Raw genomic sequence first — 57,288 nt, forward strand, 5'->3', positions numbered from 1 at the left:
CGCGGACGGCCAGGCGTTCGGTCATCGGGTCATCTCTTTGCGGGTGACGAGGCTGCGCGCCACCTCGCGCACCTGTTCCCGGAACCACCGGTAGGCCGGGGACAGGTGGGTGCGGTCATGCCACAGCTGGTAATAACTCATCGGTGGCACCGCCACCGGACAACGCACGATTTTCACCGGAAGCTGCCCGACGTAGCGCTGGCAGAACTGCCGCCCGGTCGTCAGCACCAGCAGGCTGTCGGCCACCATGTGCGGGATCTGGCCGAAGTGTGCACTGCGCACCGTCACGTTGCGGCGCAAGCCCAGCGATGCCAGGTGGGCATCGATGACGCCCTGGGCGCCGCTGCCGGCATGCAGCGGGGTCGGCGCGACATGCTCGCAGGCGAGGTAGCGCGCCACCGTCCAGCTGCGCGGGTTGCGCACCGCGGGGTGGTCCTGCGCGACCAGGCACACCACCTCGTCGGTCAGCAGCCGGCCCAGGTGCAGGTCCTCGGGCGGCTCGAGCCAATTGCCGATCACCAGGTCCACCGCCGCGTCGGCCAGGCGCCGCTGCACGTCGAACTCGGCGGTCAGCGGCAGCAGCTCCAGCGACATGCCCGGGGCGCTGCGCTTGATCCAGGTCACCAGCTCGGGCAGGAACAGCGGATCCAGGTAGTCGCTCGCGGCGACGCGCACCACCAGGTCGCTCGAGGCCGGGTCGAACCCGCGGCTGGACTGCTGGCGGCCGAACAGCCGGTCGGCCTGGCGCAGCAGCTCCGCCGCCGGGGCCTCCAGCTCCAGGGCCACCGGCGTCGGCACCATGCCGTTGCCGCTGCGCACCAGCAGCATGTCGCCGGTGAGCTCGCGCAGCCGCCGCAGGTGGGCACTGACGGCGGGCTGGGACAGCTCGAGCTTGAGCGCGGCGCGCGAGACACTGCGTTCGGTGATCAAGGTATGCAGGATCCGGACGAGATGGAGCTCGATCTTGTCGAATCCGGTGCGCATTGCCATATCCAGCGGGAAATATCTTCTATCCACATTTTCGTATAGACAGAGGGACGCAAGCGGGTATCGTTCGGGTATCCACCAATGACTGGCAGCACCCCATGTCCGACCGCCCCGTGCGCTTCTACTACCGAGGCCGGATCGTCTCGCTGAACGACGTCCCGCCGACCCGCACCCTACTCGAATGGCTGCGCGAAGACGCCGGCGCCACCGGCACCAAGGAGGGCTGCGGCGAAGGCGACTGCGGCGCCTGCACCGTGGTGCTCGGCGAGCTGGACCGCGAGCGCCTGCGCTACCGCGCGATCAACAGCTGCATCCGCTTCGTCAGCTCCATCGACGGCTGCGCCCTGTGGACCGTGGAGGACCTGCGCGGCGCCGACGGCAGCCTGCATCCGGTGCAGCAGGCGCTGGTCGACAGCCACGCCACCCAGTGCGGCTTCTGCACCCCCGGCTTCGCGATGTCGATGTTCGCGCTGTACCAGCAGCGCCGCGCCTGCGGCCACACCGACCCGGTGGACACCGGCGAGGCGCACGAGGCGCTGTCGGGCAACCTGTGCCGCTGCACCGGCTACCGCCCCATCGTCGACGCGACCCGCCGGATGACCGACTACCCCGCACCGGCGTTCGACGAGGCCGCGGTGGTGCGGCAGCTGCAGGCCCTGCAGCAGGCCCCGGCACTGGACAGCGGCCGCGCGCTGCGACCGCAGACCCTGGCGCAGCTGCTGCAGCTGCGCGCCGCGCACCCGCAAGCCCAGGTGATCGCCGGCTGCACCGACGTCGGCCTGTGGGTCACCAAGATGCACCGCCGCTTCGACACCACGCTGGACGTGACCGGCGTGCGCGAGCTGCAGCAGGTCGAGGTGCGTGCCGACGCGCTCGAGATCGGCGCCGCGGTGCGCCTGAGCGACGCCTTTGCCGTGCTGGCCGCGCACTGGCCGCAGCTGCAGGACTTCTTCGCGCGCTTTGCCGGCCGGCCGGTGCGCGAGTCCGGCACCCTGGGCGGCAACGTGGTCAACGGCTCGCCGATCGGTGACTCGATGCCGCTGCTGATCGCGCTGGGCGCGCAGCTGCGGCTGCAAGGCACGCGCGGCGTGCGCGAGCTGGCGCTGGAGGACTTCTACACCGGCTACCGGCAGAACCTGCTGGCCGCCGACGAGGTGCTGACCCACGTGCGGGTGCCGCTGCCGCCGCGCGGGCTGCTGCGCGCCTACAAGCTGTCCAAGCGCTTCGAGGACGACATCTCCGCGGTGTGCCTGGCGATCCGCCTGGAGATCGACGCCGGCACGGTGCGCGGAGCCCGCATCGGCGCGGGTGGCCTGGCCGCGACCCCGAAGCGCGCGGTGCAGACCGAGGCCGCGCTGGTCGGCCGACCCTGGACCGAAGCCACCGTGCAGCAGGCCATGCAGGTGCTGCAGCAGGAGTTCGCCCCGATCAGCGACATGCGCGCCAGCGCAGAGTACCGCCGCGAGGCGGCCGGCAACCTGCTGTGGCGCTACTGGCTCGAAAGCCAGGGCGCGGCCGCCCCGCTGCGACTGGAGCGCCTGACCCTGGCCAGCCTTGATGGAGCCCTCTCGTGAACGCGCCCGACCTGCTTTCCCCCGCCGCCGTGTGCGGCCAGCCCGTCGTCCATGAAAGCGCGCGCGCCCAGGTCAGCGGCGCGGCCACCTACATCGACGACCTGCCCGAACTGAAGGGCACCCTGCACGCCGCCCCCATCCTGAGCCCGGTCGCCCACGGCCGGCTGCGCGGCATCGACGCCGCACAGGCCCTGCAGCAGCCCGGCGTGGTGGGCCTCGTCACCGCGGCGGACATCCCCGGCGACCGCTACTTCCCCACCCCGATGCGCGACGAGCCGGTGTTCGCGATCGACGAGGTCTGCTACGTCGGCCAGGTGGTGGGCCTAGTGGTCGCCACCGACGTCAACGCCGCGCGCGCCGCGGCGCGCCAGGTGCAGTGCGACATCGAGCCGCTGCCCGCGGTGCTGACCATCGACGAGGCCATGGCCGCGCAGAGCTACGTGCTGCCGCCGGTGCACCTGAAACGCGGCGACGCCGCGGGTGCCATCGCGGCCGCCCCGCACCGCCTCGAAGGCGCCTTCGCGGTCGGCGGCCAGGAGCACTTCTACCTGGAAGGCCAGATCGCCTACGCGATCCCGCAGGAGCAGGACGGCTGGACGATCCACAGCTCCACCCAGCACCCCGGCGAGGTGCAGCACTGGGTGGCGCACGCGCTGGGGCTGGACGGCCACCACGTGCGCGTCGAATGCCGGCGCATGGGCGGCGGCTTCGGCGGCAAGGAAACCCAGGCCGGGCACCTGGCGGTGTGGGCGGCGCTGGCCGCGCGCAAGTTCGGCCAGCCGGTCAAGCTGCGCCTGGAGCGGCTGGACGACTTCATGATCACCGGCAAGCGGCACAACTATCAGTACCGCTACCGCGTCGGCTTCGACGGCGAAGGCCGCATCCTCGGGCTGCAGGTGGAGCTGGCCTCGCAGTGCGGCTTCTCGGCCGACCTGTCCGGCGCGGTCAACGACCGCTCGGTGCTGCACATCGACAACGCCTACTACCTCGAGCACGTCCAGATCGACTCGTACCGCTGCAAGACGCACACGCAGAGCAACACCGCGTTCCGCGGCTTCGGCGGGCCGCAGGGCATGATCGCCACCGAGGCGGTGCTGGGCGACATCGCGCGGCACCTGGGCCTGGACCCGCTGGAGGTGCGCCGGCGCAACTTCTACGGCCCGGGCCGCGACGTCACGCCCTACGGCATGACGGTCGAGGACAACATCGCCCCGCAGCTGGTGGCGCGTCTGGCCGAGGAGTGCCGCTACCGCGAACGGCGCGAGCGCATCGCGCAGTGGAACGCGCAGCACCCGGTGCTCAAGCGCGGGCTGGCGCTCACGCCGGTCAAGTTCGGCATCTCGTTCACGATCACCGCGTTCAACCAGGCCGGTGCGCTGGTGCACGTCTACAGCGACGGCACGGTGCTGGTCAACCATGGCGGCACCGAGATGGGCCAGGGCCTGCACACCAAGGTCTGCCAGATCGTCGCCGACGAGCTGGGCGTGCCGTTCGAGCGGGTGCGCATCACCGCCAGCGCCACCGACAAGGTGCCCAACGCCTCGGCCACCGCGGCCTCCAGCGGCACCGACCTGAACGGCCAGGCCGCGCAGTACGCGGCGCGCCAGATCCGCCAGCGGCTGGCCGCCTTCGTCGCGGCGCAGCAGGGCTGCCCGGCCGAGGCGGTGGTGTTCGCCGGCGGCAAGGTGATCACGCCGCAGGGCAGCCGCGAGTTCGCCGAGGTGACGCACGAGGCGTACATGGCGCGCGTGCAGCTGTGGTCCGACGGCTTCTACGCCACGCCCAAGATCCACTACGACAAGCAGACCCTCCAGGGCCGGCCGTTCTACTACTTCGCCTACGGCGCGGCCTGCACCGAGGTGGTGATCGACACGCTGACCGGCGAGAACCGCGTGATGGCGGTCGACATCCTGCACGACGTGGGGCGCAGCGTGAACCCGGCGCTGGACCGCGGCCAGATCGAGGGCGGCTTCGTGCAGGGCATGGGCTGGCTGACCACCGAGGAGCTGAAGTGGAACGCCGAGGGGCGGCTGACCACGCATGCCCCCAGCACCTACAAGATCCCGACCGCCGGCGACGTGCCGGAGCACTTCCACGTCTCGCTGTGGCCCGAGCCCAACCGCGAGGAGAGCGTGTTCCGCTCCAAGGCGGTCGGCGAGCCGCCCTTCATGCTGGCGATCTCGGTCTACGAGGCCCTGCGCGATGCGATCGCCGCGGTGGCGCCGCAACGGCGCGACCCGGTGGTGCTGGACGCCCCGGCCACGCCCGAGTCGGTGCTGCGCGCGGTGAAGGCACGCCGGGCGCAGCGATGAAACACACCGCCCGCGAGTGGCTGGCACGCGGCGAGCCCGCGGTGGTGGTCGAGGTGGCCGCCACGCAGGGCTCGGTGCCGCGCGAGGCGGGCACGCGCATGCTGGTCGGCCCCGCCGGCACCTGCGGCACCATCGGCGGCGGCCACCTCGAGCTGCAGGCCATCGAGCTGGCTCGCCGGCACCTCGCGATGCGCCCCGGCGACGCCTTCGAGCGGCGCTACCCGCTCGGCCCCGCGCTCGGCCAGTGCTGCGGCGGCGTGGTGACGCTGCGCTTCGCGCCGCTTTGCGACGCCGAACTGGCACGCTGGCCGGACGAGGCGCCGCTGTTCCACCTGCAGCTGTACGGCGCCGGCCATGTCGGTCGCGCCATCGTGCGGCTGCTCGCGACGCTGCCATGCAAGGTGCAGTGGATCGACGAGCGCGAGGCGGAATTCCCCGCCAGCTGGCCGCCACAGGTCGAGCGCGTCTGCGTCGACGCGGTGGAGGCCGAGGTCGACACCGCCCCGCCCGGGGCCTGCTACCTGGTGCTCACGCACCGCCACGACCTGGACCTGCGCATCACCGAGGCCATCCTGCGCCGCGGCGACTTCCGCTACTTCGGGCTGATCGGCTCGCAGACCAAGCGCGCCCGCTTCACCCACCGGCTGCTGGAACAGGGCATCGCGCCGCAGGCCATCGAGCGCATGACCTGCCCGATCGGCGTGCCCGGCATCGAGGGCAAGGCGCCCGAGGTGATCGCGGTGGCGGTGGTCGCGCAGCTGCTGCAGCTCGGCGTCGTGCCGGACGGCCCCCCGCGTCCGGGGGCGGCAAAGCCCGCCCGCATCGCCTAGGATGTCGGGATCATGAGAATCGATTTCGTTTCCGACGTCGTCTGCCCGTGGTGCGCCATCGGCCTGCATTCCCTGGAAATCGCGCTGGAGCGCCTGGGACCCGACTTCCCGGTCGAGCTGCATTTCCAGCCCTTCGAACTCGACCCGGGCACGCCGCCGGAAGGCAAGGACCTGACCGAGTACCTGTGCAGCAAGTACGGCCTGACGCCCGAGCAGGTGGACCGCAACCAGGAGGCCATCCGCCAGCGCGGCGAGGCCGTGGGCTTCACCTTCCGCATGGACCGGCGCACGCGCAGCTACAACACCTTCGACTGCCACCGCCTGCTGCACTGGGCCGGGCTGGTCGACCCTGACGCCCAGCGCCGGCTGCAGCACCTGCTGTTTGCGGCCTACTTCACCGAAGGCGAGAACCCGGGCGAGCGCGCGGTGCTGCTGCGCGCGGCCGCCGAGGCCGGGCTGGACGAGGCCGAAGCCGCCCGCGTGGTCGACCAGGGGCTGTATGCCGAGGAGGTGCGCGAGCGCCAGCGCTACTACCAGGAGGCCGGCATCCAGGCCGTGCCGGGCGTGGTGGTCAACGAACGCCACCTGATCTCGGGTGGCCAGCCGCCCGACGTGTTCGAGCGCGCGCTGCGGCAGATCGCCGCGGCGGAAAACGCCTGAGGGGGCACCGGTGCGGGGCTGGGCGCGCTGGGTGCTGACGGCCGCCGGCTGCGGGTGGCTGGGCTTCGCCCCGGCCGGCAGCGCCGCCGATACCACCTTGCCCGCGCGGGACGAACACCTCGTCATCACCCTGCTGCGCACCGAGGCCGCCAGCTACGAGCACGGCAATGGCGTGCCGCAGGACGGCGCCCGCGCCGCCGAGCTGTACTGCAAGGCCGCGCGCCTGGGCGACCCGGTCTCGCAGTTCAACCTGGGCTGGATGTACGCCCACGGCCGCGGCGTGCCGCGCAGCGACGCCACCGCGGCCTTCTTCTTCCACGCCGCCGCCGAGCAGGGCTTCGAGCAGGCACAGCACATGCTGCGCATGGTCGGCGGCCCGCCCAACGAGGTGCCGCCCTGCATGCGCGAGACCGTCCCGCCGCCACCGACGCTGCAGGCGGCCAAGGCCGATCCGGCGCCCGGGCTGCTGGCGACCGCCCCCAAGGACGTGCGCGACCTGGTGCTGAAGCTGGCACCCGAGTTCGGCGTGCGGCCCGAGCTGGCGCTGGCCATCATCCAGGCCGAATCGAACTTCGACATCGTCGCGCTGTCGCCGCGCAACGCCAAGGGCCTGATGCAGCTGATCCCCGAGACCGCGGCGCGCTTCAACGTGCGCAACCCCTACGATCCCGAGCAGAACATCCGCGGCGGGCTCGCCTACCTGCGCTGGCTGCTCGCCTACTTCGAAGGCGACGTCGCGCTGGTGGCGGCGGCCTACAACGCCGGCGAAGGCAAGGTCGAGCGCTACCGCGGCATCCCGCCCTACCTGGAAACCCGCGCCTACGTGCGGCGCATCCTCGACGCGGTCGGGCAGGCGCAGCACCCCTACGACGCACGGGTCACGGCGCCGTCGCGAGCGCTGCGGCTGATCAGCGCACGATGAGGGCGCGGGGCCGCCGCCCAGGCACACCCGTTGCTGCGTTCGCCGATGTCCGGCCGGCAGGGCGCCCCGCAGGTGCGGGATGAACCAGCGTTCTGTTACACCTGCCGTGCATCACGCTGAAAGAATGGGTCGGCACGCCCGCCGGCCGTCCGGCGGCCCCCGACGGACCCGCCCGACTGCATGCCCGCCCATCCTGCCTCCTCCCTGCCCGTCTACCTCCTCATCGGCCTGATCACGGCAGCCATCTTCGCCGTGGACCTGGTCACCCGGCTGGGCGTCGCCGAATGGGTGCTCTACCTGCTGCCGGTGGCGCTGTCCATGCTGCAGCCGCGCCTCGTGGTGCCGCTGGTGGTCGCTGCGATCGCCACCGTGCTGGTCGTCGTCGGCCTGTTCTTCTCGCCGCCCAGCGGCAGCCTGATGCAGGTGATCGTCAACCGCTCGATGAGACTGGTGGCGATCTGGAGCACGGCGATCCTGGTGCACCGCGTGCTGCGCGGCCGCGCCCACGAACAGCTGCAGTTGTGGCTGCAGCAGGGCGAGACCACGGTCACGCAAAGCCTGGCCGGCGAACAGAGCCTCGCCGAGCTCGGCCAGTCCGCCTGCACCGCGCTGGCCCGCTACACCGGTGCCGCGGTCGCGGTGCTGCATCGCCTGGAAGACGACACCCTGCATGCGCTCGGGAGTTCACCCTGCATGCGCTCGGGAGTTCACCCTGCATGCGCTCGGGAGTTACTCCCTGGCCCTGCCCGTCACCGCGCTCGCCCCGACGCGCCTGGGCGAGGGCCTGGCCGGCCAAGCGGCGCACGACGGCCAGCCGCGCTGGCTGGACGGCCTGCAGGCGCAGCACCTGCGCATCAGCTCGGCGCTCGGCAGCTCGGCCCCGGGGGCGGTCCTGGTCGCACCGCTGCAGGTCGACGCCAAGGTCTGCGGCGTGATCGAGCTGGGCTTCATCGGCACCCCGGCCAACGCCGAGGCCATCCGCCAGCTGGCCGTGCAGGTCGGCGAGCCGGTCGCCGTGGCGCTGCGCTCGGCGCTGTACCGGCAGCGCATGGCCGAGCTGCTGGAGCAGACCCAGCGCCAGAGCGAGGAGCTGCAGGCGCAGCAGGAGGAGCTGCGCGTCTCGAACGAGGAACTGGAAGAACAGAGCCGGGCGCTGCAGGAATCGCAGGCGCGGCTCGAGGCACACCAGGCCGATCTGGAGCAGACCAACGCGCGGCTGGAGGAGCAGGCGCAGCGGCTGGAGCGCCAGCGCCAGGACCTGGTGATCGCGCAGCAGGCGCTGCAGCTCAAGGCCAAGGAGCTGGAGAAGGCCAACCGCCACAAGTCCGAGTTCCTCGCCAACATGTCGCACGAGCTGCGCACGCCGCTCAACAGCTCGCTGATCCTGTCCAAGCTGCTGGCCGACAACCGCGACGGCAACCTCAGCGACGAACAGGTCAGGTTCGCGCGCTCCATCCACTCGGCCAACAACGACCTGCTGCGGCTGATCAACGACATCCTGGACCTGGCCAAGATCGAGGCCGGTCACGTGGAGCCGAACCTCGAGCGCGTCGCGGTGGCCGAAGTGGTGCAGCGCCTGCACGACATCTTCGCGCCGATGGCCGAGCACAAGGGGCTGCAATGGACCACGCGCGTCGATCCGGCCGTGGGCGAGACGCTGCTGACCGACGACCAGCGCCTGCAGCAGGTGCTGCGCAACCTGCTGTCCAATGCGGTCAAGTTCACCGAGCGGGGCGCGGTGGCGCTGGAGGTGTTCCAGCCGCTGCCCGGGCGCATCGCCTTCGCGGTGCGCGACACCGGCGTGGGCATCGCGCCCGAGCAGCACGAGGTGGTGTTCGAGGCCTTCCGCCAGGCCGACGGCTCGACCAGCCGCAAGTACGGCGGCACCGGCCTCGGGCTGTCGATCTCGCGCGAGCTGGCGCACCAGCTGGGCGGCGAGATCCGCTTGCAGAGCGCGCCCGGCCAGGGCAGCGTGTTCACGCTCGAACTGCCGGTGGTGCTGCAGCTGCCGCAGGCCCCGCCGCCGGCCCCGCATCCCGCCCCGGTGCCCGCGCAGGCCGCGCGCGACGACCGCCACCGCCTGCAACGGCCGCAGCGGGTGATCCTCGCGGTGGAGGACGACGCACGCTTTGCCGAGGTGCTCTACACCCTGGTGCACGAGCTGGACTTCGACTGCCTGCTGGCCGACACCGGCGCCGAGGCACTGCAGCCGGCGCAGCGCTTCCAGCCGGCCGGCATCCTGCTCGACATGAGCCTGCCGGACCAGTCGGGCCTGAGCGTGCTGGAGCAGCTCAAGCGCGACCCGGCCACGCGCCACATCCCGGTGCACGTGGTGTCGCTGCACGACCGCGTGCAGACCGCGCTGGAACTGGGCGCGATCGGCTATGCGGTCAAGCCGGTGGACCGCTCGCAGCTGGCCGGCGTGATCCGCAGGATCGAGGAGCGCCTGGACCGCCGCCGCGCCCGCGTGCTGGTGGTGGAGGACGACGCTTCGCTGCGCGACAGCATCCGCGCGCTGCTCGGGGCCACGCAGGCCGAGATCACCACCTCCGGCACCGTCGCCGACGCGCTGGACCAGCTGTCGAGCCACACCTACGACTGCGTCGTGATGGACCTCGCGCTGCCCGACGGCAGCGGCTACGACCTGCTCGAGGCGATGTCGCGCAGCACCGAGTACTCCTTCCCCCCGGTGATCGTCTACACCGGCCGCTCGCTGACGCCCGGGGAAGAACAGCAGCTGCGGCGCTACTCGCGCTCCATCATCATCAAGGGCGCACGCTCGCCGGAGCGCCTGCTCGACGAGGTGACGCTGTTCCTGCACAGCGTGGAGTCCAGCCTGCCGCCGGACCAGCAGCGCCTGCTGCAGCAGGCGCGCACGCGCGATTCGGTGCTCGACGGCCGCACCGTGCTGCTGGTCGAGGACGACGTGCGCAACGTGTTCGCGCTGGCGAGCGTGCTCGAGCCGCTCGGCGTGCAGCTCGAGCTCGCGCGCAACGGCCGCGAGGCGCTCGAGCGGCTGCAGCAGCTCGAGCGCGTCGACCTGGTGCTGATGGACCTGATGATGCCGGAGATGGACGGCCTGACCACGATCCGGCACCTGCGCGCGGACCCGGTGCTGCAGTCGCTGCCGGTCATCGCGCTGACGGCCAAGGCCATGCCCGACGACCGCGAGCGCTGCCTCGAGGCCGGTGCGGACGACTACATCGCCAAGCCCATCGACGTGGACCGCCTGGTGTCGCTGTGCCGGGTGTGGGTGCGCAAGTAGGACCGCCATGGACGAGGACACCCGGCTGTTCGACATCGAGGTGCGGCTGCTGCTGGAAGGCGTGTACCAGGTCTACCAGCACGACTTCCGCAACTACGCCACCGCCTCGCTGCGCCGGCGCATGCAGCAGGCCATGGAGCACTTCGGCTGCACCAGCATCTCGGAGCTGCAGCACCGGGTGCTGCACGACCGCCGCGTGTTCGCGCAGATGCTGCAGTTCTTCACCGTGCAGGTCAGCGAGCTGTTCCACGACCCCGGCTACTTCCTGGCGCTGCGCCAGGAGGTCGTGCCGGTGCTGAAGACCTACCCGTCGCTGAAGGTGTGGGTGGCCGGCTGCAGCACCGGCGAGGAGCTGTGGTCGCTGGCGGTGCTGTTCGACGAGGAAGACCTGCTCGAGCGCACGGTCTTCTACGCCACCGACATCAACCCGGTCGCGCTGCGCACGGCCGAGGCCGGCATCTACCCCCTTGACCGCATCGCCCGGTTCAGCGCCAACTACCGGCAGGCGGGCGGGCGCCGGTCGCTGTCGGACTACCTCGTCACCGGCTACGACGCCGCGGCGTTCGACCGGCGCCTGCGCAAGCAGGTGGTGTTCGCCGACCACAGCCTGGCCACGGACAGCGTGTTCTCGGAGGTGCAGATGGTCTCGTGCCGCAACGTGCTGATCTACTTCAACCGCGCGCTGCAGGACCGCGCGCTCGGCCTGTTCCACGACGCGCTGGTGCGGCGCGGCTTCCTGGGCCTGGGCAGCCACGAGACCGTGCGCTTCACCGCGCATGCCGAGGCGTTCGAGGACCTGGTGCCCGAGCACCGCATCTACCGCCGCCGATGAAGCCGCACATGGTCGTCGCGCCCCCGCCCTGCGCCGCTGCCGGACGCTGCCGCGCCATCGCGATCGGCGCCTCCGCGGGCGGTGTGGAAGCGCTGGGCACGCTGCTGCCGCGCCTGCCGGCGGACTTCGCCCGGCCGGTCCTGGTGGTGCTGCACCTGCCGCCGCGCCACCCCAGCCCGCTGGCCTCGATGCTGGATGCGCGCTGCGCGGTGCCGGTGCGCGAGGCGCTGGACAAGGAACGGATCCGGCCCGGCACGGTGTACCTGGCCCCGCCCGACTACCACCTGCTGGTCGAGACCGACGGCACGTTGGCGCTGTCGGTCGACCCGCCGGTGCTCTATTCGCGCCCGGCGATCGACCCGCTGTTCGAATCGGCCAGCGCGGCCTACGGCGAGGCGCTGCTGGCCATCGTGCTGACCGGCGCCAGCGCCGACGGTGCCGCCGGGCTGGCGGCGGTGCGCCGCGCCGGCGGCACCGCCTGGGTGCAGCGGCCCGACAGCGCCGCCCACCCGACGATGCCGCAGGCCGCGCTGCAGATGGCCGGCGCCGACGCCGTCTACACGCTGGAGGAGATGGGCAGGCAACTTGCCCTGCTCTCCGGCACGTCCCACCACCCCCACCCGCCGACCGGCGAACCGCGAGATGAGCGCCATGGAACCTGACATCCATCTCCTGGTCGTTGACGACATCGAGCAGAACCTCGTCGCGATGGAGGCACTGCTGAACCGCCCCGGCGTGCGCGTGCTGCGCGCCCGCTCCGGCACCGAGGTGCTGGAGATGCTGCTGCAGCACGACGTGGCCGCCGCGCTGTTCGACGTGCACATGCCCGGGATGGACGGCTTCGAGCTGGCCGAGCTGGTGCGCGGATCGCAGCGCACCCGGCACATCCCGATCATCTTCCTGACCGCGGCAGCGGCGGACCAGCAGCGCTCCTTCCGCGGCTACGACGCCGGCGTGGTGGACTTCCTGCACAAGCCGGTCGAGCCGCACGTGCTGGTCAGCAAGATCAACGTGTTCATCGAGATGCACCGGCAGCGTCGCCAGCTGGCGCAGCAGATGGAGGAGCTGCAACGGGCCCTGCAGCTCAACGAGATGTTCACCGCCGTGCTCAGCCACGACCTGCGCACGCCGCTGTCGGTGGTCAAGCTCAGCGCCGAGCTGCTGCTGATGCAGGGCAAGGACGAGATCTCGCGCACCATCGGCCAGCGCCTCAAGTCGAGCAGCGCCCGCATGTCGCGCATGGTCGAGCAGCTGCTCGACGTCTCGCGGCTGCGCAGCGGCGGCCTGCGGCTGAGCTACACCCAGGCCGACCTGTCGGCCCTGTGCGAGCAGATCCTCGCCGAGCTGGACCTGGGTGGTGCCTCGGCCCGCGTGCAGGTGCAGGCCGAGGGCGACCTGTGCGGCCGCTTCGACGTCGACCGCACGCTGCAGGTGCTGGCCAACCTGGTCGGCAACGCGCTCGAGCATGGCGACGCGCACAGCCCGGTGCACGTGCGGCTCGACGGCACGCAGGCCGAGGTGCTGAAGGTCGCCGTGCACAACCAGGGGGTGATCCCGCCTTCGGTGATGACACGGCTGTTCGAGCCCTACCACCGCTGCGACGGCACCACGCCCGGCGGGCTGGGCCTCGGGCTGTACATCGTCGAACGCTTCATCACCGCGCACGGCGGCCAGGTGGTGGTGCACTCCAGCCCGGAGCACGGCACGGTGCTGGAAGTCACGCTGCCGCGCCACGGCGGGCACGCGGCCAGCGACGCCCCGCCGGCGCTGGCGATCGGCGAGCCGCCTGCGGCGGCCGAAGGGCCGGGCGCGTCCCCTGCCTGGCCTCCGTCGGAGGCCCGGCACGGAACGCGCACGACGACTCCTCCTCCCCCTGCCTGATCAGGCAGCCCTCGACGAGGAGCCGGTCGGACCGGTGCCGGTCCGTTCGATCAGTCGCCGGCGATCCGCCGCAGCGCGTCGAGCTGCAGCACGCGCACCGTGTAGCCGGCGACTTCGATGATCTGCTTCTCGCGCAGCTGGCGCAGCACGCGCGAGAAGGTCTCGGGCGTGACTGCCAGCTGCGAGGCGATGGCGCGCTTGCGCTCGCGCAGCACCACCACCGCCCCCTCGCGGCCGGGGCGCAGCTCGGCGTGCTGCAGCAGCCAGGTCGCGCAGCGCGCCTCGGCATCCTTCTGCATCAGGCCGAGCGTGCCCTCGGTCAGGTCGCGCACGCGCACGGCCAGCACCGTGATCAGCCCCTCGGCCAGCAGCGGGTGCTCAATGCACAGGGCGCGCACCGCCTCGAGCGGGAAGGACCACAGCAGCACGTCGCTCTGCGTGCACGCGTCTTCCAGGTAGCGGCCGTTCAGCCAGGCACTGGCCACGTCCAGCCACTGGCCCGGCTCCACGCGCCGCGTCTGCTGCGTCAGCCGCCCCTGCGACATCGTGCCCAGCGCCACCTGCCCCGACGCGACCAGCCACAGCGCATGTGCCGCGTCACCGCGGCTGAGCACCGGGCAGCCCGGCGGCAGCGTGTGCTCGACGGCCTCCCGCGCCAGCGCCAGCGCCGCCTCGCGCGGCACCCGGGCAGGCTGCAACGCCGCCTGCAGCATGGCGGTGCGCGCATCGAGCGGGATCGCGCGTCCGGGCGGGTGGTCGAGCTGCACCGGCAGGCGCGGCGGCTGGCGATCGATGAGGGAAGCAGACACGGTACTCACGTTGAGGGCTCCTCGGCGTGATGCGGACTTTGGCGGCAAGCCCGCCGCGGGACGTTGCGCTGGCTCAAGAAAGCCTCACGGCCACCGGCCGGATTCCCGCCGACTTGCGCCAGGTCTGCCCCGCGGCCCCGGGGGCACCGGCCCCACCCTGCCGGCAGCAGGCCTGCTTGACCTGACTCAAGCAGGCGGACGGACCCGGCCGCACAATGGGCGCCTCCAGCGAGGACACCGCATGCTGCCCGGCTTTTCCAGCCCCGCCGCGAGCTTCGACCAGCCGTTCGAGATGCTCGCCGCCTGCCACGATCGCGTGCGCCGCAGCCTGCGGCGGCTGACGCTTCTGGTACCGCACCTGCAGGCGCACGGCAACGATGCCCCGGCGCGCCAGGCGGCCGCCGACGTGCTGCGCTACTTCGACCTGGCCGCCCCGCACCACCACGAGGACGAGGAGCGCCACGTGTTTCCGCCGCTGCTGGCGTGCGGCCCGGCCGCCGTGCAGGCGGCGGTGCGGCAGCTGCAGCAGGAGCATCGCGAGATGGCGCGGGCCTGGGCGGCCTTGCGCCCGGGCCTGCAGCGGCTCGCCGACGGCGAGGCCGACACGCTGGACGAGGCCGATGCCGGGCGCATCCAGCGCTTCGTCGCGCTCTACGAGGCCCACCTGCGCCTCGAGGACGAGCAGGTCTACCCGGTCGCGCGGCAACAGATCGACGCAGCCGCTCTGCCGGCCATCGGTGCCGAGATGGCACGACGCCGCGGCGCACCCGCGCCCGGCATGCAGGACCTGCCCGGCCGCCGCTAGGCGTGGCGGCCGCGCGCGCGGCTGACCAGCTGCAGCACGCCGCGCAGCCGGTCCTGCTCGACCGGCTTGGTGAGGTAGTCGTCCATCCCCGCTTCCAGGCAGCGCACGCGGTCCAGCGGCATCGCGTGCGCGGTCAGCGCGACGATGGGGCAATGCCCGCCGCGCATGGCTTCCATCGCGCGGATGCGGTGCGTGAGCTCGATGCCGCTCATGCCGGGGATCTGCAGGTCCATGAAGATGAGGTCGAAGCCCTCGGCCTCGCACAGCTGCAGCACCTCGGCGGCGCTGACGGCGCAGGTGACTCGGTGCCCCAGGCGCCGGATCAGGGTGGTCGCCACGAAGCGGTTGACCGCATGGTCGTCGACCAGCAGCACGTGCAGGCCGCTGCCCGCATCGGGCGCGGCGTCCGCTTCCAGCCCGGCCAACCCCCGGTAGGCGGTCGACTCGAAGCGCGAACGCGCCTTGTCGTGCGAAAGGTTGAGGTTCTGCGCGGCGGCGACGGCCCACTCGCGAGCGGCCTCCGGGTCGTCGTCCTCCCCGGGGTCCACGCGCAGCAGCGGCAGCGTCAGGTGGAAGCGGCTGCCCTTGCCGACCTCGCTTTCGGCCCACAGCTGCCCGCCCATGGCCTCGGCCAGCCGGCGCGAGATCGTCAGCCCCAGCCCGGTGCCGCCGAACTCGCGGGTGGTCGAGCTGTCGGCCTGGGTGAAGGATTCGAAGATGCGCTCCAGCTTGTCGGGGGCGATGCCCACGCCGGTGTCGCTGACCGCCAGGTGCAGCACGGCCGAGCCGCCCTGCCCTTCGGGCCACACCGAGACGTCGATGCGGCCCTGGCGCGTGAACTTGATCGCGTTGCCGACCAGGTTGACGATGATCTGCCGCAGCCGCAGCGGGTCGGCCACCAGCCGCGGCGGCACGTCGGGGGCGACCAGGCAGTTGAGCTGCAGGTGCTTCTCGCGCGCGCGCGGTTCCAGCGGCGCGATCGCTTCCTGCAGCAGCGTGCGCACGTCGAAGGCCAGGTGCTCGACGCTCATGCGGCCGGCCTCGATGCGCGACAGGTCCAGGATGTCGTTGATGATGTTCAGCAGGGCGACCGCCGAGGACTTCACCAGCGTCAGGTAGCGCCGCTGCGTGTCGGTCAGCGGGGTCTCCAGCGTCAGGTCCACCAGGCCCATGATGCCGTTCATCGGCGTGCGGATTTCGTGGCTCATGTTGGCCAGGAACTCGCTCTTGGCGCGGCTGGCCTCCTCGGCCGCGGCCTTGGCCTCGCGCAGCTCGCTCTCGACGCGCTTCTGTTGCGTGATGTCGGTGATCACGCCGAGGATGCCGCCGATCTCGCCGTTGGCGCCGGTGAACGGCGTCTTGCTGTAGATGACGTCGCGCACCTCGCCGCTGGGCAGCGTCAGGCGCGTCTCGTAGGTCTGGATACCGCCGCTAGCATACAGCTGCTCGTCGTGGGCCTCCTCCTCGCGACCGCCGCTGTCCGGGCGCAGGTCGGCCGCGCTCAGCCCGAGGAAGTCCTCGCGACGCAGCTCGAACAGCGCCTCGCAGGCGCGGTTGCAGCCGATGTAACGCCCCAGGCGGTCCTTGAAGTACACCGGGCTGGGGATGATCTCGACCAGCTCCTCGATGAAGCGCAGCTGGTTGAGCACCTCCTCCTCAGCGCTGCGGCGGTCGGTCACGTCGGTGTAGGTGCCCACCATGCGCAGCGGCTGCTGCGCGGCATCGCGCTGCACCACGCGCCCGCGCGAATGCACCCAGCGCCAGTGGCCCTCCCGGTCGCGCACGCGGAACTCGGCTTCGTAGCCCGGCACGTCGCCGCGCAGGTGCGCCTGCAGGCGCTCGTGCACGTCGGCACGGTCGTCCGGGTGCATGCGCTCGCGCCAGGAGGACGGATCCAGCGTGATCTCGCGGGGCTGGTAGCCGAGCATCTCGTACAGCCGCGGGCTGACGTACAGGCTGTCGTCGACGAGGTTCCAGTCCCACAGCGCGTCGCTGACGCTGCGCAGCGCCAGCTCCAGGCGCTCGTCACGGCGGCGTCCGGACCGCAGCGCGGCTTCGGCGTGTTCGAGGCGCGCTTCGAGCCGGGCATGCGAGGCGCACAACGCCTCCACCCAGGCTCGCAACCGCTGCAGCTCCTGCGCACGCCGCACCGGCTCGGCCTCGGGCAGCGTGGCCCACCAGCGATCGAATTCAGCCGGGCCGTCCAGACCCAGGCCACCGCGCAGCAGGCTCAGCAGCGAGGGGCTCCAGCTCATCGGGTCGTGCCCACGGAGCAAGGAATCGTCCGATACGGGAAGTGCATGACTCCGGCATTGTGCCTCGCGCCCCTTGCCGCAGCCCAGGCTGCAAGCGTAAGAGGGTGTCAACCGCAGGAAGCCGGCGGCGCGCCCACCAGCAGGGCGCGGAAATCGTTCACGTTCGTGTACGTCGGACCGGTGACGACCAAGTCACCGAGCGCCGCGAAGAAGCCGTAGCTGTCGTTGCGGTCGAGGCAGGCACGCGCGTCCAGCCCCAGCGCGGCAGCGCGCTGCAGCGTGTCGGGCGCGACGATGGCGCCGGCGTTGTCTTCGGAGCCGTCGATGCCGTCGGTATCCGCGGCCAGCACGTGGACATCCGCCTCGCCCTGCAGGGCCAGCGCCGCGCCGAGCAGGAACTCGGTGGCGCGTCCGCCGCGGCCGCCCCGGCCCTGCACCGTGACCGTGGTCTCGCCTCCGGACAGCAGCACGCAGGGCGCGGCAAACGGCTGCCCGTGGCGGGCCACGTGGCGCGCCAGCGCCGCGTGCACCTGCCCGACCACGCGCGACTCGCCCTCGATCTGGTCGCTGAGGACGTAGGCGGCCAGCCCCGCGTCACGCGCCGCCTGCGCGGCGGCCTCGAGCGACTGGCGCGGCGTCGCGACCAGGTGCACCTCGTGCCCGGCAAAGCGCGGGTCGCCCGGCTTGGGCGTCTCCAGCCGGCCGTCGGCCAGCGCCGCTCGCACCTCGGGCGGCACCTCGATGCGGTAGCGCTCCAGGATGCGCAGCGCGTCCGCGCAGGTGGTGGGGTCCGGCACCGTGGGGCCGCTGGCGATCACCGCCGGGTCGTCGCCCGGCACGTCCGAGATCAGCAGCGTGACCACGCGCGCCGGCGCGCAGCGCGCCGCAAGCCGCCCGCCCTTGATCGCCGAGAGGTGCTTGCGCACGCAGTTCATCTCGCCGATGGTCGCCCCGCTGCGCAGCAGCGCCTGGTTGACGCGCTGCTTGTCGGCCAGGCTCACGCCCGGCGCCGGCAGCGACAGCAGCGCCGAGCCGCCGCCCGAGATCAGGCACAGCACCAGGTCGTCGGCGGTGAGCCCCTGCGCCAGCGCGGCGATGCGCTCCGCGGCGCGGCGGCCGGCGTCGTCCGGCACCGGGTGCGCGGCCTCGACCACCTCGATGCGCTGCAGGCGCGCCTGCGGCGGCACGTGGCCGTAGCGCGTCACGACCAGCCCCGACAGCGGCGCCCCGGCTGGCCAGGCGGCTTCGACGGCCGCCGCCATCGCCGCGCCGGCCTTGCCCGCTCCCAGCACCAGCGTGCGGCCGCGCGGCGGGGGCGGCAGGTACGGGGCCAGGCAATGCGCCGGCGACGCGCGCCGCACCGCGGCGTGGAAAAGGTCGAGCAGAATGTTGCGCGAAGCTTGCATGAAAGGCTCGGAGAAGGAAACTGCGCTAGCCTATCGCGGCCTGCCTGACCTCGCCAGCTTCGGCCGCCGACCTCACGCCCGACAGGCATCCTGCGCGTCCCGGCCCGTCTGCCGGGCGCGGCAGATCCGCACTGCAGTAGAGAAGAACGAACCGATGAGCATCAAGTTCCCGGGGCTGCCCGGCCTGGAGCTGGCCCCGTTCCGTCCGCGTCTGCTGTCCGCCATCCAGGGGTACGACCGCCAGCGCTTCGCCTCCGACCTCTCGGCCGGCCTGACGGTGGGCATCGTCGCGCTGCCGCTGGCGATGGCCTTCGCGATCGCCTCCGGGGTCAAGCCCGAGCAGGGCCTGTTCACCGCGATCATCGCCGGCTTCCTGATCGCGGCGCTGGGTGGCTCGAGCGTGCAGATCGGCGGGCCGGCCGGCGCGTTCATCGTGATCGTCTACGGCATCGTGCAGCGCTACGGCCTGGGCAACCTGTTGATCGCCACCGTGCTGGCCGGCGGGCTGCTGTTCCTGATGGGGCTGTTCAAGCTCGGGGTGCTGGTGCGCTACATCCCGGTGTCGATCGTGATCGGCTTCACCAACGGCATCGCGGTGCTGATCGCCTTGTCGCAGGTCAAGGACCTGCTGGGCCTGCAGATCGAGAACCTGCCGGCAGACTTCTTCACCCAGATCGCGGTGCTGGCGCGGCACCTGGACACGCTGAACCCGTACGCGGTGGCCACCGGCCTGGCCTGCCTGGCCATCGTCGTGGTCTGGCCCAAGCTGTACGCGCTGCCGCTGCCCTCGGGGCTGGCCTCGCGCAGCGAACGCTGGTTGCGCACGCTGGCGCGGCTGCCCGGCACGGTGATCGCGCTCGGCCTGGCCACCGCGGCGACCGCGCTGTTCGGCCTGCCGGTGGAGACCATCGGCTCGCGCTTCGGCGGCATCCCGCAGGCCCTGCCCAGCCTGCAGTTCCCCGACTTCAGCTGGGAAGGTGCCAAGCAGCTGTTCATCCCGACCATCACGATCGCGATGCTGGGGGCGATCGAGTCGCTGTTGTGCGCGCGCGTGGCCGACAACATGACCGACCTGCCGCGCCACGACCCCAACCAGGAGCTGATGGCGCAGGGCGTGGCCAACATCGTGACGCCCTTCTTCGGCGGCATCCCCGCCACCGGCACGATCGCGCGCACCGTCACCAACGTGCGCTCGGGCGCGGCCACGCCGGTGGCCGGCATCGTGCACGCGCTGACGCTGCTGCTGATCGTGCTGGTGGCCGCGCCGCTGGCCTCCAGCGTCCCGCTCGCGGCGCTGGCCGGCATCCTGCTGTTCGTCGCCTGGAACATGGGCGAGTGGCGCGAGTTCGCGCGCCTGAAGCACTTCAACATGCCCTACCGCGTGCTGCTGGTCGGCACCTTCGTGCTGACCGTGGTGTTCGACCTCACCGTCGCGGTGGAGGCGGGCCTGGTGCTGGCCTGCGTGTTCTTCATCTACCGCATGAGCGTGCTGTTCCGCATCGCCGAGCTGCCGCTGCCGGCGGCCGGGCGCGACGTGCAGGCGCTGGCGCTGTACGGCTCGCTGTTCTTCGGCGCGGTCGGCAAGATCGAGGACGTGGCGCGCCAGCTGCGCCCCGAGACGCGCGCGCTGATCCTCGAGATGCACCAGCTGATCTCGGTGGACACCACCGGCCTGGACGCGCTGGAGCAGCTGCACCGCGACCTGGCCCGCAAGGGCGTGCGCCTGATCCTGTGCGAGCTCAACGAGCAGCCGCTCGGCCTGATCCGGCGCTCGGGCTTCATCGAGCGCATCGGCGCGCAGCACATCGTCGACACGCTGGGCGAGGCCATCACGCTGGCGCACCAGTCCCCGGCAGCTGCCGCGCAGGCGCCGTCCCCGGCCGGCGCGCCGCAGGCCGACGCCCTCAAGCCCGACAGCGCGGCCGCCTGAGGCCGCCACGGCGCCCCGCCCGGCCTGCCCGCCAGGGGGGGCGCGGGGCGACGGCGCCGGGCCCCGGTAAAATCCTCGAGTTCACCTAGCGACGGCCACCGGCCGGGTCCTGAAAGCCATGCCTCTGTTCTGGAAACCCTACAAGTCCGAAGTCACGCAGTTCCTGGAGGAACTGAAGGCCAAGAACCCGAAACTGGAAGAGGAGCAGCGCAAAGGCCGCGCCCTGCTGTGGGACCGCGAACTCGACCGCGAGGCGCTGGAGGCCTACCAGGCCGCGCGCGTGCCGCAGCCGCCCTACGTCTACCTGACCAAGGGCTCGTCGCGTTGAGCCCCGTCCAGCAGCCGTGACGACCGACCTGCCGGCGCCGGAGGCGCCCGAAACCGAATCCGTCGGTGCCGGCCTGCCGGAGGTGGTCGACACGGTGGCGGTCGCCAAGCTCTACGGCGCGCCGCTGTTCGAGCTGCCGCAGGACCTGTACATCCCGCCGGATGCGCTGGAGGTCTTCCTCGAGGCCTTCGAAGGCCCGCTGGACCTGCTGCTCTACCTGATCCGCAAGCAGAACTTCAACATCCTCGACATCCCGCTGGCCGACGTCACGCGCCAGTACCTCAGCTACGTCGACCAGATCCGCTCGACCAACCTCGAGCTCGCCGCCGAGTACCTGCTCATGGCGGCGATGTTGATCGAGATCAAGTCGCGGATGCTGCTGCCGCCGAAGAAGACCGAGGAAGGCGAGGAGCCCGAGGACCCGCGCGCCGAGCTGGTGCGCCGCCTGCTCGAGTACGAGCAGATCAAGCTGGCCGCCGCCAAGCTGGACCAGCTGCCGCTGCTGGGCCGCGACTTCCTGCGCGCGCAGGTCTACATCGAGCAGTCGCTCAAGCCGCGCTTCCCGGACGTCAGCATCGACGAGCTGCGCGAGGCCTGGCTGGAGATCCTCAAGCGGGCCAAGCTCACCCAGCACCACAAGATCACCCGCGAGGAACTCTCGGTGCGCGAGCACATGAGCATCGTGCTGCGCACGCTGCAAGGCCGGCGCTTCGTCGAGTTCCAGGAACTGTTCGACCCCTCGCGCGGTCCGCAGGTGCTGGTGGTCACCTTCATCGCGATGCTGGAGCTCGCCCGCGAGCGCCTGATCGAGGTGACCCAGGCCGAGGCCTACGCCCCGATCTACGTGCGCCTGGCCTACCAGCCGGCCTGAGGCCCTCCCCCCGACCCGGTGGGAAGCGGTTGTGCGATGCAGCATCGCCGGCCGCGGGTGGCTAGAATCCGCTCCACTTCGGACCAGCCCCCCCAGACGGCGCGATGAGTTCCCACGCCACCCCCGATGCCGGCGCCACCGGCCGCAAGCCCGTGACGCTGCACCGCCTGCGCGAGATGCACGCCGCCGGCGAGAAGATCGCCATGCTGACCTGCTACGACGCCAGCTTCGCCCGGCTGCTGGACGACTGCGGCGTCGACTGCCTGCTGGTGGGCGACTCGCTGGGCATGGTGCTGCAGGGGCAGCCCTCCACGCTGCCGGTGTCGCTGGAGGACGCGGTCTACCACACCCGCGCCGTGGCGCGCGGCAACCGCAGCGCCTGGCTGGTCGCCGACCTGCCGTTCGGCAGCTACGAGGCCTCGCCCGAGCAGGCGCTGCGCAGCAGCGTGGCGCTGATGCAGGCCGGTGCGCAGATGGTCAAGCTCGAAGGCGGCGGCTGGACCGCCGAGACCGTGCGCTTCCTCGTCGCGCGCGGCATCCCGGTGTGCGCCCACCTCGGGCTCACGCCCCAGAGCGTGCACGCGCTGGGCGGCTACCGCGTCCAGGGCCGCGACGAGGCGGCGGCCGCGACGCTGAAGCGCCACGCCGCCGAACTGGCCGACGCGGGCGCGGCGATGCTGGTGTTGGAGCTGGTGCCCAGCGCACTGGCCGCCGAGATCGGCGCCGCCCGGCCGGACCTCATCACCATCGGCATCGGCGCCGGCCCGCGGTGCGGCGGGCAGGTGCTGGTGCTGCACGACATGCTCGGCGTCACCCGCGGCCGGCTGCCGCGCTTCGTGCGCAACTTCATGGCCGGTGCCGCCAGCATCGAGGACGCCGTGCGCCTGTACGTGCAGGACGTCAAGGCCGGCCGCTTCCCCGACCCCGAACTGCACGGCTACTGACCGGATCCACGCCCATGCGCATCGTCCACACCATCCCCGAACTGCGCCAGGCCCTGGCCGGTGCCACCGCGACGGCCTTCGTGCCCACGATGGGCAACCTGCACGAGGGGCACCTGTCGCTGCTCAAGCTCGCGCGCGAACGTGGCGGCCCCGTGGTGGCCAGCATCTTCGTCAACCGGCTGCAGTTCGCGCCGCACGAGGACTTCGACAGCTACCCGCGCACCTTCGAGCGCGACTGCGACCTGCTGCGCAGCGTCGGCTGCAACGTGGTGTTCGCCCCGCGCGAGGAGGACCTCTACCCCGAGCCGCAGGTCTACCGCGTGCAGCCGCCGGCCGAACTGGCCGACATCCTGGAAGGCGCGTTCCGTCGGGGCTTCTTCAACGGCGTCTGCACCGTGGTGCTGAAGCTGTTCAACTGCGTGCAGCCCCGCGTGGCGGTGTTCGGCAAGAAGGACTACCAGCAGCTGCTGGTGATCCGCCGCATGGTGCAGCAGCTGGCCCTGCCGGTGGAAATCGTCGCCGGCGAGACCGCGCGCGCGCCCGACGGGCTGGCCCTGTCGTCGCGCAACAGCTACCTGAGCGAGGCCGAGCGCGCCGAGGCGGTGCGCCTGTCGATGACCCTGCGCGACATCCAGCGCCGCCTGCGCAACGGCGAGACGGCCGAGCTGGCCGCGCTGGAGCAGGCGGCGATGGAGGAGCTGCGCGCGCGCGGCTGGACGCCGGACTACGTCGCGATCCGCCGCCAGCGCGACCTGCTGCCCCCCACGCCGCAGGAGCGTGCCGCCGGCGAGCCGCTGGTGGTGCTGGGCGCCGCGCGCCTGGGCCGCACGCGCCTGATCGACAACCTGGAGATCTGAGCGCGCCGGCGCCTCAGGGCGCCAGCAGCGATTCGAGCCGCGCGCGGATCTGCCGCACGGTCGGCTCGTGCTCGAAGTACTCGGTGTGGAACACCGGCGAGGCGTCCATCGCCTCGGCGAGGCCCGCCAGCGCCGACTGCTTGGGCACGATGCCGTCGCCGTCGGCCTCGAAGCCGGCCCAGTCCTCGATCACGCGGTGCCAGACGCGCTCGCCGATCGGCCGGCTGTCGCCCGGGCCCCATTCCGAGCCCCACACCCACATGCCCTCCGGCATCCCCGGATGGCGCCGCGCCATGCGCGCGACCCCGGCCGGTTCCACGTCGCGGAAGCCGGGCGGGATGTCGTAGGCCAGCGCGCGTTCGAGGATGGTCAGCTGCACCAGGTGCTGCTTGTCGAGGATCCCCGAGGCCAGGTCGCGCACCCAGCCGACCAGCACCGCCGCGCCCGACCAGCGCCGGCCGATGCTGCGGAACACCCCGGTGCCCTGGTGCGGCGAACCGGCCGTCAGCGCGTAGAAGCGCCAGCCCGGCCAGCGCTGGCGCAGCCGGGGCAGCGCGAAGCGCGCGACGTTGCCGCCGCGCGAATGCGCCAGCAGCACCAGCGTGCCCTCGGGCCGGTCGCCGATCACCGCGCGGTCGAGCGCGTCGACGAGCTGGTCGATGTTGCGCGCCACGCGCAGGAAGGTGTCATGCTCGAAGCGCCAGGTGCAGCAGCCGTCGAGCAGCGGCATGCGCCGCCACGGCCCGGCCTGCCGCACCTGGGCGGCGTCGGTCTCCAGCCAGGCGCCGAAGCCGCTGCGCGCCGAGCTCAGGCCGCCATGGATCAGCACCACGTGGCGGTCGCCGGCCGGCTGCTCGGGACGGTGCGCGACCGCCGGCCGCGAGGCAGGGGCAAGCCGCGCGCCGCGCTTCTGCGCCAGCCGCAGCACGTCCGGCCCCGGCTCCGGCTCGCCGAACACCTGCGCCCACCACGCCTCGTCCTCGCGCAGCCGCTGCACGAAGGTCGGATCGCGGTCGGCGATGGTCTTGCGGATGCCCAGCCAGCGCAGCACGCGCAGCGCCTGCCGCTTGATCCAGGCGAAGGTGGTCTCCTGCAGCTCGAAGGTGAACACCGGCACCGCGACCAGCAGGCCGACGCCCGGGCGCATCGAGCGCCGCACCTCCGGCGCCTGGACCCGGTTCGCGTCGTGCAGCCAGGTCGGCTGGCCCTTCTTCAGGTACAGCAGGTCTTCCGAGAACCCGATGCCGTCACCCCGGAAGCTGCACGGCTGCCACGGCATGCGCGCGGCCTCCTCGCCGGGCGGCGGCGGGGTCCAGCCGCGCGGCGCGCAGCCGCCCCAGTACAGCCGCGTCTCGACCTCCAGCTGCACCACCACGCGCTTGTTGCGCCACTCGGGCGGAAGCTGCTCGGCCAGCTCCTGCGCCAGCTCGTCGGCCTGCGCCAACGGCAGCTTCATGCGCAGCGGGCGGCCGTGGCGGCGCACGATCGGCGCGATCCACCACACCGGCGGCTGCCAGACGCGCAGCCGGCGCGCCACCGGCTCCTCGATCGCGGCGTCGGACACCATCTCGTCGAACCAGACGGCACGGTGGTCGGTGCACGGCAGCCCGTGCAGGTGCTCGCTCAGGCGCGCTTCCTGGCGCAGCTGCTGGGCAATGCCCTCGACGAAGGGGGCGAGCTCCTCGCCAAACCACTCGGCGCGCCGGGCCTCGAAGCGCTCGAGCACCTCGTGCGCACACAGGCAGCCTTCGATCTTCTCGACCGGCGGCTGCCGGCGCGGACGACGGGTCCGTGCCTCGTGCGGTGCGTCGCCGCCCGGCATGGCGAAGCCGGGCGCCACCGCGGCAGCTGCGGCCAGCCCTGCCGCGCCCGGCGCCAGGTCATCGTCGTCGAGCTGGAACTCCAGCTGCACCCGGGAAGCACGCTCGGCCATCACCGGCTCCGCACGTTGAGCTTGAACGCGATCATCGCGCGCAGCTTGTTCGGCACCACCGGCTTGAACAGCAGGTGGAAGTCATGCTTCTGCGCCTCGGCCTCGAGCGTCGCGGTGGTGCTGCCCGTGACCATGATGGCGGGCAGGGAAGCGTCGAAGAACCCGCGCAGCATCTTCAGCGCGTCGATGCCGTTGCTGCTCGCATCCAGCCGGTAGTCGACCAGGACCAGGTCCGGGCGCAGCCCCTGCTGGCTGGCCTGCGCGGCCCACTGGCGGCACGGCTCGACCGTGTCGAAGGCGTAGACCGTCGCCCCCCAGCTCTTGAGCAGCACCTCCAGCCCTTCGCGCACCGCGGGCTCGTCCTCGACCACGACGATGTGGCGCCGGTCCAGCGTCAGGCCCAGCGGCGCGCTGCGGGGCGCGGTGGCTTCCTCGATGCGCGGCGGACGGCCCTTGGGCACCCACAGCGAGAACACCGTGCCGCGTCCGGGCACCGAGCGCACCGTCAGCTCGGCCTGCATCAGGTCGGCCAGGCGCCGCACGATCGCCAGCCCCAGGCCCAGCCCCTTGCGCTGGTGCGGCGGCAGGGGCTGGTCGACCTTGACCTGGTAGAACTCCTCGAAGATGCGTCCCAGCTCCTGCTCGCGGATGCCCACCCCCGAGTCCCACACCTGCAACAGCAGCCGGTCGCCGCGCGCGCGGCAGCTGACCAGCACGCCGCCGTCCTCGGTGTAGCGGATCGCGTTGGAGATGAGGTTGCGCAGGATGCGGTCGACCAGCACCGGGTCGGCGTAGGCATGGTGATGGCCGCCGCGGAACTTGAGTTCCAGCCCCTTCTCGAACGCGATCGGCTCGTAGTGCAGGCGCTGGCGCGCGAAGATGTCGCGCAGGCTGAAGTGCTCGGGGCGGCACTCCACCGCGCCGGTGTCGATCTTGGTGATGTCCAGCAGCTCGCTGAACAGGCCTTCCAGCGCGTCGACCGAGCTGTTGATGCTGTTGACGAGCTGGATCACTTCCTCGTCGCGGCTCTTGCTGCGCAGCGCCTCGGCGAACAGGCCCACCGCATGCAGCGGCTGGCGCAGGTCGTGGCTGGCGGCGGCGAAGAACTGGGTCTTGGCGCGATTCGCCACCTCGGCGTCGCGGCGCGCCGCCTCGGCGACCTCCTTCTCGACGCGCAGCTGCTCGGCCAGCTGCTCGGTGCGCACCTTCAGCTCGATGACGCGTTCCATCGCCTGCCGGTAGTTGCGCCCGAGCAAGGCGGTCATCGCCATCGTCAGCATCAGCACGCCGGCCAGCTCGTAGCTGTAGAGGGTGCGCTCGGCGGCAATGCTCGCGATGGTCGGCACGAAGCACAGCCCGAGGAAGGTCAGGAACAGCTTGCGATGCTCGGCCAGCACTGGCACCGAGGCCACGCAGTAGCTGAAGATCGTGATGATCAGGCCGATCTGCTGGATGGCCTCGCCGCGGCTGTAGAACAGCAGCGCCGCGGTGCCCCACATCGCCCCGGAGGCGAGGATGCCGGCGTTCCAGCGCCGCTGCCAGGCAGCGAAGTCGGTGGCCGGGTCGAGCTGCACCTTGGCGAAGCGGTACGCGATCCAGGCGCGGTACGCCCACACCAGCGCGAAGCCGGCCGCCCAGAGCGTGAGCATCAGCGGCGGGGCGAACCCCACGTGCAGCATCACGACGACCGTGCTGCCGATCAGGTTGCCCAGCAGGCTCGAAGCCGTGTAGGCATAGAGGTTGCGGACGTGGTCCGGCAGTTCACGGGCGCGTCCGGCGGTCTCCGTCGCGTCGGCCGGGCCGGACAGGAGCGAAGGGCTGCTCATCGTTCAGGCGGCGATCTTTCTTTTCTGCAGGTGGACGGGCTGGAACACCTTCTGCGCGCTGCGCCAGTGCGGCAGCACGTGCCCTTGCGCGTCGGTCACCATCGTGGGACTGCAGATGTCCAGGCGCTGCGCCTCGGACTCGAAGTCGTCGGGCCCGAACGGCACCACCTCGGGCGGCAGGGTGTCGGTGCCGGCCATGAAGGTGCGCCCGGGCACCGGGTCGAAGCGCGTCGAGTACATGTCGCCGACGTCCAGCACGGCCGCGGTGACCGAGCCGCGCCGCAGCAGGCGCGGGATGTCGTCGGCCAGCTTCTTCAGGCGGTTCCACGGCGTGTAGATGCGCCGCATGACCTCGTAGTAGGTGTCGAGGAAGTCCTGCAGCGGGCTCAGCTGCGGCTGCAGCACCAGCGTGTAGGCACTGAAGTCGTACAGGTTGGCGTGCGGCAGGAACATCGGCGCCTCGCTGGCGGCCATGCGGTCGAAGAACGGCGTGCCGGGGATCGGCGTCTCGAACGAGACGAAGCTCGGCACGTGCAGGCCGCAGCGGTGCAGGTGTTCGGGCAGCGAGCGGATGTAGGCCGTGTCGTCATGCAGCGGGCTGACGATCAGCCCGCCGATGACCAGGATGCCCTCGTCGCGTGCCTGGGCGATGGCCTCGGCCATCTTGCCGATGTTGTTCTGCGGCTTGGTGATGTCCTTCAGCGTGGCCGGGTTGAAGGTCTCCAGCCCGACGAACACCGAGCGGCAGCCGCAGTCGTACATCAGCTTGAGCAGCTCGCGGTTGGCGATCACGTTGAAGGTCAGGCAGGCGCCCCAGCGCACGTCCAGCGGCTTGAGCGCCAGGCACAGCTCGCGGAACCACTTCAGGTTGCCGGCCAGGTTGTTGTCGTAGAAGACGATCAGGCGCTGCTTCCAGTTGGCCACCTTGAGCTGGCGCAGCGTCGCCTGCCCGGCCTGGATGTCGCGGATGACGCTGTGCACCGGCCGCAGCGCGTGGCGCGTGCCCAGCGCCGTCAGCGCGCAGAAGTCGCACGAGTACGGGCAGCCGCGCGTGGCCTCGACCGACAGCGGGAAGATCTGCTTGTGGGCCACGCCTTCGATGGCCGGCACCGGCACCAGCTCGGCGTGGTAGCCGCTGGAGCGGTAGACCGGCTGCAGCCGGCCGGCACGCGCATCCTCGGCCACGCGCGCGACGGTGTCCTCCGGATCGCCGACCACCACCGCATCGAAGTACGGCAGGCACAGGTGCGGGTAGGTGCTGGCCATGCCGCCGCCCAGCACGGTGCGCGCGCCGCGGCGGCGGAAGTAATGGCTGATCTGGCGCGCCCGGTCGAAATCGGCGTGCACGCAGGACAGGAACACCAGGTCGTAGCTGCGCGACCAGTCCGGGTCGTCCCAGGTGTCGTTGATGATCTCGACCTCGCACCAGTCGGGCAGCAGGGCCGCGACCAGCGGGCCGATCTGCGGCTGCAGCCCGCCGCGGTGGTGCGCTCCGCGGCGGTGGTAGTCGGTGAAGACGGCGATGACGGCCACACGCATGACGAGACCTCGTTCAGCCGGGCGAGGCCACGTCAGCGCGACGTCGATCGCCAGGTCGGGAAGGCGCCGTGCTGCTGCGTCATCTGGCTCACCGCAAGCACTGCCTGGGTGCGCGAGCTGACGCCCAGCGCGCGCAGCACCGCCGCGACATGGTCCTTGACGGTCTCCACGGACAGGTTCAGTTCGCGCGCGATCAGCTTGTTCGGCTTGCCCTGCAGCAGCAGCGCCAGCACGTCGGTCTGGCGCGGCGTCAGCCCGAGCGAGGCCAGCGGCGGATGGGTCTGGTAGCCCGCCTGGGTGGCGGCCTGGCGCACCGTGGCCGGGGCGGACGACTCCCCGGAGGACGCCGGGCTGTCGACGCCCATGCTCATCGGCGGCACGTACACGCCGCCGGACATGACCATGCGCAGCGCCTCGAACAGCGTGTCGTTGGAGGCGCGCTTGGGCACGAAGCCCATCGCGCCCATGTCGATCGCGCGGATCACGTCGCTGGTGCGGTCGGAGGCGGAGATCACGACCACCGGCAGCGCCGGGTAGGTCTGGCGCATCTCGGCCAGCAGGTCGAAGCCGTCGGCATCGCCCAGGGCCAGGTCGAGCAGGACCAGGTCGTAGTCGGCGTCCTGCTGCAGCGTCTCGCGCGCAGCCCGCCCGCTGCTGGCGGAGGTCACCTGCACGCCGTCCCCCAGCCCCTGGATCACGCTTTGCAGCGCCGACAGGATCAGGGGGTGGTCATCGACCAGCAGGACCTTCATGCGCGCTTCTCCTCCATCAGCCTGTCAGTTCTCTCAGTACGTGCCCAGCCCCGGGATGCTACCGCCGCGCCGCGGCCGCCGGCCCCCCCCTAAGGGGGGGATGCGCACGCACTGCGCGCGCGTCGGGGCGTCAGGGATAGCGGCGCGTGACGGACTCGGCAACGCACACCGGCTTGGCCGAGCCTTCGCGCTCGACCGTGACCTCGATGGTCAGCTGCACGCCGCCGTCGTCGACCGGCTCGTAGCCGAGCAGCTTGAAGTGCGCACGCAGGCGGCTGCCGACCGGCACCGGGGCGGGAAAGCGCACCCGGTTCAGCCCGTAGTTGATGCCCATGCGGGTGTTGCGCACGTCGAATGCGGTGGCGAAGAAGGCCGGCATCAGGCTCAGCGTCAGGAAGCCGTGCGCCACCGTGGTACCGAACGGCCCCGCCTTGGCGCGTTCGGCATCGACGTGGATCCACTGGTGGTCGCCGGTCGCGTCGGCGAACTGGTCGATGCGCGCCTGGTCGATCTCGATCCAGTCGCTGGTGCCCAGCGAGGCGCCGACCAGCGGCGCCAGGTCATGCAGGTGCTCGAAGATCCTCATGTCGTCTCCCGGCCGGCTCAGGACTGCAGCCAGCGCACGATGGGTTGCCATTGCTCCAGGTCGCGCTCGACCCGGCCGGGGGCGACGTCCCACAGCGTCAGGCCGCGGGCGGCGAGCTGGATGTAGTTCTGCGTGTCGCGCAGGTAGCCGATCACCGGCACCTCCAGCGTCGCGGCGAAGGCGCGCAGCTGGTCGGCCGCGATGGTGCCCTCCTTGACCCGCATGCCCACCACGCCGACGCGCACGCGTTCGGACTTGCGGTGCGCCAGCACGTCGTCGAGGAAGGCGCGCGTCGCGTAGATGTCGAAGATGCTGGGCTGCAGCGGGACGATGATGGCGTCGGCCAGCTGCACCACCTGTTCCAGGCGCTTGCCGTGCAGCCCGGCCGGGGTGTCCAGCACCACGTGGGTGGTGCCCTTGGGCGGGCGGACCAGGTCCTCGCGGGCGCGGTCCCAGGTGGCGATCGGGCGCGCCGCGGCGGGGCGCAGCGACAGCCAGGTGCGCGAGGACTGCTGGCGGTCGACGTCCCCGAGCATCACCTTGTGGCCTTGCGCGGCGAAGTAGCCCGCCAGGTTGGTCGACAGGGTCGACTTGCCCACGCCGCCCTTGGGATTGGCCACCACGATCACCGGCATCGCGCCCTCCGCCCGTCGGAAACTGGAATCGGGTAATGTTAGCGGCCCGTGCGGCATGCCGCCTCGAGAGCAACCCCGGCTTCCGGCCCGCATCCGCCCCAGTCCGCATACCGCACAACACGTCCATGAGACCGACCCTCGTCCTCGTCGCCCACCCCCAGATGCACCTGTCGCGCGTCAACGCGGCGCTGATGAAGGCCGCCGCCGGCCTCGGCGACGAGGTGGTGGTGCGCGACCTGTACGCCGCCTACCCCGACTACCTGATCGACACCGCGGCCGAACAGCAGGCGCTGCGCGAGGCCGAACTGGTCGTGTGGGTGCACCCGATCCGCTGGTACGGCATGCCGCCGATGATGAAGCTGTGGCTGGACGAGGTGCTGACCGCGGGCTGGGCCTACGGCGCGCAGGGCCACGCGCTGCACGGCAAGTCCCTGTGGCTGGTCGCCTCCACCGACGGCCCGCGCACCGCGTACCAGCCCGACGCCAGCGGCCGGCCGGTGTTCGACCTGTTCCTGCCGCCCTACGAGCAGACGGCCACGGTATGCGGCATGCGCTTCCTGCCGCCGTTGGTGCTGCGCGGCGCGCACCGCGTCACGGCCGCCGAGCTGCAGGACCACGTGGACACCTTCGTGCAGCGGCTGCGCAGCTACCCGGACTGGCCCGAGCTGGCATAAACGCACACCAAATCCCGGCGCGCGACATTCACTTGTTCGGAGCGCGCACATCGGCGCGCCGGGAGGCCGGACAATCCGGGGATGGAAGCATCTGCCTGGTTGACCACCTCCCTCATCTACCTCGCCGCCGCGGTCATCGCGGTGCCGCTGGCCAAGGCCCTCGGGCTGGGCTCCATCCTCGGGTACCTGGTGGCCGGCATGGCGATCGGGCCGTGGGGGCTGGGGCTGGTCAGCGATGCCGAGCAGATCCTCGGCTTCTCCGAGTTCGGCGTCGTGCTGATGCTGTTCCTGGTCGGCATGGACCTGGAACCGTCGCGCCTGTGGGCGATGCGCAAGCCCATCTTCGGCTGGGGCAGCGTGCAGGTGCTCGGCAGCACGCTGCTGATCGCGCTGCTCGGCCTGGCCGCGGGCTGGTCCTGGCAGGTCAGCGTGGCCGCGGGCTTCGGCCTGAGCATGTCCTCCACCGCGATCGCGCTGGGCGTGCTCGGCGAGCGCCACCTGATGGCGCGCGAGTCGGGCCGGGCGGCGCTGTCGATCGCGCTGTTCCAGGACGTCGCCTCCATCCCCATCCTCGCGCTGCTGCCGCTGCTGGGCAACGCGCCGCACGTGGCCGAGGCCGGCAGCGCCGCCACGGCGCTCAAGGCGGTCGCGGTGGTCGCCGCGGTGATCCTGGGCGGGCGGCTGCTGCTGCGGCCGGTGCTGCGCTGGATCGCCAAGAGCAACTCGCGCGAGATCTTCACCGCCACCTCGCTGCTGCTGGTGGTGGCGATCGCCACGCTGATGCAGGCCATCGGCATGTCGATGGCGCTGGGCGCCTTCCTGGCCGGCGTGCTGCTGGCCGACAGCGAGTACCGCCGCCAGCTGCAGACCGACGTCCAGCCCTTCAAGGGGCTGCTCATGGGCCTGTTCTTCATGGCCGTCGGGATGTCGATCGACTTCCCGGTCGTGCTGGCCAATGCCGGCGTCATCCTGGCCGTGCTGGCCTGCTTCCTGGTGCTGAAGCTGCTGGTGATGTGGGGCATCGCGCGCGGCATGCCGGTGCCGCGCGAGGAACGGCCGGTGTTCATCCTGCTGCTGGCCCAGGGCGGCGAGTTCGGCTTCGTGGTGCTGCAGGCCGCGACGCTGGCCGAGGTGCTGGACGCCTCGACCACGTCGATCCTGATCGCGGCGGTCACCCTGTCGATGCTGCTGACGCCGCTGCTGCTGATGCTGGTCGACCGCTACGCGGAGCACACGCCCAGGCGCGGCAGGAAGGCGCAGGTGGAGGAGCTGAGCGAACCGCAGGAGGCGCCGGTGCTGATCGCCGGCTTCGGGCGCTACGGCCAGATCATCGGCCGGCTGCTGTACGCCAACGGCATCGACGCGACCGTGCTGGACCATGACCCGGACCAGGTCGAGGCGGTGCGCCGCCTGGGGCTGCGCGTGCACTACGGGGACGGCACCCGGCTGGACCTGCTGCGCACGGCCGGCGCCGAACAGGCCAAGGTGCTGGTCATCGCGGTGGACGACATCGAGCACAGCCTGCAGATCGCCGACCTGGCGCGCCAGCATTTCCCGCACCTGCGCATCGTCGCGCGGGCGCGCAACGTCACCCACTGGCACGAGCTGCGCCGGCGCGGCATCACCGACATCGAGCGCGAGACGCTGGGCTCGGCGCTGACCAGCGCGCGCAGCGTGCTCGAGGCGCTGGGCTGGCACCCGCACCATGCGCGCGAGCTGGCGCTGCGCTTCCGCCAGCACACGCTCCAGCAGCTGGAGGCCCAGCGGCCGCACTACCAGGACGAGGCCAAGCTGGTGGCGATCGCCAAGCAGGGCCGTCGCCAGCTGGAGGAAATGTTCGCGCAGGAACGCGCGGCCCGCCAGGCGCGGCGCAAGGAAGGCTGGGGCCCCTGAGCACGACGAGGCGGGAGGGCCGCGCTGCCCGCGCAGGGGCAGCGGCGACCTCAGGGACGCCGGCTCAGAACGCGTCCCACACCAGCTTGATGCCGGTCAGGAGCATGCCCGCATAGACGAGCCGGTAGAACCACACCGGGCTGACGCGGTGCACCAGCCGCACGCCGATCCACACCCCCACCGGCGCCAGCGGCATCAGCACCAGCGCGGTGGCCATGTTGCGCAGGTCGATCAGCCCCAGCCAGGCGTAGGGGATCCACTTCGCCGCGTTGACGACCGCGAAGAACACCGCCAGCGTGGCGGAGAACTTCACCGGCGACAGGCGCAGCGGCAGCAGGTAGGCGTTGACCGGCGGCGCACCCACGTGGGCGACGAAGCTGGTGAAGCCCGAAACGATCCCGAGCAGCCAGCCGACCCAGCGCGGCGGCGCCTTGGCATCGGCGCGCGGCGGGAAGAACAGGCGCTGCGCCAGGAACAGCAGGGTCAGCACCCCGACCACCGCCGCCACCGCCTGCGACGACAGCAGGCCGAACAGCAGCGTGCCGATCACGATGCCCACCAGCCCGGCCGGCAGCAGCAGGCGCAGCACGTCGCGCTCGACCTGCTTCACGTAGGCCATCAGGCCCATCGCGTCGGCCACCATCAGCAGCGGCAGCATCACCGCGGCGGCCTGCGGCACCGGGATGGTCAGCGCCATCAGCGGCACCGCCAGCGAACCGAAGCCCACCCCGATGCCGCTCTTGGCCAGTCCCATCAGCAGGACGGCCGGCACCGCCGTGGCGTAGAACCATGGGTCGGTGATCAGTGCGTTGGCGAAGAATTCAGGCAATCCGGCACGCCTCGTCGAAGCTCAGGCGCGGGCTGCGCGGGAACAGCCCGCTCGGATCACCGTAGCCGAGGTTGCAGATGAAGTTGGTCTTGACGTCGGTGCCGGCCCAGAACTCGGCGTCCACGCGCGCGGCGTCGAAGCCGCTCATCGGGCCGCAGTCCAGGCCCAGGGCGCGCGCGGCCATGATGAAGTAGCCGCCCTGCAGGCTGGAGTTGCGGAACGCGGTGGCCTGCGCGACCGCCTCGTTGCCTTCGAACCAGGTGCGCGCGGCGGGGTTGTGGGGGAACAGCTGCGGCAGCTTCTCGTAGAACTTCAGGTCCATGCCGATGATGGCGGTGACCGGCGCCGCGGCGGTCTTGGCGCGGTTGCCCTCGCTCATGCAGGGCAGCAGGCGCGCCTTGGCCTCGGGCGACTTCACGAAGATGATGCGCGCCGGGCAGCAGTTGGCCGAGGTCGGGCCGTACTTCATCAGGTCGTACAGGCGCTGCAGCAGGGCATCGTCGACCGGACGGTCCTGCCAGGCGTTGTGGGTGCGGGCGTTGTCGAACAGCTGTTCGGTGGTGATGTTCATGCAGGCAGTCGGGTGAATCGGGAAAGGCGAGAATTGTCGGATGTTTTCCCCCTCTCAACATGACGTGCGGCTTTTCTTCTGCGAGGCCTGGCGCAAGAACCGTGCCGGCGAGCCGCTGACGCCGATGGAGGCCCTGGCCGCCGACTGGATCGCCGAGCACCCGGAGTACCACGCCGACCTGGCCGACGCCGAGGCCGCCAAGGCCGCGAGCTACCAGGTCGAGGAGGGACGCACCAACCCGTTCCTGCACCTGGCGATGCACCTGTCGATCAGCGAGCAGACCGGCATCGACCAGCCGCGCGGCATCAAGCAGGCCTGCGAGCTGCTGGCGCGGCGCCTGGGTTCGCTGCACGAGGCGCACCACGAGATCATGGAGTGCCTGGGGCGCATGATCTGGGAATCGCAACGCAGCGGCCTGCCGCCCGACGGCGACGCCTACATCGACTGCGTCAGGCGGCGCGCCACCCGTTGACCCGCATCACGAGCCGGGCGCTTGACTTTGACATCATGTCAAGGTTCAGGCTGTGAACCATGAACACCTCCGCCACTGCCTCCGTGACCCTGCCCATCGAGGGCATGACCTGCGCCTCCTGCGTGCGGCGCGTCGAACGCGTGCTGCAGCGCCTGCCCGGGGTGGACGCGGCCAGCGTCAACCTCGCCACCGAGACCGCCACCGTCCAGGGGTCTGACCTGGGCCTGCCCCGGCTGATCGAAGCCGTGCGGGAGGCAGGCTACGCCGTGCCGCAGCGGCAGGTGCAGCTCGCCATCGGCGGCATGACCTGCGCCTCCTGCGTGAACCGCGTCGAGCGGGCCCTGCGGCGCGTGCCCGGCGTGCTCGCGGCCAGCGTCAACCTCGCCACCGAGACCGCCACGGTCGAGGCGCTGGCCAGCGTCAGCGACGCGGCCCTGCGCGCGGCGGTGCAGGACGCCGGCTACGAGGCGCGCGACCTCGCCGCGCCGCCTCCTGCCGCAGCCCGCCCGGGCCTCGGCGAAGGCCGGGCGGTGCTGCTGGCCGCCCTGCTGTCGCTGCCGCTGGTGGCGCCGATGGCGGGCGACCTGTTCGGGCGGCACTGGATGCTCGACGGCTGGCTGCAGCTCGCGCTCGCCACCCCGGTGCAGTTCCTGCTCGGCGCGCGCTTCTACCGCGCCGGCTGGAAGGCGCTCAAGGCCGGTACCGGCAACATGGACCTGCTGGTCGCGCTGGGCACCTCGGCCGCCTACGGCCTGAGCCTGTACCTGCTGCTCGCGCACGGCAGCCACGCGCACCTGTACTTCGAATCGGCCGCGGTGGTGATCACGCTGGTGCTGCTGGGCAAGTGGCTGGAGGCGCGCGCCAAGCGCCAGACCACCGAGGCGATCCGCGCGCTGCAGGCGCTGCGGCCGGACACCGCGCGGGTGCTGCGCGACGGCGCCGAGCAGGCCGTGCCGCTGGAGCAGGTGCGCCTCGGCGACCTGGTCGTCGTGCGCCCTGGCGAGCGGGTGCCGGTGGACGGCGAGCTGGTGGACGGCCGTTCGCATTTCGACGAGTCGCTGCTGACCGGCGAAAGCCTGCCGGTGCCCAAGGGCCCCGGCGACCGGGTCACGGGCGGGGCGATCAACGGCGAAGGGCTGGTGCAGGTACGCACCACCGCGATCGGCAACGAGACGGCACTGGCGCGCATCGTGCGGCTGGTCGAGTCGGCCCAGGCCGGCAAGGCGCCGGTCCAGCGCCTGGTGGACCGCGTCAGCGCCGTGTTCGTGCCGGTGGTGGTCGCCATCGCGCTGCTGACGTTCCTCGCCTGGGGGCTGGCCGGCGGCGACTGGTCGGCCGCCGTGCTGCCTGCGGTCGCGGTGCTGGTGATCGCCTGCCCCTGCGCGCTGGGGCTGGCCACGCCGGCGGCCATCATGGTCGGCACCGGCACGGCCGCGCGCCACGGCATCCTGATCAAGGACGCCGAGGCGCTGGAAATCGCCCACGCGGTGCAGGTGGTGGCATTCGACAAGACGGGCACCCTGACCGAAGGCCGGCCGACGCTGGTCGCGCTGCAGCCGGCCCCCGGCGCCGGCCTCGACGGGGACGCCTTGCTCGCGCTGTGCGCGGCACTGCAGGCCGGCAGCGAGCACCCGCTGGGCCATGCGGTGCGCCAGGAGGCCGCCGCGCGCGGCGTGGCCGCGCCCGAGGCCCGCGAGCTGCGCGCGGTGGCCGGCCGCGGCATGGCCGGCCAGGTCGGCGAGCGCGACCTGCGCCTGGGCAGCGGGCGCTGGATGACCGAGCTGCCGCTGCCGCCGATGCCGTTGCAGGACGCAGCCCATGCGCTGCAGGCCGAGGGACGGACCGTCTCCTGGCTGGTGCAGCTGGCGCCGCAGCCGCAGTGGCTGGGGCTGCTGGCCTTCGGCGACACGCTCAAGGCCGGTGCGCGCGACGCGGTCGCCCGGCTGAAGGCGCAGGGGGTCGAGACAGTGCTGATCAGCGGCGACAACCGCGACAGCGCGCAGGCGGTCGCGCAGCAGCTGGGCATCGAGCGGGTGCACGCCGAGGTGCTGCCGGCCGACAAGGCCGCGGTGGTGGCCGGGCTGAAGGCCGGCGGGCGGCGCGTCGCGATGGTCGGCGACGGCATCAACGACGCGCCGGCGCTGGCCGCGGCCGACGTCGGGATGGCGATGAGCACCGGCACCGACGTCGCGATGCACGCGGCGGGCATCACGCTGATGCGCGGCAACCCGGCGCTGGTGGCCGACGCGATCGACATCTCGCGCCGCACCACGCGCAAGATCCGCCAGAACCTGTTCTGGGCCTTCGTCTACAACGTGGTCGGCATCCCGCTGGCCGCCTTCGGCTGGCTCAACCCGGTGATCGCCGGCGCGGCGATGGCAGCCAGCAGCGTCAGCGTCGTCAGCAACGCGCTGCTGCTGCGCTACTGGCGGCCATCGCGCCCCGCCGGCACGGGACGCGCGCCATGAACATCGGCCAGGCGGCGCGCGCCTGCGGGGTGTCCGCCAAGATGATCCGCCATTACGAGTCGCTGGGCCTGCTGCCGCCGGTGCGGCGCACCGAGGCAGGCTACCGGCAGTACGACGCGGCCACCCTGCACACGCTGCGCTTCATCCGCCGCGCCCGCGAGCTGGGCTTTCCGATCGAGGAGATCCGTGCGTTGCTGCAGCTGTGGAGCGACCCCTCGCGCACCAGCGCCGAGGTCAAGCGCATCGCCCTGCAGCACGTGGCCGACCTGCAGCAGCGCATCGACGCGATGCAGGCGATGAAGCGCTCGCTCGAGCAGCTGGCCGCCCACTGCCACGGCGACGGGCGGCCGGACTGCCCCATCCTGGACGACCTTGCGCAGACCCCCGCGCCCGCGCCGCGCCCATGAAAAAGGCCGCTGCAACGGCAGCGGCCTTGTCGCGTAAAAGCGTCAGCTGCGCGACCTGCGCACGAACCGACGCTCCCGGTGATCAGCGGAAGCGGCTTTGAGGCACGACCTTCATCTCGCCCGGCAGCGAACCGATGTACTGGGCGATGGCCTTCAGCTCGGCGTTGGAGAACTGCTTGACCTGGCCGGCCATGATCGCGTTGGCGCGACCGATGTAGGGGTTGCCCTCGGTCTTGTACGACTTCAGCGCGACGTAGAGGTAGTCGGGATGCTGGCCGGCGATCTTCGGGTAGCTGCCGTCGATCGGCTTGCTGAAGTTGGCGCCGTGGCAGGACACGCAGGCGCCCTTCTGCAGCAGCGCGGCCACTTCGGCGCTGGGCTGCTTGGCCGGCTGCTCCGGCACGGGTTGTGCGGCCGGCAGCGCCTCGTAGTAGGCGGCGAGGTCGGCCATGTCCTGCTCGCTCAGCGTGTCGGCGATGCCGCGCATCGTCGGATGCTTGCGCTCACCCTTCTTGTAGGCGTTCAGGGCGGCGACGATGTACTGGGCGTTCTGGCCCGCGATCATCGGCACCTTGTGCACTTCCGGAAAGCTCGACTGGTAACCCGGTATGCTGTGGCAGCCGATGCACATCGCCGCCTTGCTGCCGCCCGCTTTCGCGTCCTGGGCCTGCGCGGCGCCTGAAAAACCGGCCACCGCGGCCAGCACCATCATCGTGGAAAGCACTTTGTTCATGGGGTTGCGCGAACGAGTTCTGGAATTCAAAGCAACCACGCATTATAGGCCCGGCTCTTATACTGGATCGACGCCCCTCCAACATTGACGCATCGCAGGTTCCCATGAAGTTTCAAGGCTCCGAGAACTATGTCGCCACCGACGACCTCCGGCTGGCTGTCAACGCCGCGATCACGCTCAAGCGCCCGCTGCTGGTCAAGGGCGAGCCGGGCACGGGCAAGACCATGCTCGCCGAGGAAGTCGCGCGCGCGCTGGACATGCCGCTGCTGCAGTGGCACATCAAGTCCACCACCAAGGCGCAGCAGGGCCTGTACGAGTACGACGCGGTGAGCCGCCTGCGCGACAGCCAGCTCGGCGACGAGCGGGTCAAGGACATCCACAACTACATCGTCAAGGGCGTGCTGTGGCAGGCCTTCGAGGCCGACCGGCCGGTGGTGCTGCTGATCGACGAGATCGACAAGGCCGACATCGAATTCCCCAACGACCTGCTGCGCGAACTGGACCGCATGGAGTTCTACGTCTACGAGACGCGGCAGATGATCCGGGCCAGGCACCGCCCGCTGGTGTTCATCACCTCCAACAACGAGAAGGAGCTGCCCGACGCCTTCCTGCGGCGCTGCTTCTTCCACTACATCCGCTTCCCGGACGCCGAGACGATGCAGAAGATCGTCGAGGTGCACTTCCCCGGGCTGAAGAAGGAGCTGCTGGCCGCCGCGCTGCGCAACTTCTACGACGTGCGCAACCTGCCGGGCCTCAAGAAGAAGCCCAGCACCTCCGAGCTGCTGGACTGGCTCAAGCTGCTGGTGGCCGAGGACATCCCTGCCGAGGCGCTGCAGAGCAAGGACGAGAAGGTCGTGGTGCCGCCGCTGGTCGGGGCGCTGCTGAAGAACGAGCAGGACCTCACCCTGTTCGAGAAGCTGGTGTTCATGCAGCGGCACAACCGCTGAGACCGGAGGCAAGCGAGCGATGATGACCCTGGAACCGGTGACGCTGCGCGGCCGGCACGCCACGCTGGAGCCGCTGACGATGGCGCACGCCGACGCGCTGGCCGAGGCCGTGCGCGACGGCGAGCTGTGGAAGCTCTGGTACACCACCGTCCAGCCGCCCGAGAAGATGCCGGCCGAGATCGAGCGGCGCCTGGCGCTGCAGGCCAAGGGCACCGGGCTGTCGTTCGCGGTGCGCGACCAGCGCACCGACCGCATCGTCGGGCTGACCGCGTACCTGAACGCGGACACGGTCCACCACCGCGTCGAGATCGGCTCGACCTGGTATGCGGCCAGCGCCCAGCGCACCCCGATCAACACCGAATGCAAGCTGATGCTGCTCACCCACGCCTTCGAGCAGCTCGGGTGCATCGCGGTCGAGTTCCGCACGCACTTCATGAACCACGCCAGCCGGCGCGCGATCGAGCGCCTGGGCGCCAAGCTCGACGGCATCCTGCGCAGCCACATGGTGATGCCCAACGGCACGGTGCGCGACACGGTGGTCTACAGCATCGTCGCGGCCGAGTGGCCGACCGTGAAGACCCACCTCGAATGGCAGCTGGCGCGCCCGCGCGGCTGAGCGTGCCGCCCTCAGCCGTGATGCGGCGCATGCGGCCGGCCGCGCTGCGCCTGGCGGGCCAGTGCCCGCATCAGCAGCGCGACCATGCCGGCGAAGGCCTCGTCGAACTCGGCTTCGCCGCCGCTGGCGGCCACCACGATGCCGTCCAGCCACACGCTGCCCCACAGCGTGGTGTCACCCGGGCGCAGGCGCCACGGCTCGGCCGTCTGCAGGTGGAAGCTGTCGCGCCCGTGCTGCCAGCTCAGGCGCGCCTTGGCGCGCGCGAAACCGGCATAGTCGGCATCCCAGTCCTCGCGCCGGCCACCCAGCGAGCATTCGTACAGGATGGCCTCCTCGAAGCCCGCGTCCAGCGGGGTGCGCGCCGGGTCCATCACGACCACGTGCAGGAAGCCGCCCTGGTTGATGCGCGGGTCGCGGGTGGAGGCCTCGAGGACGGGCCGTGCCAGCTCGACCGCGGCGCGGGCGGTGTCCTGGTCGATCAGGGCGCTGTCGCTGCTGCGCTGCATGTCCATGGCGGTGCTCGCATCGGCAAAGTCACGATGCGAACGCCGCGGCAAGCGCCGTGCCCTGCCGGCGGCCGGGCACGGCGCAGGGTCTGGTTGCACATGCGCGCAGCCGCCGCGCCACAATAGGTGACTTCGGGGCGTCCGACCATGCTGATCAACTTCTTCTTCACGCTGCGCAGTGCCCGGCTGCCGGTCTCCATCAAGGAGTACCTGCTGCTGCTCGAAGCGATCAAGAGCGGCGTGCTCGACGACGAGGGCGGCCCGACGATCGACCGGTTCTACTACCTGGCGCGCGCCGCGCTGGTCAAGGACGAGGCGCACTACGACCGCTTCGACCGCGCCTTCGGCGCGTACTTCAAGGGCGTGGAGCTGCTGACCGACTTCGGCAAGGACATCCCGCTCGAATGGCTGCAGAAGCGCCTGGAGCTGGAGCTCTCGCCCGAGGAGAAGGCGCAGATCGAGAAGCTCGGCTGGGACGCGCTGATGCAGCGGCTCAAGGAGCTGTTCGAGCAGCAGAAGGAACGCCACGAGGGCGGCAACCGCTACATCGGCACCGGCGGCACCTCGCCGTTCGGGGCCTGGGGCTACAACCCCGAGGGCATCCGCATCGGCCAGGACAAGGGCCGCAACCGCAGCGCGGTCAAGATCTGGGACCAGCGCCAGTTCAAGGACTACGACGACACGCTGGAGCTGGGCACGCGCAACATCAAGGTCGCGCTGCGCCGGCTGCGCCGCTTCGCCCGCGAGGGCGCGCCCGAGGAGCTGGACCTGGACGACACCATCCGCTCCACCGCGGCCAATGCCGGCTGGCTGGACCTGAAGATGGTGCCCGAGCGGCACAACAACGTGAAGGTGCTGCTGCTGATGGACGTGGGCGGCACGATGGACGAGCACGTGCACCGCGTCGAGGAGCTGTTCAGCGCCGCCAAGGCGGAATTCAAGCACCTGGAGTTCTACTACTTCCACAACTGCGTCTACGACTACCTGTGGAAGAACAACCGGCGGCGCTTCAGCGAGAAGTTCCCGACCTGGGACGTCATCCGCAAGTACAACAAGGACTACAAGCTGATCTTCGTCGGGGACGCGACGATGAGCCCCTACGAGATCCTGCAGCCCGGCGGCAGCGTCGAGTACAACAACGAGGAGCCCGGCGCCGAATGGCTGCAGCGGCTCACTCATGCCTTCCCCAAATACGTGTGGATCAATCCCGAGCCGCAAGGCGTCTGGGCCTACCGGCAGTCGGTGGCCATCATCCAGCAGATCATGAACCAGCGCATGTTCCCGCTGACCCTCAACGGCCTGGAAGGGGCCATGCGACTGCTGTCCAAGTGATCCGGCTGGCGCGCGCTTCGTGGACCCGGCTGTGCCATGGCACCTGGCTCGGGCTGCTGGCCGTCGCGCTGGCTGCCGCCCCGGCCCGGGCCCAGGATGCCGGGGACGCCGCCCCCCCGCCCGCCGAGGCCGCCTCGGCGGCCGAGCCGGAACCCGAAGCGGCCGGCACCTCCTACCGCCTGCGCATCCAGGCCCCGTCCGCCGAGCTGCGTGACCTGCTGCGCCGCCACCTGGACCTGTCGCGTTTCCGCCAGGAGCGCGACATCACCGAGGCCGAGGTCGGCCGCCTGATGAGCGCCGCCCCGGCGCAGGCGCGCGCCCTGCTGGAGACCGAAGGCTATTTCGCCGCCCAGGTGTCGATCACGCGCGAGCCGCCTGCCGAGGCGGGCCGCCAGCCCCTGATCATCCTGAAGGTGGACCCGGGCCCGCGTGCCGAGGTCGACCGCCTGACCGTCGAGATCCAGGGCCACCTGCAGGAAGCCGCCGATGCCGGCGACCAGGGCGCCGCGCGCCGCATCCGCTTCCTGCGCGCGCGCTGGCCGCTGCAGCCGGGCAGCGTGTTCACCCAGGACGCCTGGACCACGGCGAAGAACGCGCTGCTGGCAAGCCTGCGCGCACGCGGCTACCCGACCGCCAGCTACGCCGGCACCTCGGCCCAGGTCGACCCGAAGACGCACAAGGTGCGCATCTTCGTGGTGGCCGACAGCGGCCCGCTGTTCCGCGTCGGCGACATCCGCGTCGAAGGGGTGGAACGCACCACCGAACAGGCGGTGCGCAACCTCGCGCCGTTCCAGCGCGGCGAGGTGTTCACCGAGAAGATGCTGCTGGACTACCAGGAGAACCTGCAGAAGTCCGGGCTGTACGACGGCGTCGCGGTCGAGCTCGACCCGGATGTCGAACAGGCCGATGCCGCACCGATCATCGTGCGGGTGCGCGAGACGCAGACCAAGTCCGCCACCGTCAGCATCGGCTTCAGCAGCAACACCGGCCCGCGCACCGGCCTGCAGTTCACGCACCGCCGGCCGTTCGGCCACGACTGGGTCGCCAGCACCCGGCTGCTGTACGGCCGCGACGAGCGCGTGGCGGCGCTGGACCTGCTCTCCTACCCCAAGCCCAAGGGCTACCGCAACCTGATGAGCCTGTCGACCGAGTACCTGGCCGCCGGCGGCGCCGAGACCAGCACGCAGCGCGTGCGCTACGGCCGCACCCAGGACACCGAACGGCTCGACCGCCTCTACTACGGCGAGTTCAACCGCACCGAGGTCCGCACCGACACCACCGAACGCATCGACCGTGCCCTGTGGGCCAACTACGAATGGACCCGGCGCGACGTCAACAACGTGCTGTTCCCGACGCGCGGGCTGATCCTCTCGGCGCATGGCGGCGCGGGCGTCTCCTACGACACAGACGACGACCGCGGGCCCTTCGTGCGCGCCTACCTGCGCGCCACCTGGTACCAGCCGCTCGGCCAGCGGCGCATCCTGCAGCTGCGCGGCGAGGCCGGCCAGGTGTTCAAGCGCGAGGGCCTGGGCGTGCCGGACACCCTGCTGTTCCGCGCCGGCGGCGACGATTCGGTGCGCGGCTACGGCTACCGCACGCTGGGCCCCGAGCGCGACGGCGCGGTGGTCGGCGGCCCGGTGCTCGCCACCGCCTCGGCCGAGCTGATGTGGCCGCTGATGGAGGGGCTGCGCGACTGGTATGGTGCGGTGTTCGTCGATGCCGGCAATGCCGCGCGCAACTGGCGTGACTACGAGCCGGCCTACGGCGTCGGCTTCGGCGTGCGCTGGCGCAGCCCGATCGGCCCGCTGAAGGCCGACATCGCCTACGGTGAAGCGCAGAGGAACATCCGCCTGCACCTGAGCGTGGGAGTGAGTTTCTGATGAGCCGTCCTGCGCCCCCCTCCCCCGCCCCCGCCGGCCGTCCGCGGCGCCGCTGGTGGCCCTGGCTGCTGGCCGCGCTCGTGCTGCTGGCGGCGTTGCTCGTCGGCGCCGGGGCCGGCCTGCGCTGGGTGCTGCACACCGAGTCCGGCACCCGCTGGGCGCTGGACCAGGCCGCGCGCCACGTGCCCGGCTTCGTCGTGCGCGACCCGCAGGGCAGCCTGCTGGGCGACTTCCAGGCCCGGCAGCTGGTCGTGCCGGCCGGCGCCACCACGGTCGAGGTCCAGCAGCTGCACTGGTCGGGCCTGCGCCTGCACGGCTGGCGACTGTCCGCCCCCTACGTGCAGCTGGGAGCCACCGAGATCGCGGCCGGCCGCGTCGTCGTGCGCAGCGGCCTCCCGGAAGAGGCAGCGGCCGCGGCGCGCCCGCAGCCGCCGGCATCGCTGCGCCTGCCGCTGGGCGTGCAGGTCGACGCACTGCGGGTCGACGAACTGGTGCTGCCCGACCAGGCCGTGCCGGTGACGGCGCTGCGCGCCCGCCTCGTCGCCGGCGAGCAGCACGCCATCGAGTCCTTCAGCGCTGCCTGGAACGGCCTGCGCGCCGAGGGCGAGGCGCGCATCGGCGCCGACGCCCCGCTGCCGGTACAGGCCCGCGTGCGCGTCACGAGCGACCCCGAGGCCGGCGCCGGCGCGCCCATCCCCGCCTGGGCGCAGGACGTGCAGGCCGAGCTGGGCGCCGACGGCCCGCTGGAACGGCTGGCCGCCACCCTGTCGCTGCACATGCAGGAACAGTCGCTGCAGGCCGAGGCCGGGCTGGCCCCGTTCGAGCCGCTGCCGCTGTCGCGGCTGGACGCTCGCTTCCGGAAGCTGGACCTGGCCCGGCTGCTCGGGCCGTTCACCGCGCTGGCGCCGACCACCCAGCTGGACGGCAGCGCCGTGGTGACGCTGCGCGACGGCGGCCAGCCGATGGGCATCGAGGTCGAGCTCGCCAATGTGGTGCCGGGCAGCTGGCACGCGCTGCGGCTGCCGCTGGCGCGCGCCGTCGTGCAGGCCAGCGGCGAAGGCAGGCGCTGGACCGTGCAGCGCGCCGAGCTCGACGCCGCGGGGGCACCCGGCCACCCGGCCGGGCGGCTGAGCGCCACCGGCAGCTGGAACGACGGCGAGCTGCAGCTGCAGGCCACGCTGGCCTCGCTGGTGCTGGAGGCGCTGGACCAGCGCCTGCCGCCGATGCTGCTGAGCGGCCCCGTGACCGTCCAGATGACGCCCGGGGCCACGCCGGACGCGCCCTTCGGCACCGTGCAGCTGCGCACCACGCTGCAGGGCGGGCTGACCCGGCGCGGCCGCGCCGGCGCCCCGCAGGCGCTGCAGGACGGCCAGCCGGTGCAGCTGGTGCTGGAAGCCGACGGCACCCCCACCCGCTACCAGGTGACGACGCTGGAGGCACGCGCCGGCGAAGCCCGCCTGCAGGCCCGCGGCAGCGCGCAGCGCGACGAGCGCGAGCGCTGGCAGGTGCAGGCCGGCCTGGACCTGCGCGCCTTCAACCCGGCGCAGTGGGTGCCGGGCCCGCCCGAGGCGGCCTGGCGCCGGCAGCGCCACGCGCTGAACGGCACGGTGAAGGTGGACGCCGAGGTGCCGGCCCAGGCGCCGGATGCGGCAACGCTGCTGCGCCAGCTGCGCGGCACGCTGCAGGTGGCGCTGGACGACAGCCTGCTGGCCGGCCAGGCCGCCCAGCTGGGCCTGAAGCTCGATGCCGACGGCGCGGGCCGCCTCGGCGCGCAAGGACAGCTGCTCGCGGCCGGCAACACCGCCACGCTGGACGGCCTGGTGCGCCTGCCGGTGGCCGGCCGCGCGGCGCCGGCCGACGACCATGTCCGGCTGACGCTGGAGGCCCCGGCGCTGCAGCGCCTGGCCGGCCTGGCCGAAGCGCTGGGCCTGGGCACGCTGCAAGGCCAGGCGCGGCTGCAGGCCGAGGTACAGGGCCCGCTGGGCGGCTGGATCGTGCAGGCCACGGCGCCCGCGCCCCGCCGCGGCATGGGCACGCCCGCACTGCCGCCCCTGCGCACCGAAGGCCAGGCCGACGTGCAGGCGCTGCGCGCCGGCGGGATCGGGCTGGACCGGCTGCAGGGCCGCTGGGACGCCAGCACCGAGGGCGCCGGCCGCCTCAGCGCCGACCTGCAGGCCGCGCAGCTGCGCCTGCCGGGACTGCAGGTGCCGGCGGCCACGCTGCGCGCCGACGGCAGCCTGGCGGCGCACCGCGCGCAGCTCGAGGCCGCGCTGGAGCCGGCCACCGGCCGGGCCGCCGCGACCACCCCGGACGGCCGCCCCGCCGCGCCGCTGGCGCTGACGCTGGCGCTGGCCGGCCGCTGGGATGAGGCGGGCAGCCCCCCGGGCTGGCGCGGCACGCTGGAGACCCTGGCGCTGCGCCCGACCGACAGCGCCCCGGCCCTGCTGCGCGGCGAGCAGGCGTTGCCGCTGCTGGTGGCCGAGAACCTGCGCCTGGCCTGGCTGGAAGACGCGGGCGGCGGCAGGCGCCTGGAGATCGAGCCCGGCCAGCTCAGGCTGCTCGACCAGGTGGTGCGCTGGAGCGAGGCGCGCTGGCGCCGGGGCGCCGGCGACCCGCAGCTGGACGTGGAACTGCAGGTCGAGCCGGTGGCCATCATCCCGCTGCTGCAGCGTGTGCAGCCCGACTTCGGCTGGGAAGGCGACCTGCGCATCGGGGCGCGCGTGTCGCTGCACACCGACCCCGAGGTCCGCGCGCGCATCGAGCTGGCGCGCACCGGCGGCGACGTGCGCATCAACGAGTTCGGCGTCGTGCAGGCGCTGGGCCTGGGCGAGCTGCAGCTGCGCCTGGAGGCCGCGCAGGGCACCTGGCGGTTCAGCCAGCGCATCGCCGGCAGCAACCTCGGCCGCATCGTCGGCGACCAGGCCGTGCGCACCCTGCCCACCGCCCTGTGGCCGCAGCCGGAGGCGCCGGTGGCCGGCCAGCTCGAGATGCAGGTCGACAACCTCGCCGGCTGGGGCATCTGGATGCCGGCCGGCTGGCGCCTGGGCGGCCAGCTGAGCGCCCAGCTCGAGATCGCCGGCCAGTTCGGCGGCCCCAACCTGGTCGGCCGCCTGGAAGGCCGTCAGCTCGCGGTGCGCAACGCGATCGAGGGCGTCAACCTGCACGACGGCACGCTGCGCATGAGCTTCGAGGGCGAGACCGCGCGCGTCGAGACGCTGCGCTTTGCCGCCGGCGACGGCCACGCCGAGCTGCAGGGCAGCGCACAGCTCGGCGCCGACCCGGTCGCGCGCCTGCAGCTGCAGGCGAAGCAGTTCGCGGTGCTGTCGCGCGTGGACCGGCGCGTGGTGGTCAGCGGCGAGGCCGCGATGCAGCTGGACCGCGAGCGCATCGGGGTCGAGGGGCGCTTCCGCGCCGACGAAGGGCTGATCGACATCAGCCGCGCCGACGCACCCAGCCTGTCGGAGGACGTGGTGGTGCGCGGCGCCGACGACGAGGACGAGGACGCGGCCGCGAAGGCCTCGGCCGGCCCGGCGCGCGACCTGGCCCTGGACCTGCGGGTCAACCTCGGCGAGCGCTTCCGCCTGCGCGGGCGCGGCATCGACACCCGGCTCGAAGGCGACCTGCACCTGACCTCGCCGCGCAACCGGCTGGCGGTCGCCGGCGAGATCCGCACCGTCGACGGCAGCTACCAGGCCTACGGCCAGGACCTGGAGATCGAGCGCGGCGTGCTGACCTTCGTCGGCGAGGTCGCCAACCCGCGCCTGGACATCGTCGCGATCCGCCCCAACCTGGACCAGCGCGTCGGCGTGACGGTCAGCGGCAGCGCGCTGTCGCCTCGCGTGTCGCTGTTCTCCGAGCCGCCGCTGTCCGACACCGAGAAGCTCGCGCTGCTGGTCACGGGCCGCAGCTACGACACGCTGGCGGGCAACCAGACCCTGCTGCTGCAGCGCGCGGCGCTGGCGCTGCTGGCCGGCGACGGCAGCGGCGAAGGCCGCAACATCATGGACATGATGCCGCTGGACGAGCTCTCGGTGCGCCAGACCGAAGGCGCGGTGCCCGACACCGTGGTCAGCATCGGCAAGCAGATCTCCGACCGCATCTACGTCGGCTACGAGCGCGGGCTGAGCGCCGCCGCCGGCTCGTGGCAGGTGGTCTACCGCATCGCGCAGCGCTTCACGCTGCGTGCCCAGGCCGGGCAGGACTCCGCGCTCGACCTGGTGTGGATGTTCCGCTGGAACTGAAGAGGGCATCCCACGCGTGCCTGCACTTAGCTATGAGCGCTCAGCTGCACGCAGGTAGACCCATGCTCTACCGCTCTGCACTAACGTCAAAAAGGGCGGCCAAGCCGCCCTCTTCGAACAACCCAATGGAAGGTTGTACTCAATGTGCCTTCAAGAACTGATCAACTCGATCTGCGGCAACGAACTCGACAATGGCACGCACATTGGGAGAACAGCGCTGGAAGACTAGCCGCTCGAGTACCCGTGGCCCATGCTTCAACACGAGACAGCCGACTAGCTCATCAACAAACGACTGAGTAACCTCAACATCCCGGAAGTCAAGAACAACCTCTCCACCTTCACGGAGCACTCTCTCCACTTCCTGTCGCAGAGGGATCGCCTTTCCTCGAAGGCCAGCTAGATGTCCAGCCAGCCGCGGCCGCAGCGCTAGTTCCGTTCGCATGATGCACCCAGCACAGCCAACCCCAAAGGATCAAACCATTCGACGTCTTCCGCATTAATGCGTAGATCTCCTTGAGTGTCATCTACGCTACGCACGAATGCAAACAACGCCCTTGGATCACTTACGCCCACTTCCCTAGGCAGGCGCACTTCTGTCTCTCTACTCATAGCTGAGCTTTACGATGTACCACCACCGCTTATTTAGGTAGGTTAGACTTTGTGGGATTCTCTCCCACTGAGGCGCAGTACAGCACTGTACCCACCTTGAGAGCTGACACAGCAGCACTCTCGTGGAGATGTTCCGCCGGAACTGACCCATCAGCCCGGACAGCTTCCTCCTCTTCCGGAAGCCCCGGTAGATCGGAAAACGGCATGCTAGCCTCCGGGGATCGCCCGCACCTCGCCGAGGGTCACGGCGTGTGCCAGGAATCTGCACACGAAGCCGCCTCCGGCGCGGGGCCGGTCGCGCCCTGTGAGGACTCGACCGCCCCGGTTCTGCCCGCTGGCCGCCACGCCGTCCCGCACCCTGCCCCAGGTACCGGACGGGCAGGCCGTCTACAATGCGCGCCTGCCCTGCCTCCCCGTAGTTCAATGGATAGAACGAGCGCCTCCTAAGCGCTAGATACAGGTTCGATTCCTGTCGGGGGGACCAGCGCCGCCGGCGCACCGCGTCACGCGATGCAGGTGCGGTTCTTGCCGGTGCGCTTGGCCTCGTACAGCGCCTCGTCCGCGCGGTCCAGCGTTTCCTCCAGCCGCTCGCCCGGGCGGTAGACCGTTACGCCGGCCGAAAAGGTCACGAACACCTTGCGCTCTTCCTGCATGAAGAAGCTGGCCGACAGCGTGCGCTGCAGGCGGGTCAGCACCACCTGTGCCTCCTCGGCGCTGGTCTCGGGCAGCAGCACGACGAATTCCTCGCCGCCGTAGCGCGCCACCGTGTCCATCGGGCGCAGCGCCTGCTTGACGTGCTGCGCGAGGAAGCGCAGCGCCTGGTCGCCGGTCTGGTGGCCCAGCGTGTCGTTGAGCTTCTTGAAGTTGTCGATGTCCAGCAGTCCGACGGCCAGCTCGCGGCCGCTGCGTTCGGCGCGCGCGTGCTCGGCCTCGAAGGCCTGGATCAGCCCGCGCCGGTTGGCGATCTCGGTGAGCTGGTCGGTGGACACCTCGGCCGACAGGCGCTGCAGCTCGTCCTCCAGCTGCCTGACGCGCTGCTGCAGCTGCTCGGCCTCGGCCTGCCCGGCTTGCAGGCGCTGCTGCGTCTGCCCGACCTGCTGCTGCACCGACTTGGTCTCCTCGACCAGCTCCTTGACCATGCCGGCCAGGCTCTCGAGCGAGTCGGCCTGCTCGATCGCGCTGGCGTAGCGGCCCATGTTGTCGTGGAAGCGCCCGGTCTGCGCGCCCAGCTCGCCGATGTCGCGCAGCATCGCGTTGATCGCCTGCTTGAGCAGGTCGCGCGCGTGGTTGCGCTGCGCCTTCAGCTCGACCTGCTGCATGCGCGTGGAGTGCAGCATGTGGCTGACCGCCCGCACGGTGCGCGCGCTCAGGCCCTCCTGCAGCTTGCTGCGCATCGCCTCGCACTGGCCCTGCACCCAGGAGTCGTCCTCGGACAGGTCCGCCAGGCCCGCGGTCAGCTCCTCGCACAGCCCGCGCAGCTGGTCGGTCAGGTGCTGGCGATGCTCGAGCAGGCGCCGCGCGTCGGCGGCCCAGCCGCACCAGTCCTCGGCCAGCTCGTCGTCGGCCGCCGTGGCCAGCGGCCGGCGCAGTTCCTCCAGGCGCGCGCCGAGCCGGGCGCAACGCGGGTCGTCGGCCGGCAGCGCCGGCTCGATCGCATTGGCAAGTCCACCGACCACCGCCTGCCAGGCCGGCGGCAGCAGCGCCTCGTCCGCGGCAGCCGGTGCCAGCTCGCCCGGCACGGTGGCCGGCCCGGAAGCTGCCGCGGCCGCCTCGGCCAGCAGGGCATCGCCCCAGGCCGCGGCATCGGGCGCGGTGTCGGTTTCCCAGCTCGCGACCAGCTGGGTCAGGCGCTGCTGCAGGCGTGCGAGGTCGCTGCGGCTGCCGGCGAGCACCCGTTGCAGGCTTTCCTTCTTGCGCCCGCTGGTCCACTGGCGGCCGCCGCGCTCGATGGCCTTGACCAGGCGCCCGATCAGCGCGGCCCAGGAGGGCGCAGGACCCGTGCCGCTGTCGTCGGCCGCATCGAGCAGGCGTTCGGCCGCGTCCCAGCGGCCCTGCTGCAATGCTTCGGCCAGGCCCGGCACGCTCGCCCCGGCCTGCATGCCCAGGCGCTCCAGCAGCCGGCGCACCGCAGGCGGCAGCGGGGTGTCGGCCTCCGGCGGGTCGCCGGCTTCGGCACGATAGGCGCGGCGGTAGTTCTCGGGCGTCGGCTCGAGCCGGTCCTGGGCCAGCCGCAACAGCGCGGCCTTGGCGAGTTGGGCGGGCGTGGCCGCAGGGCCTCCGTGCGGCGCCGGCGAAGTGGCGCGGCCGAGGGCACCAGGCTTGGATTCCATGACGGTGAGGATCGGTCAGTACAGGGGCTTGGCGGACGCCGCCCCGGGGGTGTGTTCCTGCGCCGGGTCGCCGGCCCCCTGGCGGGCGGCACCGGCGTGCATCCAGTGCGCCTTGCGGGGCAGCACGGTGTCGCGCAGCCATTGTTCGAGGTCGGGCCCGCGCAGCGGCTTGCTGAACAGGTAGCCCTGCATGATGCCGCAGCCCAGGCGGTCCAGCACGTCCATCTGCAACGGCGTCTCGACGCCCTCGGCGACCACGCGCAGGCCCAGCGAGCGCGCCAGCGCCAGGATCGCGGTGACCACCGCGGTGCTCTCGCGCCGGTGGCCCAGCTCGCGCACGAAGGAGCGGTCGATCTTGAGCTCGCTGATCGGCAGCGTCGTCAGGTAGGCCAGCGACGAGTAGCCGGTGCCGAAGTCGTCGATCGAGATCTCCACGCCCAGCGCGTTGAGCTGCCGCAGCGCCGGGATCACGTTCTGCAGGTCCTTCATCAGGCCGGTCTCGGTGATCTCCAGCTCGAGGCAGCCGGGAGCGGCATGCTGCTCGGCCAGCGCCGACTGGATGCTCTCGATCAGGTCGGTGCGCAGGAACATGCGGCTGGGCATGTTGACCGCGATCGACACCTCGATGCCGAAGGCCTGCTGCCAGGCGCGCGCCTGGCGGATCGCCTCGCGGATCGCCCAGTGGCTCATCGGGATGATGAGCCCGGTTTCCTCGGCCAGCGGGATGAACTCCGCCGGCGGCACGATCTGGTCGTTGCGCTGCCAGCGCATCAGCGCCTCGGCACCGATGAAGCGGCCGCTGCGCACGTCGACCTTGGGCTGGTAGTGCAACACCAGCTCCTCGCGTTCGAGCGCCTTGTGCAGCGCGGTCTCCAGCGCCAGCTTCTCGCGCCCCTTGCCGGCCAGCTGCGGCGTGTAGATCGCCGCGGCATTGCGCCCCTGGGCCTTGACCGAGTACATCGCCACGTCGGAGTTGCGCAGCAGGTCGGCCACGGTGGTGCCGTCACGCGGGTACAGCGCGATGCCGACGCTGGCGGTGACGAAGCATTCCTGCCCGCCCACCAGCACCGGATCGCGCAGCGCCTCCAGGATGCGCTGCGCGACCCGCACCGCGTCGCGCTCGTCGCCGACCTCGGACAGCAGCGCGACGAACTCGTCGCCGCCCAGGCGTCCCACCGCCTCCAGGGTGCGGTGCGCGCGCGAGCCGGGCGTGTCCGGCGCCGCGTCGATGACCTGGTCGGAATGGCGCACGCAGGCGCGCAGCCGGTGCGCCACCTCGACCAGCAGCTCGTCGCCGGCGGCATGGCCCAGCGTGTCGTTGATGATCTTGAAGCGGTCCAGGTCGATCAGCAGCAGCCCGACCTGGTGGCCCATGTGGCGCGCATGCTCGATCGCGCGCTCGGCACGCCAGATCAGCTGGCGCCGGTTGGGCAGCCCGGTCAGCGAATCGAAGTTGGCCAGGTGCTTGATCTTGTCCTCGGCCGCACGGCGGTCGGTGACGTCCTGCACGATGCCGGTGTAGCCGGAGATCGCGCCGTGCTCGTCGAACTCGGGCTCGGCTTCCAGGTGCAGCACGCGCTGGCGGCCGTCACGCAGCCGCACCGGCACGTCGGTGCACAGCACGGTGTAGTGCGCCAGCACATCGCGCAGGATCGCGAAGAAGTTGTTGCGCTCGTCGCGCGGCACCATGCGCAGCGCCTCGCGCAGCGAGAGATGGTCGCGCGGGCTGAGGCCGAAGACGCGCAGGCCCTCGACCGAGAACACCAGCCCGCTGCCGTCGGGGCGCCAGTCGAAGCTGCCCATGCGCGCCAGGTCCTGGGCACGCGCGAGCTGGGCCTTGCTGCGCTCCAGCTCGAGCCGGGTGCGCGAGGAGCGCAGCAGGTAGCGCAGCCGACCGGCCAGCAGGCTCCACTGGTGCGACTTGACGAAGAAGTCGGTGGCGCCGGCCTCGTAGGCCCGGTTGATCGAGGCCTCGTCGTCCAGCCCGGTGAGCATCAGCACCGGGATGGACTGGAAGCCCGGCATCGCGCGCAGCTCGCGGCAGCAGTCGAAGCCGTCCATGCCCGGCATGATCGCGTCGAGCACGATGACGTCGGGCGACCAGTCGGCCAGCAGGGCCAGCGCCCGCTCGGCGCTGGAGGCTTCGGTGATCGCGAAGCCGCGCTCGCGCAGCGCCATCGACGTCAGCAGCAGGTTCACCTCGTCGTCGTCGACCAGCAGCACGGTCGGCTGCTTCAGGTCGGCATCGTCGGCGAGCGCAGAGGTCATCGGTCGGATCCCAGCAGGGTACGCAAACTGCCCAGCACGCGGTCGGCCTCCTGCCGGATCGTCTCCATCAGCCGGTCGTACGGACCCGGCTGCCCGGAGCGGATCAGGGACTCGATCTCGGCACACAGCGCCGACAGCCTCATGGCCCCCACGCTGGCCGAGGACGACTTGAGCGTGTGGGCCGCCAGCCGGATTGTGGCGAGATCGTTGAGCTCGTGCGCCTCCTCCATTTGGGGGACCAGACGGTGCAAGGATGTGTGAAATGTCCGGAAAAGCCGCAAAAGCAGCTGGTTCTCGCCCTGCGGGTCGAGCTCGCGCAGGCGCGCGACGGCGTCGGCATCGAAAACCTGCGGGTCGGGTTCAATCATCTTCGGCTCCCTATCGTCGGTTCGCGCGGCGGTCGTTCCGACCGCAGTCATCGTGGGCTGGGCATCTGGCGCTCCCGCGCGACCGTCGGCATCCTCCATGGCCGGTTTCAGCCAGTGCGTCAGGACGGCCAGCAGCTGGCTCTGGCGGAAGGGCTTCGACAGGTAGTCGTTGAACCCGTGGGCGAGGAAACGCTCCTCGTCGCCGCCCAGTGCATTGGCCGTCACGGCCAGCACCGGGGTGTCCGGCGGGGTGCGGAATTCGAACCGCCCTCCCGACCCGCGGCGGAACCAGCGCAGCGTCTCGACGCCGTCCATGCCCGGCATCTGGATGTCCATCAGCACCAAATCAAACCGATGTTCGCACAAGGCGCGCAAGCCCTCCAGACCGGAATGCGCGAGATGCGTGCGGCAGCCCAGCCGGCGCAGCATCTGGTGGATGACTTCCTGGTTGACCGGGTTGTCCTCGATCACCAGCACGTGCCGGTCCAGGCGCGGCAGCGGCTGTTCGCGCTGGCGCGCCGGCGGCGCGGACAGCCCGAGGATGGCCTGGCGCAGCTCCACCTTGCGCACCGGCTTGGCGACGAAGCGCTGGAAGCCCACATCGTGCGCCACGCGCACATCGTCGGGGCTGGACACCGAGGACAGCAGCATCAGCTTCAGGTGGCGCCAGTGCGGCTGCTCGCGCACCGCCCGGGCGAACTGCACCCCGTTCATGCGCGGCATGGACATGTCCACCAGCGCCAGGTCGAACTGCCCGCCCAGCTCGCGCTCGCGTTCGAGCAGCTCCAGCGCGTCGACGCCGTCGCGCGCCAGCGCCACCCGCATGCCCCAGGCGCCCAGCATGTTCTCGAGCACGGTGCGGTTGGTCTCGTTGTCCTCCACCACCAGCACGCGCAGCGCAGGCATCTGCTGCGCGTCTTCCTCGACCAGGCCTTCGCCGGCACCGGCCACGATGCCCAGCGGCACCCGGAAGGTGAACCGCGAACCTTGCCCGGGCATGCTGGTGACGCCGATCTCCCCGCCCATCATCTCGACCAGCTGCTTGGAAATCGCCAGCCCGAGCCCGGTGCCGCCGTAGCGACGCGCCATGCCGCCATGGGCCTGCGTGAAGGCGCTGAACAGGCGCGGCAGCACCTCGGGCGCGATGCCGATGCCGGTGTCGCGCACGGTGAACTCCAGCATCACCTGCCCGGGCGGCACCGGCACGCCGGGCACCTGCTGCACGTCGACCACCACCTCGCCGCGCTCGGTGAACTTGATCGCGTTGGCCACCAGGTTGGTCAGCACCTGGCGCAGCCGCAGCGGATCGCCGTGCAGCACCGGGGGCAGGCCGGGCTGCTCGCGGAAGTTCAGCTCCAGCGCCTTCTCGTGCGCGCGCGGGGCCATCAGCTCCAGGGTGTCCTCCACCACCGCGCGCAGCGAGAAGGCCGTGGGCGCCAGCTCGAGCTTGCCGGCCTCGATCTTGGAGAAGTCCAGGATGTCGTTGATGATCTCCAGCAGGCTCTCGCCCGAGCGGTACACCGCCTGCGCGAAGCGGCGCTGCTTCTCGCTCAGCGCCGTGCCGAGCAGCAGCTCGGTCATGCCGAGGATGCCGTTCATCGGCGTGCGGATCTCATGGCTCATGTTGGCCAGGAACTGGCTCTTGGCCCGGCTGGCCGCCTCGGCCGCGTCGCGGGCGCGCTGCAGCTCCTCCTCGCGCTCGTGCTCCTCGGTGATGTCGGTGCACAGGCCGTAGACCCGGATCCCGCCGCCGGGCAGCTGGCGCGCGCGGGTGCGCGTGCGCAGCCAGCGCAGGCCGCGCGTCGGATGGCGCAGGCGGTGCACGAAGTCCACCGGCAGCAGCTGGCGCTCGCGCTGCTCGCACTCGTCCAGCAGCGGCCGGTCCTCGGGCGGGACATGCTCCAGGTAGGCGCGCGGGTTGCGCGCGTGCTCGTCGGGCGTGACGCCCCAGAACGCCTGCAGCCGGTCGCTCACGTAGAGGAAACTGGAGCGGTCCGGCGTGGTGATGAACAGGTGGTCGTCCACCGCGTCGGCGAACTCGCGGAAGCGCGCCTCCGATTCCATCAGCGCGCCTTCGGCGCGGCGGCGTTCGGTCAGGTCGCGCGCGATGACGATCACCGCGCGCGGCGTGCCGTCGGGATGGCGCAGCGCGATGCAGCGGGCGTTGAGCACCCGCTCGCCGCGCTGCCGGGTCGTCCAGACGAACTCATCCTCGATCGGCTCGCCGCCGTCCAATGCATGGCGGATCGCCGGCAGGATCAGCGCGGTGAGCTTGCGCCCCAGCGCCTGCTCGGCCGGCAGCCCGAGCAGCGCCTCGCGCTGGACGGCGAACTCGCGCTCGGCGTGCTGGTTGACCGCCAGCAGCCGCAGCTGCCCGGGTTCCATCACGTAGAGGCTCACCGGCAGGTGCTCGATCAGCTCGTCCAGGTGGGCGCGCTCGGCCTCGAGCTGCTCGGCCTTGAGCTGGCGCTCGGTGACGTCGCTCAGCACGGCGAGGTAGACGAAGCGTGCCTCCTGCTCGTCGAGCACGTAGGCCACGTCGATCTCGGCCCAGTACGGCGCGACGGTCCCGTCGTCGAGCAGCCGCCGGCCCTGGAACTCGAGCCGGAAGTCCTTGGCCTCGGCGATCGCCCCGCGCAGCGCCTGCGCGGTCTGCGGGTCGGACATCAGCGCCCAGCACTCGCGGCCGATCAGCTGTTCGGCCGGCAGCCCGGTGATGCTGCTGCAGGCTTCGTTGACCCATTCGATGCGCCCCCGCTCGTCGGCGATGATCACGCCGCTGGGCACGCGCGCGGCGACCATCGCGATGCGCCGCAGGCGCTCCTGGTGCAGCACCATGCCCGAGCGCGCCACCTCCCGCCGTGCCAGCACCGACAGCTGCCCCATCGCGGTGGCCAGCAGCTGCTGCAGGTCGACGTCGTCCGTCGACCGCTGCAGCCCGTACCACTCGACCACGGCCACCGGCTCGTCGTCGGACCACACCGGCACCGCGACCCCGCCGCACGCACCGGGCGCACGCCACGGGTGCCCGGGCAACGGCCCGGGACTGGCCGCCACCGCATGGCGCGCGATCGCGCTGCCGGCCAGGCCGTCGTCGGCGCGCACCACGGCCAGGCGCTCCAGGTCGAGATGGCTTTCGTGGCCGTTGCCCCGCTCGTCCCAGGGGAACACCACGCCGGTCTGGCCGTTCCAGTCGGCCACCTGCAGCACCGCGTGCCCCTGGGCGCCCATGTAGCGCGCGAGCGCCTGGCCCACCGCCTCCAGCGCCGCGCCGAGCGTGCGCGCCTGGTTGACCGCCTCGACCACCGCCTCCAGGGCCGCATGGCGGGCCGCCAGGGCGGGCGGCGGGGCCGGCGACGTGCGCACGCGCCACGCCCACGCCGCCGCGGCGACGAGCAGCGGCAG

Annotated in this window: 45 protein-coding genes and 1 tRNA gene (2 of these 46 cut by a window edge); 26 read left to right on the forward strand and 20 right to left on the reverse strand. The window is 71.7% G+C overall.

Annotated elements, in window-relative coordinates; all coding sequences use genetic code 11:
• Both guaD and IS481_RS13230 read right to left on the reverse strand, forming a co-directional pair.
• On the reverse strand, positions 1–25 hold the start of the coding sequence (gene guaD, locus IS481_RS13225; RefSeq protein ID WP_104355873.1) for a guanine deaminase. The gene continues 1,277 nt to the left of window position 1, outside the view; the window shows 25 of its 1,302 coding nt (coding positions 1–25); the start codon lies at positions 23–25; its stop codon lies off the left edge, out of view.
• The gene (locus IS481_RS13230; RefSeq protein WP_104355874.1) at positions 22–990 is read right to left on the reverse strand and encodes a LysR family transcriptional regulator; all 969 of its coding nucleotides are present in this window, start codon (positions 988–990) and stop codon (positions 22–24) included. Before IS481_RS13230 ends, guaD begins: the two co-directional genes overlap by 4 nt.
• Positions 991–1,085: 95 nt before the next feature.
• Between IS481_RS13230 and xdhA the strand changes: the two genes are divergently transcribed.
• The 5 genes from xdhA to IS481_RS13255 are packed head-to-tail and all read left to right on the forward strand — an operon-like array spanning position 1,086 to position 7,285.
• Positions 1,086–2,561 (forward strand): xanthine dehydrogenase small subunit, encoded by a 1,476-nt coding sequence (gene xdhA / locus IS481_RS13235; protein ID WP_104355875.1) that lies wholly within the window; start codon positions 1,086–1,088, stop codon positions 2,559–2,561.
• Positions 2,558–4,873, forward strand: a complete 2,316-nt coding sequence (gene xdhB, locus IS481_RS13240) for a xanthine dehydrogenase molybdopterin binding subunit (RefSeq protein ID WP_104355876.1) — start codon at positions 2,558–2,560, stop codon at positions 4,871–4,873. Before xdhA ends, xdhB begins: the two co-directional genes overlap by 4 nt.
• Positions 4,870–5,703 carry a xanthine dehydrogenase accessory protein XdhC gene (xdhC, locus tag IS481_RS13245; protein ID WP_104355877.1) on the forward strand — a complete coding sequence of 278 codons (834 nt, stop codon included), beginning with the start codon at positions 4,870–4,872 and terminating at the stop codon, positions 5,701–5,703. Before xdhB ends, xdhC begins: the two co-directional genes overlap by 4 nt.
• A gap of 12 nt (positions 5,704–5,715) precedes the next feature.
• Positions 5,716–6,363 carry a DsbA family oxidoreductase gene (locus tag IS481_RS13250; RefSeq protein ID WP_104355878.1) on the forward strand — a complete coding sequence of 216 codons (648 nt, stop codon included), beginning with the start codon at positions 5,716–5,718 and terminating at the stop codon, positions 6,361–6,363.
• Positions 6,364–6,373: 10 nt separating this feature from the next.
• Positions 6,374–7,285 (forward strand): transglycosylase SLT domain-containing protein, encoded by a 912-nt coding sequence (locus IS481_RS13255; RefSeq protein ID WP_104355879.1) that lies wholly within the window; start codon positions 6,374–6,376, stop codon positions 7,283–7,285.
• Positions 7,286–7,396: 111 nt separating this feature from the next.
• On the opposite strand, the gene IS481_RS18380 is transcribed toward IS481_RS13255, so the two are convergent.
• A complete protein-coding gene (locus IS481_RS18380) occupies positions 7,397–7,957 on the reverse strand; it encodes a hypothetical protein (RefSeq protein ID WP_232529288.1) in 561 nt (186 codons plus the stop codon).
• Between IS481_RS18380 and IS481_RS18385 the strand changes: the two genes are divergently transcribed.
• The 4 genes from IS481_RS18385 to IS481_RS13275 are packed head-to-tail and all read left to right on the forward strand — an operon-like array spanning position 7,956 to position 13,263.
• A complete protein-coding gene (locus IS481_RS18385) occupies positions 7,956–10,550 on the forward strand; it encodes a response regulator (protein ID WP_336470030.1) in 2,595 nt (864 codons plus the stop codon). The two genes, IS481_RS18380 and IS481_RS18385, sit on opposite strands and share 2 nt — an antisense overlap.
• A 7-nt stretch (positions 10,551–10,557) precedes the next feature.
• Entirely contained in the window at positions 10,558–11,382 is an 825-nt protein-coding gene (locus IS481_RS13265; protein WP_104355880.1) for a CheR family methyltransferase, read from the forward strand.
• 8 nt (positions 11,383–11,390) lie between these two features.
• Complete coding sequence (locus IS481_RS13270) at positions 11,391–12,044, forward strand: chemotaxis protein CheB (protein ID WP_104355965.1); 654 nt, start codon at positions 11,391–11,393, stop codon at positions 12,042–12,044.
• A complete protein-coding gene (locus IS481_RS13275) occupies positions 12,034–13,263 on the forward strand; it encodes a hybrid sensor histidine kinase/response regulator (RefSeq protein WP_104355881.1) in 1,230 nt (409 codons plus the stop codon). Before IS481_RS13270 ends, IS481_RS13275 begins: the two co-directional genes overlap by 11 nt.
• A 50-nt stretch (positions 13,264–13,313) precedes the next feature.
• Here the strand turns inward: IS481_RS13275 and IS481_RS13280 are convergent, their stop codons facing one another.
• Positions 13,314–14,081, reverse strand: a complete 768-nt coding sequence (locus IS481_RS13280) for a Crp/Fnr family transcriptional regulator (protein WP_146079504.1) — start codon at positions 14,079–14,081, stop codon at positions 13,314–13,316.
• Between the two features lie 232 nt (positions 14,082–14,313).
• Here IS481_RS13280 and IS481_RS13285 point away from each other — a divergent pair, with 232 nt between their 5' ends.
• Positions 14,314–14,877: a hemerythrin domain-containing protein gene (locus IS481_RS13285; protein ID WP_104355883.1), complete on the forward strand. Its 564-nt coding sequence runs from the start codon at positions 14,314–14,316 to the stop codon at positions 14,875–14,877.
• On the opposite strand, the gene IS481_RS13290 is transcribed toward IS481_RS13285, so the two are convergent.
• Together IS481_RS13290 and IS481_RS13295 are read right to left on the reverse strand one after the other, a co-directional pair.
• The gene (locus tag IS481_RS13290; RefSeq protein WP_104355884.1) at positions 14,874–17,132 is read right to left on the reverse strand and encodes an ATP-binding protein; all 2,259 of its coding nucleotides are present in this window, start codon (positions 17,130–17,132) and stop codon (positions 14,874–14,876) included. The two genes, IS481_RS13285 and IS481_RS13290, sit on opposite strands and share 4 nt — an antisense overlap.
• A gap of 107 nt (positions 17,133–17,239) precedes the next feature.
• Entirely contained in the window at positions 17,240–18,538 is a 1,299-nt protein-coding gene (locus tag IS481_RS13295; RefSeq protein ID WP_104355885.1) for a glycerate kinase type-2 family protein, read from the reverse strand.
• Positions 18,539–18,692: 154 nt separating this feature from the next.
• On the opposite strand from IS481_RS13295, the gene IS481_RS13300 reads away from it, so the two are divergent.
• The 5 genes from IS481_RS13300 (at position 18,693) to panC (ending at position 23,468) form a co-directional block, all read left to right on the forward strand.
• Positions 18,693–20,468 carry a SulP family inorganic anion transporter gene (locus IS481_RS13300; protein WP_104355886.1) on the forward strand — a complete coding sequence of 592 codons (1,776 nt, stop codon included), beginning with the start codon at positions 18,693–18,695 and terminating at the stop codon, positions 20,466–20,468.
• 118 nt (positions 20,469–20,586) lie between these two features.
• Positions 20,587–20,796, forward strand: coding sequence for a DUF3460 family protein (locus tag IS481_RS13305; protein WP_104355887.1), 210 nt, complete (start codon positions 20,587–20,589; stop codon positions 20,794–20,796).
• Between the two features lie 16 nt (positions 20,797–20,812).
• A complete protein-coding gene (locus IS481_RS13310; RefSeq protein ID WP_104355888.1) occupies positions 20,813–21,667 on the forward strand; it encodes a segregation and condensation protein A in 855 nt (284 codons plus the stop codon).
• Between the two features lie 104 nt (positions 21,668–21,771).
• On the forward strand, positions 21,772–22,611 hold the full coding sequence (gene panB, locus IS481_RS13315; protein ID WP_104355889.1) for a 3-methyl-2-oxobutanoate hydroxymethyltransferase: 840 nt from the start codon (positions 21,772–21,774) through the stop codon (positions 22,609–22,611).
• 14 nt (positions 22,612–22,625) lie between these two features.
• Positions 22,626–23,468, forward strand: coding sequence for a pantoate--beta-alanine ligase (panC, locus tag IS481_RS13320; RefSeq protein ID WP_104355890.1), 843 nt, complete (start codon positions 22,626–22,628; stop codon positions 23,466–23,468).
• Between the two features lie 13 nt (positions 23,469–23,481).
• Here the strand turns inward: panC and IS481_RS13325 are convergent, their stop codons facing one another.
• The 6 genes from IS481_RS13325 to IS481_RS13350 all read right to left on the reverse strand — a co-directional run bounded on the left by IS481_RS13325 (position 23,482) and on the right by IS481_RS13350 (position 30,739).
• Positions 23,482–25,401 carry a lipase family protein gene (locus IS481_RS13325; RefSeq protein ID WP_104355891.1) on the reverse strand — a complete coding sequence of 640 codons (1,920 nt, stop codon included), beginning with the start codon at positions 25,399–25,401 and terminating at the stop codon, positions 23,482–23,484.
• Positions 25,401–27,227, reverse strand: coding sequence for an ATP-binding protein (locus IS481_RS13330; RefSeq protein ID WP_104355892.1), 1,827 nt, complete (start codon positions 27,225–27,227; stop codon positions 25,401–25,403). Before IS481_RS13330 ends, IS481_RS13325 begins: the two co-directional genes overlap by 1 nt.
• A gap of 3 nt (positions 27,228–27,230) precedes the next feature.
• Complete coding sequence (locus IS481_RS13335; RefSeq protein ID WP_104355893.1) at positions 27,231–28,766, reverse strand: B12-binding domain-containing radical SAM protein; 1,536 nt, start codon at positions 28,764–28,766, stop codon at positions 27,231–27,233.
• Positions 28,767–28,798: 32 nt separating this feature from the next.
• Complete coding sequence (locus IS481_RS13340; RefSeq protein ID WP_104355894.1) at positions 28,799–29,518, reverse strand: response regulator; 720 nt, start codon at positions 29,516–29,518, stop codon at positions 28,799–28,801.
• Between the two features lie 130 nt (positions 29,519–29,648).
• Complete coding sequence (locus tag IS481_RS13345) at positions 29,649–30,104, reverse strand: MaoC family dehydratase (RefSeq protein WP_104355895.1); 456 nt, start codon at positions 30,102–30,104, stop codon at positions 29,649–29,651.
• A 17-nt stretch (positions 30,105–30,121) separates the two neighbouring features.
• Positions 30,122–30,739, reverse strand: coding sequence for a ParA family protein (locus IS481_RS13350; RefSeq protein ID WP_104355896.1), 618 nt, complete (start codon positions 30,737–30,739; stop codon positions 30,122–30,124).
• 125 nt (positions 30,740–30,864) lie between these two features.
• On the opposite strand from IS481_RS13350, the gene kefF reads away from it, so the two are divergent.
• The gene (kefF, locus tag IS481_RS13355) at positions 30,865–31,413 is read left to right on the forward strand and encodes a glutathione-regulated potassium-efflux system oxidoreductase KefF (RefSeq protein WP_104355897.1); all 549 of its coding nucleotides are present in this window, start codon (positions 30,865–30,867) and stop codon (positions 31,411–31,413) included.
• An 81-nt stretch (positions 31,414–31,494) separates the two neighbouring features.
• Positions 31,495–33,306, forward strand: coding sequence for a glutathione-regulated potassium-efflux system protein KefC (gene kefC / locus IS481_RS13360; protein WP_104355898.1), 1,812 nt, complete (start codon positions 31,495–31,497; stop codon positions 33,304–33,306).
• A 64-nt stretch (positions 33,307–33,370) separates the two neighbouring features.
• Here the strand turns inward: kefC and IS481_RS13365 are convergent, their stop codons facing one another.
• Both IS481_RS13365 and IS481_RS13370 read right to left on the reverse strand, forming a co-directional pair.
• A complete protein-coding gene (locus IS481_RS13365) occupies positions 33,371–34,135 on the reverse strand; it encodes a sulfite exporter TauE/SafE family protein (protein ID WP_232529290.1) in 765 nt (254 codons plus the stop codon).
• A complete protein-coding gene (locus tag IS481_RS13370) occupies positions 34,128–34,706 on the reverse strand; it encodes a malonic semialdehyde reductase (protein WP_104355899.1) in 579 nt (192 codons plus the stop codon). Before IS481_RS13370 ends, IS481_RS13365 begins: the two co-directional genes overlap by 8 nt.
• A 40-nt stretch (positions 34,707–34,746) precedes the next feature.
• On the opposite strand from IS481_RS13370, the gene IS481_RS13375 reads away from it, so the two are divergent.
• From IS481_RS13375 to cueR, 3 genes are read left to right on the forward strand one after another with little or no spacing between them, the layout of a single operon-like run.
• Positions 34,747–35,178: a DUF1841 family protein gene (locus IS481_RS13375; protein ID WP_104355900.1), complete on the forward strand. Its 432-nt coding sequence runs from the start codon at positions 34,747–34,749 to the stop codon at positions 35,176–35,178.
• A gap of 59 nt (positions 35,179–35,237) precedes the next feature.
• A complete protein-coding gene (locus IS481_RS13380) occupies positions 35,238–37,646 on the forward strand; it encodes a heavy metal translocating P-type ATPase (protein WP_104355901.1) in 2,409 nt (802 codons plus the stop codon).
• Complete coding sequence (gene cueR / locus IS481_RS13385; protein WP_104355902.1) at positions 37,643–38,053, forward strand: Cu(I)-responsive transcriptional regulator; 411 nt, start codon at positions 37,643–37,645, stop codon at positions 38,051–38,053. Before IS481_RS13380 ends, cueR begins: the two co-directional genes overlap by 4 nt.
• An 82-nt stretch (positions 38,054–38,135) precedes the next feature.
• Here cueR and IS481_RS13390 read toward each other — a convergent pair whose 3' ends face one another.
• Complete coding sequence (locus IS481_RS13390; protein WP_104355903.1) at positions 38,136–38,786, reverse strand: c-type cytochrome; 651 nt, start codon at positions 38,784–38,786, stop codon at positions 38,136–38,138.
• A gap of 104 nt (positions 38,787–38,890) precedes the next feature.
• Here IS481_RS13390 and IS481_RS13395 point away from each other — a divergent pair, with 104 nt between their 5' ends.
• Together IS481_RS13395 and IS481_RS13400 are read left to right on the forward strand one after the other, a co-directional pair.
• Positions 38,891–39,733, forward strand: a complete 843-nt coding sequence (locus IS481_RS13395) for an AAA family ATPase (RefSeq protein ID WP_104355904.1) — start codon at positions 38,891–38,893, stop codon at positions 39,731–39,733.
• Between the two features lie 19 nt (positions 39,734–39,752).
• Entirely contained in the window at positions 39,753–40,349 is a 597-nt protein-coding gene (locus IS481_RS13400; RefSeq protein WP_104355905.1) for a GNAT family N-acetyltransferase, read from the forward strand.
• Between the two features lie 11 nt (positions 40,350–40,360).
• Here the strand turns inward: IS481_RS13400 and IS481_RS13405 are convergent, their stop codons facing one another.
• A complete protein-coding gene (locus IS481_RS13405) occupies positions 40,361–40,861 on the reverse strand; it encodes a hypothetical protein (protein WP_104355906.1) in 501 nt (166 codons plus the stop codon).
• A gap of 141 nt (positions 40,862–41,002) precedes the next feature.
• Between IS481_RS13405 and IS481_RS13410 the strand changes: the two genes are divergently transcribed.
• Genes IS481_RS13410 through IS481_RS13420 form a run of 3 tightly spaced genes read left to right on the forward strand, consistent with a single transcriptional unit; the run spans position 41,003 to position 48,308 of the window.
• Positions 41,003–42,187, forward strand: coding sequence for a vWA domain-containing protein (locus IS481_RS13410; RefSeq protein ID WP_104355907.1), 1,185 nt, complete (start codon positions 41,003–41,005; stop codon positions 42,185–42,187).
• Positions 42,184–44,067 (forward strand): autotransporter assembly complex protein TamA, encoded by a 1,884-nt coding sequence (locus tag IS481_RS13415; protein WP_104355908.1) that lies wholly within the window; start codon positions 42,184–42,186, stop codon positions 44,065–44,067. Before IS481_RS13410 ends, IS481_RS13415 begins: the two co-directional genes overlap by 4 nt.
• Positions 44,067–48,308, forward strand: a complete 4,242-nt coding sequence (locus IS481_RS13420; protein WP_104355909.1) for a translocation/assembly module TamB domain-containing protein — start codon at positions 44,067–44,069, stop codon at positions 48,306–48,308. The genes IS481_RS13415 and IS481_RS13420 overlap by 1 nt, the downstream gene beginning before the upstream one ends.
• A 139-nt stretch (positions 48,309–48,447) precedes the next feature.
• On the opposite strand, the gene IS481_RS18590 is transcribed toward IS481_RS13420, so the two are convergent.
• Complete coding sequence (locus tag IS481_RS18590) at positions 48,448–48,750, reverse strand: STAS-like domain-containing protein (protein WP_104355910.1); 303 nt, start codon at positions 48,748–48,750, stop codon at positions 48,448–48,450.
• Positions 48,751–49,326: 576 nt separating this feature from the next.
• Between IS481_RS18590 and IS481_RS13430 the strand changes: the two genes are divergently transcribed.
• Positions 49,327–49,401: transfer RNA gene (locus IS481_RS13430), tRNA-Arg, on the forward strand.
• A gap of 19 nt (positions 49,402–49,420) precedes the next feature.
• On the opposite strand, the gene IS481_RS13435 is transcribed toward IS481_RS13430, so the two are convergent.
• The 3 genes in view from IS481_RS13435 to IS481_RS13445 are tightly spaced (at most 15 nt apart) and all read right to left on the reverse strand, a layout consistent with a single transcriptional unit that may run on beyond the window.
• Positions 49,421–51,247, reverse strand: a complete 1,827-nt coding sequence (locus IS481_RS13435; protein ID WP_104355911.1) for a GGDEF domain-containing protein — start codon at positions 51,245–51,247, stop codon at positions 49,421–49,423.
• Between the two features lie 15 nt (positions 51,248–51,262).
• Complete coding sequence (locus IS481_RS13440) at positions 51,263–53,515, reverse strand: putative bifunctional diguanylate cyclase/phosphodiesterase (protein WP_104355912.1); 2,253 nt, start codon at positions 53,513–53,515, stop codon at positions 51,263–51,265.
• Positions 53,512–57,288 carry the 3' portion of a PAS domain-containing hybrid sensor histidine kinase/response regulator gene (locus IS481_RS13445; protein WP_147280034.1) on the reverse strand. 108 nt of this gene lie beyond the right edge of the window, so 3,777 of the gene's 3,885 nt are visible here — the last part of the coding sequence; its start codon lies off the right edge, out of view; the stop codon is at positions 53,512–53,514. The genes IS481_RS13440 and IS481_RS13445 overlap by 4 nt, the downstream gene beginning before the upstream one ends.

This window comes from Caldimonas thermodepolymerans (assembly GCF_015476235.1).
Classification (GTDB): Bacteria; Pseudomonadota; Gammaproteobacteria; order Burkholderiales; family Burkholderiaceae_C; genus Caldimonas; species Caldimonas thermodepolymerans.

Bases quoted from the DNA above. Each gene is read 5' to 3' on its own strand.
- IS481_RS13230 (WP_104355874.1), bottom strand. From the start codon at position 990: ATGGCAATGCGCACCGGATTCGACAAGATCGAGCTCCATCTCGTCCGG.
- xdhA (WP_104355875.1), top strand. From the start codon at position 1,086: ATGTCCGACCGCCCCGTGCGCTTCTACTACCGAGGCCGGATCGTCTCG.
- xdhC (WP_104355877.1), top strand. From the start codon at position 4,870: ATGAAACACACCGCCCGCGAGTGGCTGGCACGCGGCGAGCCCGCGGTG.
- IS481_RS13250 (WP_104355878.1), top strand. From the start codon at position 5,716: ATGAGAATCGATTTCGTTTCCGACGTCGTCTGCCCGTGGTGCGCCATC.
- IS481_RS18385 (WP_336470030.1), top strand. From the start codon at position 7,956: ATGCGCTCGGGAGTTCACCCTGCATGCGCTCGGGAGTTCACCCTGCAT.
- IS481_RS18380 (WP_232529288.1), bottom strand. From the start codon at position 7,957: ATGCAGGGTGTCGTCTTCCAGGCGATGCAGCACCGCGACCGCGGCACC.
- IS481_RS13265 (WP_104355880.1), top strand. From the start codon at position 10,558: ATGGACGAGGACACCCGGCTGTTCGACATCGAGGTGCGGCTGCTGCTG.
- IS481_RS13270 (WP_104355965.1), top strand. From the start codon at position 11,391: ATGGTCGTCGCGCCCCCGCCCTGCGCCGCTGCCGGACGCTGCCGCGCC.
- IS481_RS13275 (WP_104355881.1), top strand. From the start codon at position 12,034: ATGGAACCTGACATCCATCTCCTGGTCGTTGACGACATCGAGCAGAAC.
- IS481_RS13285 (WP_104355883.1), top strand. From the start codon at position 14,314: ATGCTGCCCGGCTTTTCCAGCCCCGCCGCGAGCTTCGACCAGCCGTTC.
- IS481_RS13290 (WP_104355884.1), bottom strand. From the start codon at position 17,132: ATGAGCTGGAGCCCCTCGCTGCTGAGCCTGCTGCGCGGTGGCCTGGGT.
- IS481_RS13295 (WP_104355885.1), bottom strand. From the start codon at position 18,538: ATGCAAGCTTCGCGCAACATTCTGCTCGACCTTTTCCACGCCGCGGTG.
- IS481_RS13300 (WP_104355886.1), top strand. From the start codon at position 18,693: ATGAGCATCAAGTTCCCGGGGCTGCCCGGCCTGGAGCTGGCCCCGTTC.
- IS481_RS13305 (WP_104355887.1), top strand. From the start codon at position 20,587: ATGCCTCTGTTCTGGAAACCCTACAAGTCCGAAGTCACGCAGTTCCTG.
- panB (WP_104355889.1), top strand. From the start codon at position 21,772: ATGAGTTCCCACGCCACCCCCGATGCCGGCGCCACCGGCCGCAAGCCC.
- panC (WP_104355890.1), top strand. From the start codon at position 22,626: ATGCGCATCGTCCACACCATCCCCGAACTGCGCCAGGCCCTGGCCGGT.
- IS481_RS13325 (WP_104355891.1), bottom strand. From the start codon at position 25,401: ATGGCCGAGCGTGCTTCCCGGGTGCAGCTGGAGTTCCAGCTCGACGAC.
- IS481_RS13330 (WP_104355892.1), bottom strand. From the start codon at position 27,227: ATGAGCAGCCCTTCGCTCCTGTCCGGCCCGGCCGACGCGACGGAGACC.
- IS481_RS13335 (WP_104355893.1), bottom strand. From the start codon at position 28,766: ATGCGTGTGGCCGTCATCGCCGTCTTCACCGACTACCACCGCCGCGGA.
- IS481_RS13340 (WP_104355894.1), bottom strand. From the start codon at position 29,518: ATGAAGGTCCTGCTGGTCGATGACCACCCCCTGATCCTGTCGGCGCTG.
- IS481_RS13345 (WP_104355895.1), bottom strand. From the start codon at position 30,104: ATGAGGATCTTCGAGCACCTGCATGACCTGGCGCCGCTGGTCGGCGCC.
- IS481_RS13350 (WP_104355896.1), bottom strand. From the start codon at position 30,739: ATGCCGGTGATCGTGGTGGCCAATCCCAAGGGCGGCGTGGGCAAGTCG.
- kefF (WP_104355897.1), top strand. From the start codon at position 30,865: ATGAGACCGACCCTCGTCCTCGTCGCCCACCCCCAGATGCACCTGTCG.
- kefC (WP_104355898.1), top strand. From the start codon at position 31,495: ATGGAAGCATCTGCCTGGTTGACCACCTCCCTCATCTACCTCGCCGCC.
- IS481_RS13370 (WP_104355899.1), bottom strand. From the start codon at position 34,706: ATGAACATCACCACCGAACAGCTGTTCGACAACGCCCGCACCCACAAC.
- IS481_RS13375 (WP_104355900.1), top strand. From the start codon at position 34,747: ATGTTTTCCCCCTCTCAACATGACGTGCGGCTTTTCTTCTGCGAGGCC.
- IS481_RS13380 (WP_104355901.1), top strand. From the start codon at position 35,238: ATGAACACCTCCGCCACTGCCTCCGTGACCCTGCCCATCGAGGGCATG.
- cueR (WP_104355902.1), top strand. From the start codon at position 37,643: ATGAACATCGGCCAGGCGGCGCGCGCCTGCGGGGTGTCCGCCAAGATG.
- IS481_RS13390 (WP_104355903.1), bottom strand. From the start codon at position 38,786: ATGAACAAAGTGCTTTCCACGATGATGGTGCTGGCCGCGGTGGCCGGT.
- IS481_RS13395 (WP_104355904.1), top strand. From the start codon at position 38,891: ATGAAGTTTCAAGGCTCCGAGAACTATGTCGCCACCGACGACCTCCGG.
- IS481_RS13400 (WP_104355905.1), top strand. From the start codon at position 39,753: ATGATGACCCTGGAACCGGTGACGCTGCGCGGCCGGCACGCCACGCTG.
- IS481_RS13405 (WP_104355906.1), bottom strand. From the start codon at position 40,861: ATGGACATGCAGCGCAGCAGCGACAGCGCCCTGATCGACCAGGACACC.
- IS481_RS13410 (WP_104355907.1), top strand. From the start codon at position 41,003: ATGCTGATCAACTTCTTCTTCACGCTGCGCAGTGCCCGGCTGCCGGTC.
- IS481_RS13420 (WP_104355909.1), top strand. From the start codon at position 44,067: ATGAGCCGTCCTGCGCCCCCCTCCCCCGCCCCCGCCGGCCGTCCGCGG.
- IS481_RS18590 (WP_104355910.1), bottom strand. From the start codon at position 48,750: ATGCGAACGGAACTAGCGCTGCGGCCGCGGCTGGCTGGACATCTAGCT.
- IS481_RS13435 (WP_104355911.1), bottom strand. From the start codon at position 51,247: ATGGAATCCAAGCCTGGTGCCCTCGGCCGCGCCACTTCGCCGGCGCCG.
- IS481_RS13440 (WP_104355912.1), bottom strand. From the start codon at position 53,515: ATGACCTCTGCGCTCGCCGACGATGCCGACCTGAAGCAGCCGACCGTG.